At 67.0% G+C, this 57193-nt stretch carries 52 protein-coding genes, 1 tRNA gene, 1 other RNA gene and 1 pseudogene (2 of these 55 cut by a window edge); 31 read left to right on the top strand and 24 right to left on the bottom strand.

Annotated features, from left to right (window positions below; genetic code table 11):
* Together ACJH5R_RS10910 and ACJH5R_RS10905 are read right to left on the bottom strand one after the other, a co-directional pair.
* On the bottom strand, nt 1-619 hold the 5' portion of the coding sequence (locus tag ACJH5R_RS10910; RefSeq protein ID WP_406781941.1) for an S-(hydroxymethyl)mycothiol dehydrogenase. Its footprint begins 467 nt before the window's first position; the window shows 619 of its 1086 coding nt (coding positions 1-619); its start codon is at nt 617-619; its stop codon lies beyond the left edge, outside the window.
* Between the two features lie 9 nt (nt 620-628).
* Nucleotides 629-2431, bottom strand: a complete 1803-nt coding sequence (locus tag ACJH5R_RS10905) for an amidohydrolase family protein (RefSeq protein WP_406758269.1) — start codon at nt 2429-2431, stop codon at nt 629-631.
* A gap of 92 nt (nt 2432-2523) precedes the next feature.
* Here ACJH5R_RS10905 and ACJH5R_RS10900 point away from each other — a divergent pair, with 92 nt between their 5' ends.
* The 4 genes from ACJH5R_RS10900 (at nt 2524) to ACJH5R_RS10885 (ending at nt 6177) form a co-directional block, all read left to right on the top strand.
* Nucleotides 2524-3549: an AraC family transcriptional regulator gene (locus ACJH5R_RS10900; protein WP_406781940.1), complete on the top strand. Its 1026-nt coding sequence runs from the start codon at nt 2524-2526 to the stop codon at nt 3547-3549.
* Nucleotides 3550-3601: 52 nt separating this feature from the next.
* Nucleotides 3602-4426 (top strand): serine hydrolase domain-containing protein, encoded by an 825-nt coding sequence (locus tag ACJH5R_RS10895; protein WP_406781939.1) that lies wholly within the window; start codon nt 3602-3604, stop codon nt 4424-4426.
* 135 nt (nt 4427-4561) lie between these two features.
* Nucleotides 4562-5083, top strand: a complete 522-nt coding sequence (locus ACJH5R_RS10890; RefSeq protein WP_406758272.1) for a DUF3145 domain-containing protein — start codon at nt 4562-4564, stop codon at nt 5081-5083.
* Nucleotides 5084-5286: 203 nt separating this feature from the next.
* Nucleotides 5287-6177: a hypothetical protein gene (locus ACJH5R_RS10885; RefSeq protein WP_406758273.1), complete on the top strand. Its 891-nt coding sequence runs from the start codon at nt 5287-5289 to the stop codon at nt 6175-6177.
* Between the two features lie 6 nt (nt 6178-6183).
* Here ACJH5R_RS10885 and ACJH5R_RS10880 read toward each other — a convergent pair whose 3' ends face one another.
* Nucleotides 6184-7092 carry a diacylglycerol kinase gene (locus ACJH5R_RS10880; protein ID WP_406758274.1) on the bottom strand — a complete coding sequence of 303 codons (909 nt, stop codon included), beginning with the start codon at nt 7090-7092 and terminating at the stop codon, nt 6184-6186.
* Complete coding sequence (locus ACJH5R_RS10875) at nt 7089-8669, bottom strand: FAD-binding oxidoreductase (RefSeq protein ID WP_406758417.1); 1581 nt, start codon at nt 8667-8669, stop codon at nt 7089-7091. The genes ACJH5R_RS10880 and ACJH5R_RS10875 overlap by 4 nt, the downstream gene beginning before the upstream one ends.
* A gap of 56 nt (nt 8670-8725) precedes the next feature.
* Between ACJH5R_RS10875 and ACJH5R_RS10870 the strand changes: the two genes are divergently transcribed.
* The 4 genes from ACJH5R_RS10870 to ACJH5R_RS10855 all read left to right on the top strand — a co-directional run bounded on the left by ACJH5R_RS10870 (nt 8726) and on the right by ACJH5R_RS10855 (nt 13185).
* Nucleotides 8726-9304, top strand: coding sequence for a TetR/AcrR family transcriptional regulator (locus ACJH5R_RS10870; protein WP_406758275.1), 579 nt, complete (start codon nt 8726-8728; stop codon nt 9302-9304).
* Nucleotides 9304-10842: an FAD-dependent oxidoreductase gene (locus ACJH5R_RS10865; RefSeq protein ID WP_406781938.1), complete on the top strand. Its 1539-nt coding sequence runs from the start codon at nt 9304-9306 to the stop codon at nt 10840-10842. The genes ACJH5R_RS10870 and ACJH5R_RS10865 overlap by 1 nt, the downstream gene beginning before the upstream one ends.
* Before the next feature lie 46 nt (nt 10843-10888).
* Nucleotides 10889-11515, top strand: a complete 627-nt coding sequence (locus ACJH5R_RS10860; protein ID WP_406781937.1) for a TetR/AcrR family transcriptional regulator — start codon at nt 10889-10891, stop codon at nt 11513-11515.
* Between the two features lie 77 nt (nt 11516-11592).
* A complete protein-coding gene (locus ACJH5R_RS10855; protein WP_406781936.1) occupies nt 11593-13185 on the top strand; it encodes an FAD-dependent monooxygenase in 1593 nt (530 codons plus the stop codon).
* Nucleotides 13186-13189: 4 nt separating this feature from the next.
* On the opposite strand, the gene ACJH5R_RS10850 is transcribed toward ACJH5R_RS10855, so the two are convergent.
* Both ACJH5R_RS10850 and ACJH5R_RS10845 read right to left on the bottom strand, forming a co-directional pair.
* Complete coding sequence (locus tag ACJH5R_RS10850) at nt 13190-13756, bottom strand: methyltransferase family protein (protein ID WP_406781935.1); 567 nt, start codon at nt 13754-13756, stop codon at nt 13190-13192.
* 79 nt (nt 13757-13835) lie between these two features.
* A complete protein-coding gene (locus tag ACJH5R_RS10845) occupies nt 13836-14714 on the bottom strand; it encodes a LysR family transcriptional regulator (protein WP_406781934.1) in 879 nt (292 codons plus the stop codon).
* Between the two features lie 107 nt (nt 14715-14821).
* Between ACJH5R_RS10845 and ACJH5R_RS10840 the strand changes: the two genes are divergently transcribed.
* The gene (locus ACJH5R_RS10840) at nt 14822-15571 is read left to right on the top strand and encodes an SDR family oxidoreductase (protein WP_406781933.1); all 750 of its coding nucleotides are present in this window, start codon (nt 14822-14824) and stop codon (nt 15569-15571) included.
* Between the two features lie 6 nt (nt 15572-15577).
* Here the strand turns inward: ACJH5R_RS10840 and ACJH5R_RS10835 are convergent, their stop codons facing one another.
* From ACJH5R_RS10835 to aceE, 8 genes are all read right to left on the bottom strand, one after another.
* Nucleotides 15578-18094, bottom strand: coding sequence for an arylsulfatase (locus ACJH5R_RS10835; RefSeq protein WP_406781932.1), 2517 nt, complete (start codon nt 18092-18094; stop codon nt 15578-15580).
* Nucleotides 18095-18234: 140 nt separating this feature from the next.
* Nucleotides 18235-19656, bottom strand: coding sequence for an acyl-CoA carboxylase subunit beta (locus ACJH5R_RS10830; RefSeq protein WP_406758283.1), 1422 nt, complete (start codon nt 19654-19656; stop codon nt 18235-18237).
* A gap of 52 nt (nt 19657-19708) precedes the next feature.
* Nucleotides 19709-20977, bottom strand: coding sequence for a 3-oxoacyl-ACP synthase KasB (gene kasB, locus ACJH5R_RS10825; RefSeq protein WP_406758284.1), 1269 nt, complete (start codon nt 20975-20977; stop codon nt 19709-19711).
* 35 nt (nt 20978-21012) lie between these two features.
* Nucleotides 21013-22266 carry a 3-oxoacyl-ACP synthase KasA gene (gene kasA / locus ACJH5R_RS10820; protein ID WP_406758285.1) on the bottom strand — a complete coding sequence of 418 codons (1254 nt, stop codon included), beginning with the start codon at nt 22264-22266 and terminating at the stop codon, nt 21013-21015.
* A 2-nt stretch (nt 22267-22268) separates the two neighbouring features.
* Entirely contained in the window at nt 22269-22568 is a 300-nt protein-coding gene (gene acpM, locus ACJH5R_RS10815; protein ID WP_046188312.1) for a meromycolate extension acyl carrier protein AcpM, read from the bottom strand.
* A gap of 90 nt (nt 22569-22658) precedes the next feature.
* Nucleotides 22659-23591, bottom strand: a complete 933-nt coding sequence (locus ACJH5R_RS10810) for an ACP S-malonyltransferase (protein WP_406758286.1) — start codon at nt 23589-23591, stop codon at nt 22659-22661.
* Nucleotides 23592-23771: 180 nt separating this feature from the next.
* Complete coding sequence (locus ACJH5R_RS10805; RefSeq protein ID WP_406781931.1) at nt 23772-25088, bottom strand: PucR family transcriptional regulator; 1317 nt, start codon at nt 25086-25088, stop codon at nt 23772-23774.
* A gap of 66 nt (nt 25089-25154) precedes the next feature.
* On the bottom strand, nt 25155-27944 hold the full coding sequence (gene aceE, locus ACJH5R_RS10800) for a pyruvate dehydrogenase (acetyl-transferring), homodimeric type (protein ID WP_406781930.1): 2790 nt from the start codon (nt 27942-27944) through the stop codon (nt 25155-25157).
* Between the two features lie 253 nt (nt 27945-28197).
* Here aceE and ACJH5R_RS10795 point away from each other — a divergent pair, with 253 nt between their 5' ends.
* The 4 genes from ACJH5R_RS10795 (at nt 28198) to ACJH5R_RS10780 (ending at nt 29885) form a co-directional block, all read left to right on the top strand.
* Nucleotides 28198-28719 (top strand): hypothetical protein, encoded by a 522-nt coding sequence (locus ACJH5R_RS10795; RefSeq protein WP_406758289.1) that lies wholly within the window; start codon nt 28198-28200, stop codon nt 28717-28719.
* 75 nt (nt 28720-28794) lie between these two features.
* Entirely contained in the window at nt 28795-29217 is a 423-nt protein-coding gene (locus ACJH5R_RS10790) for a DUF3052 domain-containing protein (RefSeq protein ID WP_308486436.1), read from the top strand.
* Nucleotides 29217-29678 carry a peroxiredoxin gene (locus ACJH5R_RS10785; protein ID WP_406781929.1) on the top strand — a complete coding sequence of 154 codons (462 nt, stop codon included), beginning with the start codon at nt 29217-29219 and terminating at the stop codon, nt 29676-29678. Before ACJH5R_RS10790 ends, ACJH5R_RS10785 begins: the two co-directional genes overlap by 1 nt.
* Nucleotides 29679-29810: 132 nt before the next feature.
* A tRNA-Val gene (locus ACJH5R_RS10780) sits at nt 29811-29885 on the top strand.
* A 280-nt stretch (nt 29886-30165) separates the two neighbouring features.
* Here ACJH5R_RS10780 and ACJH5R_RS10775 read toward each other — a convergent pair.
* Nucleotides 30166-30372, bottom strand: coding sequence for a zinc transporter Slc39a7 (locus ACJH5R_RS10775; RefSeq protein WP_406758294.1), 207 nt, complete (start codon nt 30370-30372; stop codon nt 30166-30168).
* Nucleotides 30373-30379: 7 nt separating this feature from the next.
* Complete coding sequence (locus ACJH5R_RS10770; RefSeq protein WP_406758295.1) at nt 30380-30796, bottom strand: ArsR/SmtB family transcription factor; 417 nt, start codon at nt 30794-30796, stop codon at nt 30380-30382.
* Nucleotides 30797-30916: 120 nt separating this feature from the next.
* On the opposite strand from ACJH5R_RS10770, the gene fadD8 reads away from it, so the two are divergent.
* Complete coding sequence (gene fadD8 / locus ACJH5R_RS10765; protein WP_406781928.1) at nt 30917-32509, top strand: fatty-acid--CoA ligase FadD8; 1593 nt, start codon at nt 30917-30919, stop codon at nt 32507-32509.
* A 1-nt stretch (nt 32510) separates the two neighbouring features.
* Here fadD8 and ACJH5R_RS10760 read toward each other — a convergent pair whose 3' ends face one another.
* Genes ACJH5R_RS10760 through ACJH5R_RS10745 form a run of 4 tightly spaced genes read right to left on the bottom strand, consistent with a single transcriptional unit; the run spans nt 32511 to nt 35406 of the window.
* On the bottom strand, nt 32511-33371 hold the full coding sequence (locus tag ACJH5R_RS10760; protein WP_406782023.1) for an LLM class F420-dependent oxidoreductase: 861 nt from the start codon (nt 33369-33371) through the stop codon (nt 32511-32513).
* A 34-nt stretch (nt 33372-33405) separates the two neighbouring features.
* Nucleotides 33406-34242 carry an SURF1 family protein gene (locus tag ACJH5R_RS10755; RefSeq protein ID WP_406781927.1) on the bottom strand — a complete coding sequence of 279 codons (837 nt, stop codon included), beginning with the start codon at nt 34240-34242 and terminating at the stop codon, nt 33406-33408.
* Complete coding sequence (locus ACJH5R_RS10750; RefSeq protein ID WP_406781926.1) at nt 34242-34736, bottom strand: low molecular weight protein-tyrosine-phosphatase; 495 nt, start codon at nt 34734-34736, stop codon at nt 34242-34244. The genes ACJH5R_RS10755 and ACJH5R_RS10750 overlap by 1 nt, the downstream gene beginning before the upstream one ends.
* Nucleotides 34729-35406, bottom strand: a complete 678-nt coding sequence (locus ACJH5R_RS10745; protein ID WP_406781925.1) for an HAD hydrolase-like protein — start codon at nt 35404-35406, stop codon at nt 34729-34731. Before ACJH5R_RS10745 ends, ACJH5R_RS10750 begins: the two co-directional genes overlap by 8 nt.
* Before the next feature lie 61 nt (nt 35407-35467).
* On the opposite strand from ACJH5R_RS10745, the gene ACJH5R_RS10740 reads away from it, so the two are divergent.
* From ACJH5R_RS10740 to ACJH5R_RS10730, 3 genes are read left to right on the top strand one after another with little or no spacing between them, the layout of a single operon-like run.
* Nucleotides 35468-36601: a Nif3-like dinuclear metal center hexameric protein gene (locus ACJH5R_RS10740; protein WP_406781924.1), complete on the top strand. Its 1134-nt coding sequence runs from the start codon at nt 35468-35470 to the stop codon at nt 36599-36601.
* Nucleotides 36598-37332: a zinc ribbon domain-containing protein gene (locus ACJH5R_RS10735; RefSeq protein ID WP_406758301.1), complete on the top strand. Its 735-nt coding sequence runs from the start codon at nt 36598-36600 to the stop codon at nt 37330-37332. Before ACJH5R_RS10740 ends, ACJH5R_RS10735 begins: the two co-directional genes overlap by 4 nt.
* 25 nt (nt 37333-37357) lie before the next feature.
* A complete protein-coding gene (locus ACJH5R_RS10730) occupies nt 37358-38440 on the top strand; it encodes a bifunctional RNase H/acid phosphatase (RefSeq protein ID WP_406781923.1) in 1083 nt (360 codons plus the stop codon).
* A 15-nt stretch (nt 38441-38455) separates the two neighbouring features.
* Here ACJH5R_RS10730 and ACJH5R_RS10725 read toward each other — a convergent pair whose 3' ends face one another.
* A complete protein-coding gene (locus ACJH5R_RS10725) occupies nt 38456-39031 on the bottom strand; it encodes a helix-turn-helix domain-containing protein (RefSeq protein ID WP_406781922.1) in 576 nt (191 codons plus the stop codon).
* A gap of 136 nt (nt 39032-39167) precedes the next feature.
* On the opposite strand from ACJH5R_RS10725, the gene ACJH5R_RS10720 reads away from it, so the two are divergent.
* Together ACJH5R_RS10720 and ACJH5R_RS10715 are read left to right on the top strand one after the other, a co-directional pair.
* Nucleotides 39168-40127 (top strand): NAD(P)/FAD-dependent oxidoreductase, encoded by a 960-nt coding sequence (locus ACJH5R_RS10720; RefSeq protein ID WP_406758304.1) that lies wholly within the window; start codon nt 39168-39170, stop codon nt 40125-40127.
* The gene (locus tag ACJH5R_RS10715; RefSeq protein ID WP_406758305.1) at nt 40124-40765 is read left to right on the top strand and encodes a class I SAM-dependent methyltransferase; all 642 of its coding nucleotides are present in this window, start codon (nt 40124-40126) and stop codon (nt 40763-40765) included. Before ACJH5R_RS10720 ends, ACJH5R_RS10715 begins: the two co-directional genes overlap by 4 nt.
* 11 nt (nt 40766-40776) lie before the next feature.
* Here the strand turns inward: ACJH5R_RS10715 and ACJH5R_RS10710 are convergent, their stop codons facing one another.
* The gene (locus ACJH5R_RS10710; protein WP_406758419.1) at nt 40777-41487 is read right to left on the bottom strand and encodes a 2OG-Fe(II) oxygenase; all 711 of its coding nucleotides are present in this window, start codon (nt 41485-41487) and stop codon (nt 40777-40779) included.
* Nucleotides 41488-41873: 386 nt separating this feature from the next.
* Between ACJH5R_RS10710 and ACJH5R_RS10705 the strand changes: the two genes are divergently transcribed.
* From ACJH5R_RS10705 to rnpB, 12 genes and pseudogenes are all read left to right on the top strand, one after another.
* Nucleotides 41874-42638, top strand: coding sequence for an MlaE family ABC transporter permease (locus tag ACJH5R_RS10705; protein WP_406781921.1), 765 nt, complete (start codon nt 41874-41876; stop codon nt 42636-42638).
* Nucleotides 42635-43438: an ABC transporter permease gene (locus tag ACJH5R_RS10700; protein WP_406758307.1), complete on the top strand. Its 804-nt coding sequence runs from the start codon at nt 42635-42637 to the stop codon at nt 43436-43438. Before ACJH5R_RS10705 ends, ACJH5R_RS10700 begins: the two co-directional genes overlap by 4 nt.
* Before the next feature lie 24 nt (nt 43439-43462).
* The gene (locus ACJH5R_RS10695; RefSeq protein WP_406758308.1) at nt 43463-44740 is read left to right on the top strand and encodes an MCE family protein; all 1278 of its coding nucleotides are present in this window, start codon (nt 43463-43465) and stop codon (nt 44738-44740) included.
* Nucleotides 44737-45765, top strand: a complete 1029-nt coding sequence (locus ACJH5R_RS10690) for an MCE family protein (RefSeq protein WP_406781920.1) — start codon at nt 44737-44739, stop codon at nt 45763-45765. The genes ACJH5R_RS10695 and ACJH5R_RS10690 overlap by 4 nt, the downstream gene beginning before the upstream one ends.
* Nucleotides 45762-47030: an MCE family protein gene (locus tag ACJH5R_RS10685; protein ID WP_406758310.1), complete on the top strand. Its 1269-nt coding sequence runs from the start codon at nt 45762-45764 to the stop codon at nt 47028-47030. Before ACJH5R_RS10690 ends, ACJH5R_RS10685 begins: the two co-directional genes overlap by 4 nt.
* Before the next feature lies 1 nt (nt 47031).
* The gene (locus ACJH5R_RS10680) at nt 47032-48339 is read left to right on the top strand and encodes an MCE family protein (RefSeq protein WP_406758311.1); all 1308 of its coding nucleotides are present in this window, start codon (nt 47032-47034) and stop codon (nt 48337-48339) included.
* Nucleotides 48336-49454, top strand: coding sequence for a virulence factor Mce family protein (locus tag ACJH5R_RS10675; RefSeq protein WP_406758312.1), 1119 nt, complete (start codon nt 48336-48338; stop codon nt 49452-49454). Before ACJH5R_RS10680 ends, ACJH5R_RS10675 begins: the two co-directional genes overlap by 4 nt.
* A 1-nt stretch (nt 49455) precedes the next feature.
* Nucleotides 49456-50892 (top strand): MCE family protein, encoded by a 1437-nt coding sequence (locus ACJH5R_RS10670; RefSeq protein WP_406781919.1) that lies wholly within the window; start codon nt 49456-49458, stop codon nt 50890-50892.
* The gene (locus tag ACJH5R_RS10665; protein ID WP_406781918.1) at nt 50859-51365 is read left to right on the top strand and encodes a tetratricopeptide repeat protein; all 507 of its coding nucleotides are present in this window, start codon (nt 50859-50861) and stop codon (nt 51363-51365) included. The genes ACJH5R_RS10670 and ACJH5R_RS10665 overlap by 34 nt, the downstream gene beginning before the upstream one ends.
* 65 nt (nt 51366-51430) lie before the next feature.
* Nucleotides 51431-51871 (top strand): hypothetical protein, encoded by a 441-nt coding sequence (locus ACJH5R_RS10660; RefSeq protein WP_406781917.1) that lies wholly within the window; start codon nt 51431-51433, stop codon nt 51869-51871.
* Nucleotides 51872-51924: 53 nt separating this feature from the next.
* Nucleotides 51925-52353, top strand: a pseudogene (locus ACJH5R_RS10655) (CAP domain-containing protein); the annotation flags it as partial.
* 42 nt (nt 52354-52395) lie between these two features.
* Nucleotides 52396-52784, top strand: an RNA gene (gene rnpB, locus ACJH5R_RS10650) — RNase P RNA component class A.
* 307 nt (nt 52785-53091) lie between these two features.
* Here rnpB and ACJH5R_RS10645 read toward each other — a convergent pair.
* Entirely contained in the window at nt 53092-56109 is a 3018-nt protein-coding gene (locus tag ACJH5R_RS10645) for a DEAD/DEAH box helicase (RefSeq protein ID WP_406781916.1), read from the bottom strand.
* Between the two features lie 855 nt (nt 56110-56964).
* Nucleotides 56965-57193, bottom strand: the 3' portion of a protein-coding gene (locus ACJH5R_RS10640; RefSeq protein ID WP_406781915.1) for a CHAD domain-containing protein. It continues 1175 nt past the right edge of the window; the window shows 229 of its 1404 coding nt (coding positions 1176-1404); its start codon lies off the right edge, out of view; its stop codon occupies nt 56965-56967.

The following is a 57193-nucleotide window of genomic DNA, read 5'->3' as shown; positions in this document are numbered from 1 at the left end:
TGCGCTGGGCACCGACCAGGGCCGCGCCGGCGATCGCGGCGTCGCCCACGCCGCCGCACCCGATCACCGCGACGGTGTCGTCGCGGGTGACGGCGCCGGTGTTGATCGCGGCGCCCAGACCGGCCATCACGCCGCAGCCCAACAGTCCGGCCACCGCGGGGTCAGCACTCGGATCGACCTTGGTGCACTGACCTTCGTGGACCAGGGTCTTGTCGGCGAACGCCCCGATGCCCAGGGCCGGGGTGAGTTCGGTGCCGTCGGTCAGGGTCATCGGAACCGAGGCGTTGAAGGTGTCGAAGCACAGGTGCGGGCGACCGCGCTTGCAGGCGCGGCACTGTCCGCATACGGCGCGCCAGTTCAGGATCACGAAGTCGCCGGGCGCGACCGCGGTGACCGCCGATCCCACCGACTCGACGGTGCCGGAGGCCTCGTGGCCCAGCAGGAACGGGTAGCTGTCGTTGATACCGCCGTCGCGGTAGGTCAGGTCCGTGTGGCACACCCCGCAGGCCGTGATGGCGACGACGACGTCGTTGGCACCGGGCTCGGGAATGACGATGTCGGTCACCTCGACCGGCTTGCCCTTTTCACGGGAGATCACACCGCGCACTGTCTGGCTCATGGGGTCACCCTATGTTGCCGGTGTGGCGCCCGGTGCCGGCACCGGGGCTTGCGCGGCGACAGCCGGAGTGCGGGTGTCGGCACGCAGGAAACTTCCGGTGCGTTGCGTCCCGAGCACGCTGGTGGGCTGACCGTCGAGGACGACCGCTTTCCCGGAGACGAGTACGGCGCTGACGGCTTCGTCGTTGCGGTTCACCATGCGTGACATCCCGCCGTATTGGTCGAAGGACTCCTCGGCGTAGGCGTCCAGACTGTCGTCGAGGTGGGCCGGGTCGATGACCACGACATCGGCCCGGTCGCCGACACGCAGGTGGCCGGCGTCGACCCGGTACCAGTCGGCCAGTTCACCGGTCAGCCGGTGCACCGCCTGCTCGACCGACAAGAACGCCTGCCCGGACTGCTGGGCGTCCAGGACATGGCGCAGCAGCCGTAGGCCCATGTTGTAGAACGCCATATTGCGCAGGTGCGCGCCCGCGTCCGAGAAGCCGATCTGGATGCCGGGTTCGGCAGCGAGTGTCTTGAGCACCTCGGGCCGGTCATTGGAGATCGTGGTGTGCCAGCGCAGGGCAGTACCGTGCTCGAGGACGAGATCGAGGAAGGCGTCGACGGGGTGCACTCCGCCGCGCTCGACACCGACCTGCCCGAAGGACTTTCCGATCACCGAGGGGTCGGGGCAGGCGACGATCTCGGCGTCGAAGAAGTCGCGGTGCCAGACCCGCGGGCCGTACTTGTTTTCGTAGTCCTTGCGGAAGCGTCGCCGGTAGGACTCGTCCCGCATCAACTCGTCACGCTCGAGCGACTCCCGCAGATGGAGCGCCTCGGCGCCCGAGCCGAACTCTTCGAAGATCACCAGATCGATGCCGTCGGCGTACACCTCGAACGGCACCGGCAGGTGCTGCCAGCGGAAGTTGGCGCCCAGCTTGTTCAGCATGCGCGATGTCTTGATGATGGTCGGAATCGCCAGCCGGTTGCTCTTGACGTCGGCGGCGGCCAGCAGAGTGGTCTTGAGCGGTCGGCGGAATATCCCCAGGGCCTGCGCCAGCTGCGACACCACGTCGAATGGATTCTTGACGTCCGGACCGGCCTGCAGAATCCGTCCGCTGCGGCGCAGCTTCGACTTGAGGCGGCGCAATTCCCTGGGCTTGGCGTACGTCGACGGCAGCGTGCGTGAGCGGCAGACGTCGCCGTCCATCTTGTCGAAAAGCAGCTGTTGGGAAGACATTCCGACGAATCCCGCCTGCAATGCCTCGTCCAGCATCTGTTCCATTCGGGCCTGCTCGGCAGCCGTGGGCCGCTCATCGGAGCGGGTTGCGCGGTCCAATCCCATGGTCGCGGCGCGCATGTCGGAATGTCCGATGAGCGCCGTCACGTTGGGGCCGAGCGGCAGCTTCTCCAGGCTGGCGATGTAGTCCTCACAACTCGACCAGGTCTTGTGCGCGTCGATGGTGTCGACCACGTACTGGCGCGGGATGGCCTCCACCCGGCCGAACAGGTCGCCGGCATCCTGACCGTCGACGTGGATGGTGGACAGCGAGCACGAGCCCACCAGCACCGTGGTCACGCCGTGCCGCACCGACTCCGACAGCGAGGGCGCGAGGAGTATCTCGACGTCGTAATGCGTGTGGATGTCGAGCAGTCCGGGCAGCACCCATTTGCCGGCGGCGTCGATCACCTGGCCGCAGCCGGTCTCGTCGAGCGGTTCGGCCGAGATCGAGGCGATGTGTCCGTCGCGGATGCCGATATTGCGGATCGCCGACGGCGCGCCGGTGCCGTCGAACCACCGGCCGCCACGGATCACGGTGTCAAAGCTCACGGGTATTCCTTTCCGCCGAATGCCGTTCCAGCATGTCTCGCAAGACGGGCGAAGTCTTGACATCTGCGGACATTTCTTTGATATTTGCGGACATGTCGGTGGTGCGCGGCACCGCGCTGTCGGGATACCCGGAGCTGGTCACCGAGCTCGGCGGTGATCCCGGGGCATTGCTGCGGGCAGCCGGGGTGCCGGACGGTGCGGTCGGCACTCACGAGGTGTTCGTGCCGTACCTCGCGGTGATCCTGGCCGTGGAAAATGCCGCGACCGCCACCGCCTGCCGCGACTTCGGGCGCCGGCTGGCGCTGCGTCAAGACATCGGCAACTTCGGGCCGCTTGGTGTGGCCGCACGCACCGCGGCCACCGTGGGCGGCGGGTTCTCGATCGTGGAGCGGTTCTTATCCGCCTACAGTCCAGCGATCTCGGCGCGCATCATCCCGGGCGCGGATGCCGCCGAATCGTTCTATGCGTTCGAGGTGCTCATCGAGCGGTCGCCGCCGCATCCGCAGACCACCGAGCTGTCGTTGGGGGTCTCGCTGGGGATCATGCGGATGATGTTCGACGCCCCGTACGCGCCGCTGTCGGTGCACCTTCCGCACGAGGCGCTCACCCCGGTGCGCGATTATCTGGCCTATTTCGGCTGCCGGCCCTACTTCGCCCAGCCGGTCGCCGGGTTCACCTTTCGCACCGTCGATCTGGACCGCCCCCTGCACCGGGACGACCACGCTCACCAGGCCATGGTGAGCTACCTGCGCGGCATCACCGCCGAATCGGCGGGCATCGCGGCGTCGGTGCGCGCGATCGCCCGCCAGCTGTTGCCCACCGGCACCGTGAACCTGGAGCTGATCGCCGGTCAGCTCGGCCTGCATCCCAAGACACTGCATCGACGGCTGGCCGCCGAGGAGACCACGTTTGCGGCCCTGGTCGACGGGGTCCGCCGCGACGCCGCCCACCGGTACCTGCGCGACACCGACATCAGCCTGGCGCACCTGACCCGCGAACTCGGCTACGCCGAGCAGAGCGTGCTCAGCCGGTCCTGCCAGCGCTGGTTCGGCTGCAGCGCGACCGGCCACCGCAAGGCAGTCCGGGCGGCGACTGGGTTCGACGGCCCCGGTAGCTGATGGCGGTGACCGGCTTCGCCGCGCTTGCAACCCCCGCTTAGGCTGGCCTGCGATGTCCCCCCTCGCCGCCCTCGACGACTGGCCGGTCGGTCACGCGGCCGCCGCCGTCATCGGCCCGAATGGGGTGCTGGCCACCCACGGCGACACCGCGCGGCCGTTCCGTCTCGCGTCGGTGACCAAGCCCTTGGTGGCGCGGGCGGTGCAGGTCGCGGTGGAGGAGGGGGCCGTCGAACTGGACACCCCGGCCGGCCCGCCGGGCGCCACGGTGCGCCATCTGCTCGCGCACGCTTCCGGGCTTTCGCCGGACTCCGATCGGATCCTGGCCCCGCCCGGCACGCGGCGGGTGTACTCCAACCACGGCTTCGCGGTGCTGGCCGCCGCCGTGCAGCGCGAGTCCGGGATCGAGTTCGGCCGCTACCTGACCGAGGCGGTGTTCGAGCCGTTGGGTATGACGGCCAGCCGACTCGACGGGGGCGCGCCGGCGGCCGGTTTCGGGGGCACATCGACGGTGGCCGACCTGGCTGGTTTCGCCGCCGACCTGTTGGCGCCGGTGACGGTGTCGCCCCAGCTACACGCCGAGGCCATCCGCGTGCAGTTTCCCGGCCTGGACGGCGTGTTGCCCGGCTACGGGCCGCAGCGGCCGAACGACTGGGGGCTGGGCTTCGAGATCCGGGACGGCAAGACACCGCATTGGACCGGCGCCACCAACTCGGCGCGGACCTTCGGTCACTTCGGGCAGTCAGGCACTCTGATCTGGGCTGATCCGGCGATCGAGCGGGCGCTGGTGGTGCTCACCGACCGCGACTTCGGTGACTGGGTCACCGACCGCTGGCCGGAGCTGTCTGATGCCGTGGTAGCCGCGTACAGCGGGGACTAGCCAACAGGCGTCACACAAGGCACAATAGACACATACAACACTGAATACACTCCAGTTTCTGCAGCAACACTGCTCAAATTCGGTACCGCCAGGTCGTTGGGGAAGACGTCCCTCGTGGATCCGAAGGAGCAACTGATGCGCGCGACGAATCAATTCGCCGACGTGACCAGCGGCGTGGTGTACATCCACGCCTCGCCCGCGGCGGTGTGCCCGCATGTGGAGTGGGCACTGACCTCGGCTTTGGGTGCCCGCAACGGCCAGGCGAAGCTCAACTGGACGCCGCAACCGGCCATGCCGGGTCAGCTGCGCGCCGTGGTCAACTGGGTCGGTCCGGTGGGCACCGGCGCGCAGCTGGCCAGCGCCCTGCGCTCCTGGTCGGTGTTGCGTTTCGAGGTCACCGAAGACCCCAGCTCCGGGGTCGACGGCCAGCGGTTCAGCCACACCCCGCAGCTCGGTCTGTGGAGCGGGACGATGAGCGCCAATGGCGACGTGATGGTCGGGGAGAACCGCCTGCGCACGCTGATGGCCGCCGGCGCCGACGCGCTGGCTGCGGATCTGGAGACGGTGCTGGGCTCGGCCTGGGATGAGGCGCTGGAGGCCTACCGCCACGGCGGCGACGGCGCGGAGGTGTCCTGGCTAAGCCGTGGCGTGGGGTAGCCCACGCGAGCGACTCAACTCGCCGATAGCTACTTAGGGTAGGCTTACTCACGCGTTGGTCCTGTCGCCCCGCGTTGTTCCTATTGTTCCGCGTTTGTTCCTGTCGTCTCGCGCTGTTCTCAGCGCCGTGCGCTGTTCTCACTGTCGCGCGCTTTGCCGCGCGCTTTTGTCGTGCGCGCAGTACTTAGTGTCAAGGAGAAATCATGCAGGCCCTGACGCGGCCGGCTGCGATCGCCAATGTGCTGTTGGTTGCTGCTGGTCTGATCACCGCCAGCCCTGCCACACCCGAGATCACGACTTCACGAGTCGCCGTGCAGCTGACTGCTGACGGAGATCTGGCCAACGTTCCGCTGAACCTGCTCTACGCCATCATCAACGTCCCGGCCAACGCGCTGAGGGCCATCGACGCGTTCGCCTATTCGCAGTTCTTCAGCGGACCGTGGTTGGTCCCGAGCGAGACGAACATCTGGGGTATCGATCTCGGCGACCCGCAGCGAATCCAGGCATTGGTCGACATGCTGGTCCCCATTCCGGCGCTCTCGAAGCCGCTCGGTGAGCAGTTGATCGGGTTTCTGCAGGCCGAAATGCCGACCCACACCGCGTGCGACACCATGTTCTGCAGTCTCGACGGCTGGATGGCGCTGCTCCAAGGCTATGGCCGAGTGCCGATCTCGGAGCTGCTGAACGGCTACACCTTCCCGACGGAGGGGCCCACAATCACCGACCCACACGGCGCGGTCGACGGTGCGTTGGGTTTCCCCGGTACGGCGATCGGCTCTGACGGCTCGGACGTCTATCCGTGGGCCGGGACGACGTTCACCTTGGATTTAGGCAAACCGTGGGCGGATTTTTGGACCAGTTTGACTGCCGACCCATCGGACCACCCCCTGGTGTCGATGCCCAACGTCTTCCAGGTGCTGATCGACCTCGCGACGTCGTGGTACGTGATGCTGAATCCGTTCCTGCCCGGCGGCACCTACATCCCGGCTTTCCCATGGCTCGACACGGACGCACCGGCGGCGGCCGACTTCAGCACCTTGGTTGACGAGGTGGTCGGCGAACTCGGCGAGCTGTGGGCCTCGCTGATCTCTTGAGATCGATCAGGACGCGCGAAGGATCTGCAGCGCGCCCGGCACTGCCGACACGGTCACCGGCAGCGGAGCCACGTAGTCGCCGTCGGCGTAGGCGTTGATGCCGGGGCACTCCACGCGAATCGACTTCGCCCGCCGGGTGCTCACCTCATCGAGTAGCACGTGGGTGCCCTTGAACACGGTGGGGAACAGCCGGATCAGCTTGGTCCGCGAGCTCGAGTGCACCATGGTGACGTCCAGCAGCCCGTCGGCGTGATCGGCGCCCGGGCAGATCAGCATGCCGCCGCCGTAACTGCGGGTGTTACCGAATGCCGCCAGCGTCAGCTCGATGTCCAGCGGCTCGTCCTCGTCGAACGTCAGCCGGAACGGCAGGAGCCGCAGCTTGGACATCTCCGCCACCATGGCGACGTTGTAACGCATCCGGCCGTGCGGCCAGCGCATCCGGTTGACGCGGTCGCTCACCAGCGAGTCGAAACCGGCCGCCATCACGGTGCCGAACCAGGACACCGTGCCGCCGTCCTCGGTGATGCGGCCCAGATCGATCGTCTCGGTCTGGCCTTCGGCGACGACGTCGGCGGCCGCCTCGGGATCTCCGGTGGGCAGACCGTACTCACGGGCGTGGTCGTTGCCGGTGCCGGCCGGGATGATTCCCAGCGGCACCTCACCGAGCGCCAGGGACTGCAGCGCCAGCGAGATGACGCCGTCGCCGCCGGCCACCACCACGGCGTCCGTTCCGGCGGCCAGCGCTTCATCGAGCAACTGCCGCGCGTGGTGGGCATCGGCGCCGACGATGTGGTTGACGTTGACGCCGCGCTGCTGGAATCGCGCCAATGCTCGCTCGGCCGCGTGCCTGGCATTGCCGTGCCCGGCCGCCGGGTTGGTCAGCAGGGTGATCCGCTTGATCTGGCGCGACGTCATGGAATCAGTTTGCCGGGGTTGAGGATTCCGGCCGGATCCAGCGTGGCCTTGACCGCCCGCAACACCTGCACACCCAGTTCGCCCACCTCCTGGCTCATCCACGGCCGGTGATCGGCGCCGACGGCGTGGTGGTGGGTAATGGTTCCGCCGGCCCGCATGATCGCATCGCCCGCAGCGACTTTCGCGGCTTGCCACTGTTCGATGGGGTTGCCGCGCTGACCGGCGACCACGGTGAAGTAGAGCGACGCACCGGTCGGGTAGACGTGCGAGATGTGGCACAACACCAGCGCGGGGGTCCCGCTGTCACCCAGCGCGGTGGTCAGCGCCTCGGTGACCGCCGTCTTCAGCGCGGGCACTCGCGCCCAGTCGGTGGCGGTCTCCAGCGTTTCGCACAGCGCCCCGGCCGCCAACAGTGAATCGCGCAGGTAGGGCGCGGAGAATCGGCCGTGCTCCCAGGCGCGCGCAGGTTCCTCGCCCAGTGACGTGCCGCCGTTCGCGGCCAGCACCGCTCGGGTCTCGGCATGCCGGCTTTCGGTGTGCTCGGCGGTTCCCTCGAACAGCGTGATGGCCAGGCAGCCGCCGGTGATCTGCTGCTCGCCGATCTGCTCGGTGGTGGCCAGGTTGACGCCCGTCTCGGCTTCGTCGGACAGCCGGATGACGGTCGGTCCGGCGCCGGTCTGAGTGACCGCGCGCAGTGCCGCGGCGCCGGTGGCGAAGTCGGGGAACGACCACGCCTCATAGCGGGTGGTTGCCGGCACCGGGTGTACGCGCACCCGCACCCGGGTGATGACGCCGAACGCACCCTCGGACCCCAGCAACAGCTGGCGTAGGTCCGGCCCAGCGGCCGAGGCCGGGGCGCGGCCCAGGTCGAGCACACCGGCCGGGGTGATCATCCGCAGGCCGCGGACCATGTCGTCGAAGCGGCCGTAGCCGGCCGAGTCTTGTCCCGAGGAGCGGGTCGCGGCGAACCCGCCGAGCGTGGCGTATTGGAAGCTCTGCGGAAAGTGTCCCAACGAGTAGCCGTGCTCACCGAGCAGTCGTTCGGCGTCCGGCCCGGTGACCCCGGCGCCGAATTCGGCCTCGCCGGAGACCTTGTCGAGGTTCAGCAGTGCATCGAACCGGCGCAGATCCAGGCACACCACCGCCGCGAACTCGCCGCGGATCGGGTCGAGCCCACCGACGACGCTGGTGCCTCCGCCGAACGGAACCACCGCGATGGCGTGCTGGCTGCAGTAGCTCAAGACCGACGTGACTTCGTCGTCGCTGCCCGGCAGCAACACCGCGTCGGGCGCGTCCTGGGTGCCGGAATCATTGCGCCGCAGCAGGTCCAGGGTGGACTTGCCCCCGGCGTGCAGTAGCCGTGCGGTGTGATCGGTGCGGCAGAAACCGTCGCCCACGATCGCCGCCAGGGCGGCGCGGTCGGTTTCGGTCAGTGCCGATGGGGTGAGTGACACCTGGCTCGGATCGCGCTCCGGGGTGCTCGTGCCGTCCACCCCCAGGGCTGCCTTGAGCAGTTGACGGATGCCGTCGCTCAACGGCTTGGCCGCTGCCGGATCGCCCCAGGCGTTCCATTTCATCGGCGGGGTCAGGGCGTCCTGGGCATCGGCCGGCGTCATGCGTTACAGTATTACACATGCTGTCAACTAGTAATGACGAGCAGCTGGAGGTCGGGGAGCGCATCCTCGATGCCGCCGCGAGCTGCCTGCTCGCATTGGGCATGGAGCGGGTGACGTTGGCGGCCATCGCACGTCGAGCCGGGGTGAGTCGTCCGACGGTGTACCGGCGGTGGCCGGACAGCCGTTCGGTGATCGCCGCCCTGCTGACCGCACGGATCACCGCGGCGTGGACGGAACTGGAGCAACCGGGAAGCGGACGCGAGGCGCTGGTGCGGCGGATCGTCGCGGTTGCGGCGCGGCTGCGCCACGACGAGGTGGTGATGCAGGTGCTGCATCACGCACCCGACCTGGCGATGGTCTACATAGCCCAGCGGCTGGGGTCCAGCCAACGGCGGCTGATCGACCTGGTGGCCGGCGAACTCGGCGGGGCCCAGGCCGGCGGCAGCGTGCGGGCCGGCGATCCACGCCAACTCGCCGCGATGTGTCTGCTGATCACCCAATCGGCGATCCAGTCCGCGCAAGTCGTCGCGCCGATCCTCGACGAGGACGCGCTCTCCACCGAACTGGCCTACACCCTGAACAGGTACCTCTCGTGATGCCCGACACTGTCGCACTCAACGCCGCCCGGCGCACCGCCGAACTCACCGCACTGGCCGAGCGCCCGGCTGTTGATGTCGTCGTCATCGGTGCGGGCATCACCGGCGCCGGCATCGCCCTGGACGCGGCCACCCGCGGGCTGCGGGTGGTGTGTGTGGACAAACAGGACGTGGCGTTCGGCACCAGCCGGTGGAGCTCCAAACTGGTCCACGGCGGGCTGCGCTACCTGGCGACCGGCAACGTGGGTATCGCGCGGCGCAGCGCCATCGAACGCGGAATCCTGATGACCCGCAACGCCCCTCACCTGGTGCGGGCGATGCCGCAACTCGTGCCGCTGCTGGGGTCGATGCCGCGGCGGGATCGGGCCTTGGTGCGCACCGGGTTTTTCGCCGGTGACGCGCTGCGCAGGTTGGCCGGCACACCTGCGACGGTGTTACCCCGTTCGCGACGGGTCTCGCCCGAACACGCCGTGGAGCTGTCACCGACCGTGCGCCGCGACGGCCTCGACGGTGGCCTGTTGGCCTACGACGGGCAATTGATCGACGACGCACGTCTGGTCACCGCGGTCGCCCGGACCGCGGCCCAGCACGGCGCGACGATCCTGACCTATGTGGCCGCATCGCACGCCACCGGCGACACGGTACGGCTGACCGACCAGATCTCCGGAGAGTCGTTCGACGTCACCGCGCGTGCGGTGATCAACGCGACCGGGGTGTGGGCCGGAGACATCGACTCCGCGCTGCGGTTGCGGCCGAGCCGCGGAACGCACCTGGTGTTCGACGCGGCGGCCTTCGGCAATCCGACTGCCGCGCTGACCGTGCCGATCCCCGGTGAACTCAACCGGTTCGTGTTCGCTATGCCCGAGCAGCTCGGCCGGGTGTATCTGGGCCTCACCGACGAAGAGGCCCCCGGCCCGATTCCCGATGTGCCGCAACCGACGTCGGCGGAGATCACCTTCCTGTTGGACACCGTCAACACCGCGCTGGGCACCGCGCTGAGCACGGCCGACGTTCGTGGGGCCTATGCCGGGCTGCGACCGCTGATCGATACCGGAGAAGGTCACACCGCAGACATGTCACGCAACCACGCCGTCGTCGAATCGGCGACCGGGGTGTTCAGCGTGATTGGGGGCAAGCTGACCGAGTACCGGCACATGGCCGAAGACGTGCTGGACCGGGCCGTGCGGCTGCGGGCGCTAGATGCCACGCCGTGTCGCACCCGGGACCTGCCGCTGATCGGTGCACCGGACAACCCGGGAGCGCCACTTCCGCTGACGGGTGACCTGCCCGAGTCGCTGGTGCCGCGCTACGGCGGTGAGGCGGCCAATGTGTTGGCCGCCGCGACCTGCGAGCGGCCCGGCGAAGCGGTGGCCGAGGGCATCGATGTGATCCGTGCCGAGTTCGAGTACGCGGTCAGCCACGAAGGCGCGCTGACCGTCGAGGACATCGTGGATCGCCGGACCCGGATCGGGCTGGTGGCCGAAGACCGCAAACGGGTCGTGGAGGTGGCACGCGAGTTTCTCGCGGCCGCCGATTGAATCGAGTTACAACGGAACTAATCCGTATCGACTAGGCTGGCGCGTTATGGGAGCCCAGGAACCCGCGCCCGCATTGCGACCGGGGCGAAGCCCGGGACGCCTCGACCGGTCTCGCGATCCGGCGATCCTCGATGCGGCGCTGCATGGTGTGGCCGAGGTGGGCTATGACCGGTTGAGCATGGACGACATCGCGGCCCGCGCCGGAGTGGGCAAAGCCGCAATCTATCGGCGCTGGCCGTCGAAGGCGGTGGTGGTGGCCGATGCGATCGCTCATTGGCGCCGCCGGCAGGGACCGGTCGAGCCGCCCAACACCGGTAGTTTGCGCGGTGACATCGACGCGCTGGTCGCCGCGGCGCCCGAGTTCGATGAATCGGGTATGGAGACAATGAAAGTCGTTGTCGGAGTCGCGACCGCGGCCATGCACAATCCGGTCCTGGCGGCGGCCCTCGACGACCTGGTACTCGACCCGCCGCGCCATGTGGTCCGGGTGCTGCTCGATCAGGCGCGGGCGCGGGGCGAGATCCCGGCCGGTCGCGACCTCAGTCTGATCCCCGATGTGGCGTTGGGTCTCAATGTGCTGCGTGTGATGACCGGTCGGCCGGTTGACCGCGTCTTCGTCCGGCGCGTACTGGAGGACGTCATCCTTCCACTCACCGGCAATCCATCCCCGTAGTCGGTTGCACCGAGCGTCGACGCGTGCCACATTGGATTTGTCGGAACTGACTAGTTCCGTCTGTGGCGGAGGTGGCGATGACGGACGATCGAGCCCCGGTACTGATCGTGGGCGCTGGTGCCGGCGGTCTGAGCGCTTCAGCACTGTTGGCCAAACACGGCGTGCGTTCGCTGGTGATCGAGAAGCGCAGCGAGATCTTCATCTACCCGAAAGCGCGCAACTTGAGCTTCCGCAGCCTGGAGATCCTGCGCGGCCTCGGTCTGGCGGATCAGGTGCACGCGGTGGCCGAGGGTGTCTCGGACACGCTCACCAAGGTCTCGCTGCGCAGCACCCAGGCGCAGCAAGCCTTCGACCTGGACGCGATCTTCGCACCGTTCGCCGGCCTGAGCCCTGAGCCGGCCGCGCAATACTGCCCGCAAAGCGCACTGGAACCGATGCTGCTGGAGCACATCCGCGGGCGCGGCAGCGAGGTTCGCTACGGAACCGAACTGTGCTCCTTCGAGCAGGACGACACCGGAGTAGCCGTCGTCGTGCGTGACCGCGACACCGGCAGCACAGACGTGGTGCGGGCTGACTACCTGATCGCCGCCGACGGTGTGCGCAGCCCGGTGCGCGATGCACGGGGCATCCCGACCTCGGGGCACGGGGCGTTGCCGATCTACGTCGTCTTCATCTACTTCCGCGGCCCCTGGCGGCAATTCGTTCCGCAGCTCGGCGACGGTGACGCCATCCAGGTGGCCAACGACGACGTGGACGGCATCTTTCTGCCGGTACGTGACGACTTCGGCATGTTCCTCACCACCTATCTTCCCGGTCGAGGCGAGACCGCCGCCCAGTTCACCACCGATCACTGCCGTCGGCTGCTCACCCGGGCGATCGGTGCGGACATCGAAATCGAGATCGTCGAAGTGACGCCGTGGCAACCCTACGAGCGTGTCGCCGACCAGTTCCGCTGTGGCAGGGTGTTTCTCGTCGGAGATTCAGCGCACGCCATGCCGCCGTTCAAGGCCGGCGGCGCGAACTGCGCCATTCAGAGCGCACACAACCTGGCCTGGAAGCTGGCGGCTGTACTGGCGGGGACGGCCGATCCGTCGTTGCTGGACACTTACCACGCCGAACGGCACCCGGTGGGGCGCTTCAGTGCCCGCCAATCGCTGACCGGGCCGGTGCTGCCCCTGTTACGACTCGACGACAGCGGCCCCGGCCTCCCGCCGGGGGAGGAGGCGCCGATGTTCGCCTTGCTGATCGGCTACCGGTATCGGTCAGCCGCGGTGCTGTCGGACGAGCCGGCACCATCCGACCCGAGCGCGGTCTCACTGGTGTCCGAGCTGCGCGGACAACCCGGCACGCGGGTTCCGCATGTATGGCTGACGCATGGCGGACAACGGATTTCGACTCTTGATCTGCTCGGGTCGGGCTTCACCGTGCTGACCCGCAGCGACGGCGGACGGTGGCGGGCCGCCGCGGCGCATGCCTCGGAGGCGCTGGGTATCCCACTCACAGTGCGCCGGATCGCCGATGAACAGTGGGCACGGGTCACCGGGCTGGAACCCGACGGCGCAGTGCTGATCCGCCCGGATGACTTCGTGGGATGGCGTGCCGACACACTGCCGGCCGACCCCGACGCGGAGCTGGCGCGGGCGCTGTCGGCGATCCTCGCCCGCGGCTGAACTCCTACAGGTACCTGCGGACTCGGCTGCAGTATTCGGCGTACTCCCGACCGTAGTGGTCACGCATGAAGGCTTCCTCACGCAGCACCTGGCGATTGAACAGCCACACGCCGGCGAGCAGGTAGGCCAACGGAATCCAGGTCGGAAACACCAGGAACTGGCCGAGCAGCACCAACCCGAACCCGACATAGATGGGGTTGCGGCTGATCGCGAACACCCCCGACGTCACCAGCTTGTCCGGGTTGTCGGTGTCGATTCCCACCCGAAAGCTGCTGCCGAACGCGGCCAGGCTCAACGCGACCATCAGGAGGCCGCAGAAACACAATGCGACCCCGGCCCAGGCGATGGCGGTGGAGCTGAAGAACCGCTCGGAGCCCACCAACGGCCACCCGAAGGCGCCGGCGAAGACCACGTAGAAGTAGACCAGCGCGAAGGGCGGGATCAGGAAGTCCTTGTTGTCCGTGCTGCCGAAGTGCATGGCGTCGGTTCCCTTGCGCCGCAGCATGATCAGACGAATGACGACCAAGACGGGGCAGAGCGCGAGTGCCAGGGCGGCCAGATATCCAGGCATCGGAGATCCTTCCGGTTCCGTGCGGCTACAGCTAGTAATTCATCGCATGATGAATTGTGGTGTATCGGCGCGCAGGCTGTCAAGGGTGCTGACGCAGAATGAGATCGCGTACCGCCGAACTGGTATGGGGTTGCCACAGTGCCTGCAGGGGCACCAGCAGCGGCTCGTCGAGATCGACCACTGTGACGGCGCCATCCAGGGCCGGGCCGGCCGGTGCGGTGACGAACGCGGCGGCACGCTCGGTCAAGGCCGCCACCTCGGGCGGGCAGCCCTGCACCCGGCTGACCCGGTACTGCGGTTCGAATCCCGCACGCCGGCAGGCGTTGACCAGGAAGTCGCTGTAGTAGGAAGCGCCGGGAGGCGCCCACAGCGCGATCAGTTCGGCGGCCAGATCGGTGATGCGGATGCGGGAGCGCGCGGCCAGCGGGTGATCGGCGGGGACGGCAACCCGCAGCGGGTCATAGCCGATCACCGCGCCGGCGAGCAGCTCTTGGGGCACGACGGCGCGGCGCAGCCCCAATTGCACGGTGCCATCGCGCACTCCGGCGGTGAGCCGGTCGGGGAACAGCTGCACGACCGTGAACGACGTGTCGGGCGAAGCGGCGATTGCGGGCTCGATCAGGGCGTAGACGTCGTGATTGCTGATCGCAGGGGAGTGCCCGATGACGAATTCATCCGGTAGGGCGCTGGCCGCGGCGCGCGTGTTTGCAGTGAGGGTCCTGGCCGCCGCCAGCAGTGCCCGGCCCTCGTCCATCAGGGTCTGGCCGGCCTGGGTCAACGTGATGCGGCGCCCGGCGCGCACCAGCAGCGTCACGCCGATCTCCTTCTCCAGCTGTTGCACCGAATGCGACAGCGCCTGTTGTGACAGGTGTAGCTGCTTGGCGGCGCTGGTGAAGCCGGCGGACTCGGCGACGGCGATGAAGTGGGTCAGGCGGCGCAGGTCCGGAACCGGGAGCATCGGCCCATGTTATCCACAAATAACTCTTGTTGATTATGCGTATAACGCTGCTTCTCATTTGTGCAGAGCCGGGCTAGTTTCGTGTTCAGAAACAGGAGGGAAGACCTATGAGCGATTTGACCGGGAAATCGGCGGTGGTGGCCGCGGGCGCCAAGAACCTGGGCGGGCTGATCAGCACCACGTTGGCCGCGCACGGCGTCAACGTCGCGGTGCACTACAACAGCGACAGCTCCGAGCCCGACGCCGACAAGACCGTGGCGGCGGTGCAGGACGCCGGCGCCAAGGCGATCAAGGTGCAAGGCGACCTGACCGTTCCGGCCAATGTCACCGCCCTGTTCGATGCCGCGGTGAACGCGTTCGGCGGGGTGGATTTCGCGGTCAACACGGTCGGCAAGGTGCTGCGGAAGCCCATGCTGGAAACCACTGAGGACGAGTACGACTCGATGTTCGACATCAACGCCAAGTCCGCCTATTTCTTTCTGCAGCAGGCCGGCAGGCGCCTCAACGACAACGGCTCGGTGGTGACGATCGTGACCGCGCTGCTGGGAGCGTTCACCGACGGCTACTCCACCTACGCGGGCTCCAAGAGCCCGGTGGAGCACTTCACCCGGGCGGCGGCCAAAGAGTTCGGGGCCCGGGGGATCAACGTCAACAGCGTCGCGCCCGGGCCGATGGACACCCCGTTCTTCTACCCGCAGGAGACCCCCGAGCGGGTCGAGTTCCACAAGTCGCAGGGGATGGGCAATCGGTTGACCCGGATCGAGGACATCGCGCCGTTGGTGCTGTTCCTGCTCGACGGCGGCCACTGGGTGACCGGGCAGACCATCTTCGCCAACGGCGGCTACACCACGCGGTGAGTCCGGTCAGTCGCGGGCGAGTGCTGCTGCCGCTTCTCGTTGCAGATCGACGAAGGTCTCATTGCTGACGTCGATGACGACGGCCTGGATGCTGCCGCCGGTGAAGGCCCCCGGGTTCTGGTAATGGTCGGAGACGCTGTCCCCGCTGTCGTACCCGACACACAGGCCGTCGCCGGCGAGGGTGAACTTGCCCAGTTGGGTGCGCATCGGACCCGTATCGACGGCCTTTCCGTCGACATAAAGCGTTGTGGTGCCGAGGGATTCACCGTACTGGCCCGATTCCTTGCGGACGAATTCCATGCCGAGCGTGTGCTTGCCGGGCGTCAGTTGCCGTGAGACGAACTCCTGCTCGGGCCTGATGCCGAGGAAGTTGTACACGTAGTGCAGCTTGGCGTCCTTGATGAACAGCACGTGCCCGCCGAACCGCGACCCGTGGGCAAAGAGCACTCCTTGGGCATCGCGTGCGAGATCGACGTTCGCGACGATCTTGTACGACCGTCCACGGATGTTGGCTGCCACGCCTTCCGGGACGGGAGCCGTATCCGGGTAGTAGGTGTAGCGATCACGCGGCGGTTCGAACTGCGGCCGTTTGATGGTGAGCAGTTCAGTGGCCGTGCGGTCGTCCAGCGGTAGGACGTAGTTGTCCTTGGCCTCCCGGTGCCACGCATCGATGAGTGCCTTGAGTTTGTCGGGATGCTTGTCGGCGAGGTTGGTGGATTCGGAGCGATCTTCGTCGACGTGGTAGAGCTCCCAGCGGTCGGAATCGAAATGGCCTTTTCCGCTGATCGGTGCGTGCAGCGCCGATGCCTTCCAGCCGTCCTCCCAGATGCCGCGGGTGCCCAGCATGGCGTAGTACTGCCGCTTCTTGGCGGTGGGCGCGTCGGGGGAGTCGAAGCTGTAGCGCATCGATACCCCGTTGAGCGGGTACTGCTTCACACCGCGGTACTCCTCGGGCATCGCAAGTCCGACCGCATCGAGGATGGTCGGCACGATGTCGGTGGCGTGGTGGTATTGGTGGCGCACTTGGCCTTTGGCTTTGATACCCGCGGGCCAGTGGATCACCATCGGGTCGCAGGTACCCCCGGAGAACTGCGAGTAGCGCTTGAACATCTGGAACGGTGTGGAGAAGGCGGCCGCCCAGCCGGTCGGATAGTGGTTGTAGGTGTCGGGCGTCCCCAGGGTGTCGAGGTAGCGCATGTTCTCGGCAAGGTCATCGGGGTAGCCGTTGAAGAACTTGTTCTCGTTGACCGATCCGTTGGGGGAACCTTCGCCGGAGGCGCCGTTGTCGGCGCAATAGAAGATGAGGGTGTTGTCCAACTGGCCGGTCTGCTCGAGGTATTCGACGATCCGGCCCACTTGGGCGTCGGTGTATTCGGAAAACCCGGCGAAGACCTCGGCCATTCGGGAGAACAGGCGCTTCTCGTCGGCGTTGAGCGAATTCCACGGCCGTACCGCATCAGCCGGCAACGCGACGTCGGCGGGAAGGGGATTCAGCGGCGTCAGCCGAGTGTCTTTGGGCATGATGCCCTTGTCGACCATCCGGGCCAACACCCACTCCCGATACGCCTCGTAGCCGTCGTCGAACCTGCCGCGGTACTTCTCGGCGTATTCGGTCGGGCTGTGGTGCGGGGCGTGATTGGCGCCCGGGCAGAACCACATGTACCACGGTTTGGACGGATTGCTGGACCGTTGGTCGCGCAGCATGCGAAGCGCGTTGTCGGCGAGGTCTTTCGACAGGTGGTAGCCGTCTTCGGGGCTGTAGGGCTGCTCGATGAATCGGTTGTCCTCCACCAGATCCGGGTACCACTGGTTGGTTTCCCCGCCGAGAAAGCCGTAGAACCGATCGAAGCCCTTCTGCAGCGGCCACTCCGATTTGCTTCCCCCGCTGGAGACGTCCTCCTCGGGCACATTGTGGTTCTTGCCCACCCAGAACGTGCTGTACCCGTTTTCCTGGAGTAACTGCCCGATCGTCGCGCATTGTGCGGGCAGCCGGGCCGCCGCGCCGGGGAAGCCGTCGGAGCCCTCGGTGATCGAGGCGAAGCGGTTCACGTGGTGGTTGCGACCGGTCAGGACGCAGGATCGGGTCGGCGAACACAGCGCCGTGGTGTGCCACTGCGAGTACGTCAGCCCGTTGTCGGCAAGGCGCTGCATGACGGGCATATCGATGGCCCCGCCGTAGGGCGACCACGCCGCCATCCCGGTGTCGTCGTAGAGCACCACCAGCACATTGGGTGCGTCCTTGGGAGCGTGCTTAAGCTCGAACGGGCCCCAGTCGGGCTGCGAATCGCGCACGTCGAGTTCGATCTTCCCGTTGAACCCGTCGTTGATCCCGGTCCCATAGTCCGGGGCGCCGGCAGCCACACCGCCGCTGTCTTTGCCTTCACAACCGGCCAGCGCCGAGACGCCGGCGCCGCCCACTCCCAGAGCTGCTAGGCCACCCAAGACCTGGCGCCGGCGTAGCTTTCCGCGGGGCTGGACAGTTCGATCCTGCGCGGCTTCCGGCGTTTCATCGGCGGACGGCATAGATGTAGTTGTAGCCGACAGCCAGGCTTAACGCGTCGGTTCGGGCGTAAACGGCTACTGCTGAGCGTGCGCAGTTGCACGCCCGTCACCGGCGTGTCGGGGTGCAAACACGCACTCTCGCGGCAATTGGTGACGGCGGGTTACAGCGGGATGTTCTTGTGGCGGCCGCGCCGGGCGGGTGCCTCAGCCAGGGCCTGCGTGATCTTGCCGCGAGTGTGCGACGGGTCGATCTTCTCGTCGACCACGCCGATGTCGATGGCACTGTCCACCCCACCGGCGATCCGCTCGTGCTCGGCGGCCAGCTCCTCGTGCAGCGCCTCGCGCTCGTGATCGGGCGCGGCGGCCAGCTTCTTCTTGTGCAGGATGCCGACCGCGGCCTTGGCTCCCATCACCGCGACCTCGGCGTCCGGCCAGGCGAACACCTTGGTGGCGCCCAGCGACCGGGAGTTCATCGCGATGTAGGCCCCGCCGTAGGTCTTGCGGGTCACCAGCGTGACGCGAGGGACGGTGGCTTCACCGAACGCGTGCAGCAGCTTGGCGCCGCGGCGCACGACGCCGCCCCACTCCTGACCGACGCCGGGCAGGTAACCCGGCACGTCGACGATCACGATCAGCGGAATCCCGAACGCGTCGCACAGCCGCACGAAACGTGCCGCCTTCTCGGCGCTTTCGGAGTTCAGGCAGCCGCCCAGCCGCAGCGGGTTGTTGGCCAACACACCGACGGTGCGACCCGACAACCGGCCCAGCCCGACGACCATCGACGGCGCCCACTTGGCCTGGAACTCGTCGAACGGCGCGTCGGCGTCGAGCAGCCCGTGCACCAGCGGGTGCACGTCGTAGGCGCGCCGCGCCGACTCCGGCAGCAGGGCGTGCAGGTCGATCTCGCCGGCCTCAGCCTTGTTGCGGTCGAAGTGACCCTGCTGGCAGAACAACCCGACCAGCCGGCGACCGCGCTCATAGGCGTCGAGCTCGTCGTCGGCGACGATGTGGCACACGCCGGACTTCTTGTGGTGGGTGTCGGGGCCGCCGAGCGCTGCCATGTCGACATCCTCACCGGTGACGCTGCGCACCACGTCGGGCCCGGTGACGAAGACCCGGCCCTCCGGTGCCATCACGATGACGTCGGTCAACGCCGGGCCGTAGGCGGCGCCGCCGGCCGCGAAACCGACCACCACCGAGACCTGCGGGACGAATCCGGACGCCCGGATCATGGCCTCGAAGACCCGCCCCACCGCGTGCAGGGCGCGGACGCCCTCGGCCAACCGGGCGCCGCCCGAGTGCCACAGGCCCACGATCGGGCTCTGCTCGGCGATCGCGGTGTCGTAGGCGTTGACGATGTGGTCGCAGCCCTCGATGCCCATCGCGCCGCCCATGACCGTGCCGTCGGTGCAGAACGCGATGGTGCGCACTCCGTTGACGGTGCCGCCCGCGGCCAGCACCCCGGAGCGGTCACGCTCGTGCAGCAACTCGACGGTGCCGTCGTCGAAGAACGTTGACAGACGCAGCAGGGGATCGCGCGGGTCGAGCGATTCGCCCACCGTCTCGGGAGCCATTGTCGTCATCGCGCCTCTCCTTGGTCTGATTTCTTGTCGCGGGTCTCGCTGCGGCGGTTTTCTAATACCGACCGAAGACGATTGCGACGTTGTGTCCGCCGAACCCGAATGAGTTGTTGATCGCGTATTCGTAGTTGCCCGGGCGCGGCTCGCCTGCCACCACATCCAGGTCGATCTCGGGATCGAGGTTCTCCATGTTCCGCGTCGGCGGGACGATCTGCTCACGCAGAGCCATCACCGTCAGGATGGACTCGACCGCGCCGACCGCACCGACTGAGTGGCCGAGTGCCGCCTTGGGCGCGTACACCGCGGCGTTGCCGCCGTGCGGACCCAACGCGAGGTTGATGGCGTGGCCTTCTGCCACGTCACCCACCGTGGTTCCGGTGGCGTGCGCGTTGACGTGGCTGATGTCGCCGGGTGTCAGCCCGGCGGCCTGGATTGCCCGTGTCATCGCCCGACCCGCGCTTTGGCCGTCGGGGTCTGGTGCGACGATGTGGTAGCCGTCCGAGGTGATCGAGGCACCCATGATCCGGGCGAGGATGTTGGCCCCCCGCGCCTTGGCGTGCTCCTCGGTCTCGATCACCATCAGTGCGGCGCCCTCGCCGAACACGAATCCGTTGCGGTCTTGGTCGAACGGACGGCAGGCGCCCTCCGGGTCGTCATTGCTGGTGGACAGCACGATGCGCATCTGGGCGAACCCCGCGATCGGCACTGCCTCGATCCGGGTCTCCACCCCACCGCAGATCGCCATGTCGGCCTCGCCGAGCACGATCTGCTGCCAGGCATGCGCGATGCCCTCGGAGCCGGATGCACAGGCCGAGATCGGGGTGATCACCCCGGCCTTGGCCTGACGGTCCAATCCGACCGCGGCGGCTGCTCCATTGGGCATGTACTTCTGCACGACCAGGGGCGAGACCGCCTTCAGGCCGCGTTCGCGCATGCCGTCATACGCCCAGACCAGCTCCTCACTGGAGCCCATCCCGGTGCCGATCGACACCATGAGGCGCCTGGTGTCGACTTCGGGTGAGCCGGCGTGCGCCCAGGCACGCCGGCTCAGCACCAAAGCCATCTTCTGCAAGTAGGAAAGCCGACGCAGCTCTGTCCGATTCAACCCCTCGTCGAACGACTCCGGGGTCTCGACGAGGTGCCCGCCGATACGAACCGGCAGGTCATACTCCTCGACGAATGAATCGGTGAGCCTGCGAATGCCGCTCTGGCCGTCCAGTAGCTTCTTCCAGGTGTTCTCCCCGTCCGCGGCCAAAGCCGTCGTCATGGCGTAGCCGGTGACGACGACGTTGGGGAGACCCTTTCCCGTTGCCAGCGTTGACATGGCTGTTGCGAACTTCCCTCTCTCGCGATCCGGTGTCAGTACCGCCCAAAGGCGAGCGCGACGTTGTGCCCACCGAACCCGAATGAATTGTTGATCGCGTACTTGTAGTCACCGTAACGGGGCTCGCCCGCGACGATGTCCAGATCGATCTCGGGGTCGGGTGTCTCGTAGTTCAGCGTGGGCGGGATGACCCCGTCACGCAGCGAGAGCACCGTCAGCACCGACTCCAGCGCACCGACCGCCCCGATGGAGTGGCCCAGCGCCGACTTGGGTGCGTACACCGCGGCGTGCTCACATCCGGCTTCCCGGATCGCGTTCGCCTCGGCGGTGTCACCGATCGGAGTGGCGGTTCCGTGCGCGTTGATGTGGTCGACGTCCTTGGCGGACAGACCCGCCAACTCCAGCGACCGCTTCATCGCGAAACCCGCCCGCTTGCCGTCGGGACCGGGAGCCACCATGTGGAAGGCGTCGGAAGTGATTCCGGCACCCATCAACCGGGCCAGCGGCTTGGCGCCGCGAGCCTTGGCGTGCTCTTCGGTCTCGATGATCATCAGCGCACCGGCCTCGCCGAACACGAATCCGTCACGGTCCTTGTCGAACGGCCGCGACGCCTTCTCGGGCTCGTCGTTGCGGGTCGACATCGCGCGCATCATCGAGAACGCCGCGATCGGCAGCGCCTCGATGCCGCCTTCGACACCACCGCAGACCGCGAAGTCCGCGTCACCCATGACGATCTGACGCCACGCGTGCGCGATCGCCTCCGAACCCGACGAACAGGCCGACACCGGGGTGATGACTCCGGCACGAGCACCGAGCTGCAGACCGACCACGGCGGCCGCGCCGTTGGGCATGATCATCTGAACGGCCAACGGCGACACCTTGCGGGGGCCGCCCTCGTTCATCAGGTCGTAGGTCTCGACGATCTTCTCGCCGCCGCCCAGTCCGGTGCCGATCACCACGGTGAAACGGTCCGGGTCCACCTCAGGCGTGCCGGCGTTGTCCCACAGGCGGGTGCCGAGCAGCTTGGCCATCCGCTGGACGTAGGACATGCGCCGCATGTCCAACCGGCCCATGTGGTCGTCGACCGGGTCCTTGAGATGTCCGCCGATCTTGACCGGCAGGTCCCACTTGGAGACGAACTCGTCTTCGAGCACGTGAATGCCGCTCTCACCGGCGAGCAAGCCCTTCCACGTGCTCTCGATGTCCGCCCCGACTGAAGTCGTGGCCTCAACGGCGGTTACCACCACACTCGGGTAACCGCCGTTGGCCGTAGAAGGCTTAGAGGACACGATTAGCTCTCGGAACCGAACTTCTCGCGCAGCGCGGCGGCAGCCTCGGGGTTCTCGGCCTCGAGCTTCTGGATGTAGCCCACCACGTCACCGACGGTGCGCAGACCAGCGAGGTCCTCGTCGGGGATCTTCACGCCGTACTTGTCTTCGGTCTGAACCGCGATCTCCACCATCGACAGCGAGTCGATGTCCAGGTCGTCGACGAAGGACTTCTCGACGGTGACCTCGCTCGGCTCGATACCGGTCACCTCTTCGATGATCTCGGCGAGACCGGCGATGATTTCATCCTGGCTGGCAGCCACTGTGTTTCCCTTCGGTTGGATCCGCACGGGGTGTGCGGGGGTAATTACTGCGTATCTGGTTGTGCAGGGTTGGAGCGGGCTTGAAGAGGATTAGAACTCCGGCAGCCCGTCCAGATCCGCGGGGGACTTGACGGCGTGCGTCGGGGTCCCCCGAAGTTCGCGTTTGGCGATACCGGCCAGGGTTCCCGCCGGCGGGAACTCCACGATCGCGGTGACCTCGCGGGCCCGGAGCGTCTCGGTGCACAGGTCCCAGCGCACCGGCCGGGTCAGCTGTGCGACCAGGTGCTCCATCGCCTCGGCCGCCGACGCCACGGGTTGTCCGTCGCGGTTGGACAGCAGGATGGCGGTGGGCTCCGAGATTCCAGCGGCCTTGACCTGCTCGACCGCGGCGGAGTACGCCTCCAGCGCCGGTGCCATGTACTGGGTGTGGAACGCACCGGCGGTGGCCAGCTTACGGACCCGGGCCTTGGCGGGCGGGTCTTCGGCGAGCTTGTCCAGCGCGGGCAGGGGGCCGGCTGCCACGATCTGGCCGACCGCGTTGCGGTTGGCCGGGGTCAGGTCGAGTTGCTCGAGGCGGGCCAGCACCTCGGCCTCGTCGCCGCCGAGCACCGCGGCCATGCCGGTCGGCTCGAGTGCGCAGGCCTTGGCCATCTCGCGGCCGCGGGTGGCGGCCAGCATGACGGCGTTGTCGGGGGAGATGACGCCGGCGATCGCATAGGCGGCGATCTCACCGACGGAGTGGCCGGCCACGATGACATCACTGCCGCTCACCGGGCCGTTGCGCCGCTTGGCCAGCTCGGCATAGGCCAGCAGGGTCGCCGCTACCACCAGCGGCTGGGTGACCGCGGTATCGGTGATCTCCTCGGCGGTCGCGGTGGTGCCCAGTGCGATCAGGTCCAGGCCGGCGATCTCCGACCAGGCGGCCAGCTGCTCGCGCGCGGCATCTGCGCCGGGCGCCTGGAGCCACGGCGAGAGCATGCCGGGGGTCTGAGATCCCTGTCCGGGAGCGAGCAACGCAATCACGTCTTTAAGAGAACATTGTGAAGCGCGATTTGCAGGATGTCCTAGATTATGAACATTGTCTTATGTTTTTGTGGAGACCCTACAAACCTGCCGTTCTATGCGATGCGTTCGATACCGAACTGCGACAACTGTCCGCCGTTGGTGCCCACCTGTACGCGCCCCAGAGCGAGTCTCGGCGGGTCATTCCTCCGGGCTGACCAGAGGTTCGCCGGGACCGCTGGAGGGCAGCGGTGCGGCGGCATATGCCACGTTGGCGTTGCTGAAACTGGCGTGCTGCGCTTGGTTGGCCAGCCGCCCGACCGTGGCGGCAACCCGCAGCACATAGGCGTCGCGCGGCACGGCCGGATCACGTCCGGTGAAGTCGGCGATCCGCTTGAGCCGGTAACGGACGGTGTTTGGATGAACGAACAACTTGCGGGCACAGGCCTCGATCGCGCCGCCACAGTCCAAATAGGCGTCCAGGGTCTCGGTGAGTGTGGGCCCGGCTTCGGCCAGCGGCCGCATCACATCGGTGTGCAGGGCCGCGATCGCTGACGCATCGCCGATCAGCGCCCGCTCCGGCAGCAGCTCGCGAGCCAGCACCGGCCGCGGTGCTCCGGTCCAGCCCACCACGGCGTTCATCCCTGAGATGGCTTCGCTGGCACTGTGATAGGCGGCGGTCAGCGTCGGCGCCGTCGGTCCGATCACCACCGGGCCGTCGGAGAACGCGCCGAGCAGGTCGGCGAAGAACTTCTGCGTGGGTGTCAGCGGGCCGGACACGATGGCCACTAGCCACGTCCCGTGCACGTCGGTCAATGCCGCCCGGCCGTGGTGTTCGGCGACATCACGGACGTCCTGGCTGGCCTTCTGTCCGGCGTAGGCGTCCGGGCCCGGTGGTGCGGTGCCCACCACGACGGTGGCGGGGGCCGTGGTGTCCCAGTTCAATGCGGCCGCGCGGCTCAACAACTCCGGACCGGTGTCGCCGCGCACCACGGCGTCCACCACGCTGGCCTCCATCCGGGAATCCCAGGTGCCGCGCGCCTCGGCGGCGTCGGCGTAGGCGGAGGCGGCGGTGAAGGCCAGGTCGCGGCTGTACTTGAGGATGCCCACCGTCAGCGCGGTCACCTGCTCCTCGGAGCGGGCCAGCAGCGGCACGACCTCCTCGAAGAACTCCATGGTGACCCGCACCATGTCCACGGTGTGCCGCAGCGCGATGTGGCGGGTCAGGTCCTGGGGCACCAACTCGAACGCCTGGGCGGTGTGGCTGACGTTGCCGTGTGGGTCGTGCATCCACTCGGCAAAGTTGACCACCGCGGTCTGCACCACCAGGGCCACGCTGGCCCGCTGGGCGGCCTCCAGGTCGTTGAAGAACGGCAAGCGGTCACCCATCATCGACACCGATTCGGTGGCCAGCCGGCCCGAGTAGTGCTTGAGCCGGCGCAGCAGGGTGTCCGGGACGGCGCTCAGCAGGTCCAGCGTGGAGCGCGGCAGGGCGGGGCCCGCCGGGTTGTCAGTCATTTCTAAAAGCTACGCCTGTTTTCTATGCAGAACTGACAACCGACGGGTGTCGCGTCAGGCCTCTTGCTAGGCCACCCCGGAATCCGACGTCTGCTCCGGGGCGGCCAGCACGTCATCGATCTGGTACCGCGTCGCCGCGGTCACCGCAACGGAGGCGTCGATCGCCCCGTCGCGGGCCAGCGCGGCGAGCACCGCCACCACCACCGATTCGGCGTCGGTGTTGAAGTAGCGCCGTGCGGCCGGCCGGGTGTCGGAGAACCCGAACCCGTCGGTGCCCAGGGTGACGTAGCTGCCGGGCACCCAGGGCCGGATCTGCTCGGGCACCGCCCGCATCCAGTCCGACACCGCGACGACCGGTCCGGTGGCGTCCGCCAATGCCTGCGTCACGTACGGCACCGCGGCCGGGCTCTCCGGGTGACGCAGCCGCTCGCGCTCGATGGCCACCCCGTCCCGGTTGAGCTCACCCCAGCTGGTCACCGACCAGACGTCGGCGGCCACATCCCAGTCGGCGGCCAACATGTCGGCGGCACGCAGCGCCTCGGGCACCGCCACCCCCGAGGCCAGGATCTGGGCGGTGTTCGACCGCGATTCGGTGGCCCTGCGGAAGCGGTAGATGCCGCGCAGCAGGCCCTCGGGGTCGAAGCCCTCGGGCTCGGCCGGCTGCACGTAGGGCTCGTTGTAGAGCGTGACGTAGAAGTACACGTTCTCCGGGTCCGGGCCGTACATGCGGTGCAGGCCGCTTTCGATGATGTGGGCGACCTCGTAGGCGAACGCGGGATCGTAGGAGACCACCGCTGGGTTGGTGCTGGCCAACAGCAGCGAGTGCCCGTCGGCGTGCTGCAGCCCCTCACCGGTCAACGTTGTGCGCCCCGCGGTCGCCCCCAGCACGAAACCGCGCGCCATCTGATCGGCGGCCGCCCACAGGCCGTCGCCGGTGCGCTGGAAGCCGAACATCGAATAGAAGATGTAGATCGGGATCATCGGCTCGTCGTGGGTGGCATACGACGTCCCGACCGCGGTGAACGAGGCCGTCGAGCCGGCTTCGTTGATGCCCTCGTGCAGGATCTGGCCGACTTCGCTTTCCTTGTAGGCCAGCATCAGGTCGGCATCCACCGAGGTGTAGAGCTGGCCGTTGCGGTTGTAGATCTTCAAGGACGGGAACCACGAGTCCATCCCGAACGTGCGCGCCTCATCGGGGATGATCGGCACCAGGCGCGGGCCTAACTGCTTGTCCCGCAACAACTCTTTGAACACCCGCACGGTCGCCATGGTGGTGGCGACCTCTTGGTTGCCCGACCCCTTCTTGACCGCCGCGTAGGCCTGCGAGCCCGGCAGCTCCACCGTTTTGGCCTGGGTGCGGCGGTGCGGCACGAAGCCGCCCAGGGCACGTCGGCGGTCCAGCAGGTAGCGGATCTCGGGTGCGCCTTCGCCGGGGTGGTAGTACGGCGGCAGGTACGGGTTCTCCTCGAGTTCGGAGTCCGGGATCGGAATCCGCATCTCGTCACGGAAGTCCTTGAGGTCTTGCAGCCGGAACTTCTTCATCTGGTGGGTGGCGTTACGGCCGGCGAAGTAGCTGCCCAGGCTGTAGCCCTTGATGGTCTTGGCCAGGATGACGGTCGGCTGGCCCTTGTGCTCGACGGCCGCGCGGTAGGCGGCGTGGACCTTGCGATAGTCGTGGCCGCCGCGCTTGAGGTGCCAGATGTCCTGGTCGGACAGATCCTCGACGAGCGCCTTGGTGCGCGGGTCGCGGCCGAAGAAGTGCTCCCGCACGTAGCCGCCGTCGTTGGCTTTGTAGGTCTGGTAGTCGCCGTCGGGGGTGACGTTCATCAGATTGACCAGGGCGCCGTCCCGGTCGGCGTGCAGCAGGGCGTCCCATTCGCGCCCCCACACCACCTTGATCACGTTCCAGCCCGCGCCGCGGAAGAACGATTCCAGCTCCTGGATGATCTTGCCGTTGCCGCGTACGGGGCCGTCCAGGCGCTGCAGGTTGCAGTTGACCACGAACGTCAGGTTGTCCAGGCCCTCCAGCGCCCCGACGTGCAGCAGCCCGCGGCTCTCCGGCTCGTCCATCTCGCCGTCACCCAAGAAGCACCACACGTGCTGGTCGGAGGTGTCCTTGATTCCGCGGTCGTGCAGGTAGTGGTTGAACCGGGCCTGGTAGATGGCGTTCATGGGGCCCAGGCCCATCGACACCGTGGGGAACTCCCAGAAGTCCGGCATCAGCCGTGGGTGCGGGTAGGACGGCAGGCCGCCGCCCGGGTGGCTGTGCTCCTGACGGAAGCCGTCCAGATCGTGGGGGCTCAGCCGGCCCTCGAGGAAGGCGCGCGCGTAGATGCCGGGGGAGGCGTGGCCCTGGATGAACACCTGGTCGCCACCGCCGGGATGGTCCTTACCGCGGAAGAAGTGGTTGAACCCGACCTCATACAGCGTCGACGACGACGCGTAGGTCGAAATGTGCCCGCCGACTCCGACCCCGGGGCGCTGCGCGCGGTGCACCATCACCGCGGCGTTCCAGCGGATCCAGCTGCGGTAGCGGCGCTCGGTTTCCTCGTCGCCGGGGAACCAGGGCTCCAGTTCGGTCGGGATGGTGTTGACGTAGTCGGTGGAGGTGAGCGCCGGGATGGCTACTCGCTGCTCCCCGGCGCGTTCGAGCAGTCGCAACATCAGGTAGCGGGCGCGGGCCGGACCGGACCGGGCCAGCAGTTCGTCGAAGGACTCCAGCCACTCGGAGGTCTCCTCGGAGTCGATGTCGGGGAGATAGGAGGCCACCCCCTCGCGGATCACCCGAACCCGGTCGGATTCGGTTGTGCTGCTTGGCTTTTTGGCCAGATCCTGATGTACGGCCTCAGTGGTCAACGCAATGCTCCTTGGTTCGGAGGTCAATATGTGCCTCCCGGCTTGTGGCCAGGACGACACCAACCGATCGATTCGCCGGTCTCGTCTTTTCTATCGTGCCCCACCGGACACCCGACCGCCGGTGGGCGAGTGCCGCTGGGTGGGCTGATCTCGGCCAGGTGGCAGGTACGCGGTAACGTTTGAAGTTGTGCTGACCCGACGGCGGATTGCCTCGCGCGCCCAGACGCGGCGACACGCTCGGGTAGGTGCGTCAGTGGCCGGTGTCGTTGCGGCGTTGGCAATGGGCGTTGTCGGCTGCACCAGCATCATCGGTGGCAACCCGCAAGCCGACACTTCCGAGGCCCCGGTCTATCGCTCCTCGGTCTCGGCGTCGGTGTCGGCTTCGGAGGCCACCTCGAGCATTCGTGAGACCCAGCGTCAGCAGTCGATGACGACCCAGGCGGTTCGCGGTGCCTGCGGCCGGTTTGCATCGAGCAGCAGTGACGCCGTCGACGTGGTGAACAAGTACGTCGAGGCGTTCAACAACGGCGGGGATATCTCCGGAACCGCCGGGCCGGCAGTGGAGGCACTCAACCACAGTGCCGACGAGGTCGCCGCGGCGATCAACGAGAAGTTGTCGCAGGACCTGACCGACGCGTTCAACACCTACGCACAGGCCGCGCGCGGCGTCGCGACCGCAATCTCTTCCAAGGCGCCGGTATCGGTGTACAACGCCCGCAAGGATGAACTCAACCGGGCTCGGGACAAGGGGATGCAGCTGTGCAAAGCCTTCTGAGCCCGCCCAGCACGCTGAGCTGTGCAACGATGATTCACATCACACACAGCGCTGATGATCGAAGGAGGTCGCACGGTGGTCGCGGCGGATAACGCCCCGAGCTTCGCCCGCAAACTGGGCATCGAGAGCAAGCAGTTGGTCCAGGAGTTCGGCTGGGACGAGGACGCCGACGACGACATCCGTGTCGACGTCGAAGAGGCCGCCGGCAGTGAGCTGCTCGACGAGGACACCGATGAGGTAGTCGATGTCGTGCTGCTCTGGTGGCGCGACGGCGACGGGGATCTGGTGGACACCCTGATGGATGCGATCACCGCCTTGGCCGATGACGGGGTGATCTGGGTGTTGACACCCAAGACCGGCCGTTCCGGCCACGTGCAGCCCGCCGAGATCGCGGAAGCGGCGCCGACTGCGGGCCTGATGCCGACGTCGTCGGTCAACCTGGGGGACTGGAGCGCCAGTCGCCTGGTGCAGCCCAAGTCCCGCACGGGGAAGCGTTGATGCTGCAAGTCGGTGCCGAAGCTCCGGACTTCACCCTCAAGGACCAGAACCAGCAGCCGGTGACGCTGAGCAGCTTCCGGGGCGACAAGAACGTTCTGGTGGTGTTCTTCCCGCTGGCCTTCACCGGGATCTGCCAGGGCGAGCTGGGTCAGCTGCGCGACCACCTACCCAGCTACGTCAATGACGAGAGCGCGGCGCTGGCCATCTCGGTGGGCCCGCCGCCCACCCACAAGATCTGGGCGACCGAGAGCGGGTTCCTGTTCCCGGTGCTCTCGGATTTCTGGCCGCACGGCGCCGTCAGCCAGGCCTACGGGGTGTTCAACTCCGACACCGGCTTTCCCAACCGCGGCACGTTCGTCATTGACAAGTCCGGCATCATCCGGTTCGCCGAGATGAAGCAGCCCGGTGAGGCGCGTGACCAGCAGCTCTGGCTTGACGCCCTGGGCGCCCTCAAGGGGTAGGGCGCTGCCCTCCCGCGAGCGTGCGTGTTTGCACGTCGACACGCCACCTCAGGCGGCATTCTGTGCACGCTCGTCGTAGGTGGTGGCCGTTTTGGGTCTGCGGTACCGATCCGGGTAACCTGCCCGAGGCAGGGGCGCGTAGCTCAGTGGTAGAGCTCTGGTTTTACACACCAGCGGTCGGCGGTTCGATACCGTCCGCGCCCACCAGTTGTTTGACTTCGCCGTAGATCGTCAATGCGGTGGGAATGACAACCTCTCCGACGCCAGACGAGCCCACCCCACCGTCGCCGCCCGTTCCTCCGCAACGGGGGCCGAGCGGTCAGTGGGGCGTACCGCCGTCGACCAGCCCGCAGCTGACTCCAACGGGCCGCTCAGCCAAGCCGCCAGGTGTTCGAGCGGTGCTGTGGGCGGCTTTGCTGGTGCTGATCGGGGTCATCGCCCTACTGATCGTGTTATCGGCCTGACTGGGCGTCGCTGGGCCGCGTCTTCAGTGCGAATGAGCGTGGCCGGCATGCTCCAGGCCCACCTGATGGGTGTGCGGATGGCTGTGCACGGTCCCGTCTTCGTGAGTGTGCTCGTGCTCATGCTCGATGTGGTCGTGCTCGTGAGTGTCGTGCACGTGGGTGTGCGTCAGACCGTCGTGAGTGTGTTCGTGTGCATGCGGCGCATCGTGCTCGTGGTTGTGGTGCGACATGGGTGGCTCATCTCCCTTGTTCGATGGCGCGCTGCCGCAATGCGGGCAGCGCCTCTCCGGCAGCAGCCGGGAGGTTCTTGGCGGAGCGGTGATGCGGCGGCACCCCCGGGCCGGCATGCTCGGCGTTGAAGACGGCGTCGGTGACCAGCTGGCAGACGTGCTCGTTCTCCATGCTGTAGAAGATCGTGGTGCCCTCGCGGCGGGTGCGCACCAGTCGCGCCATCCGGAGCTTCGCCAGGTGTTGGGACACCGAGGGCGCCGGTTTGCCAACGTGCTCGGCGAGTTCGTTGACCGACATCTCCCGGCTGGTCAGCGCCCACAGCACCTGAACCCTGGTGGCGTCGGCCAACATCCGGAAAACCTCGACGATCAGGCCGACCTGATCCTCCGGTAGCCGATCCGCTGGACCATTATCTGCATGCATACGCAAATAGTAAGCCTTGGGACCTCTGGGGTGTCAACCCTCGGCTCGTCCCCGGGGCCGATGAGGCGGTCGGTAGTGTCCAGCGGGGCAAGTGATCACGCACTAGTGGAGGTAGCCCCGATGTCGACGCAGTCCATGCGCCAGCCCATTCATTCCGGGCATCTCACCGTGGGCGCCCTCAAGCGCAACAAGGACAAGCCGGTGCTGTTCCTCGGCGACACCACGTTGACCGGCGGTCAGCTCGCCGAGCGCATCAGTCAGTACATCCAGGCGTTCGACGCGCTCGGAGCCGACGCAACCGGCCTGTTGTCACTGAACCGTCCCGAGGTGCTGATGATCATCGGTGCCGGCCAGATTCGGGGTTACCGGCGCACGGCACTGCACCCGCTCGGTTCGCTGGACGACCACGCCTACGTACTGGCCGACGCCGAAGTCAGCACGCTGATCATCGATCCCACACCGGCTTTCGTGGAGCGGGCCCTGGGCCTGCTCGAAAAGGTGCCGACGTTGCGCCAGGTGTTGACCATCGGCCCGGTGCCGCCGGAGCTTGAGGGGAAGGCCGTCGATCTGGCCGCGGAGGCGGCCAAGTACGACCCGCAGCCCCTGGCGGCCGCGGACCTGGCCCCAGACCACATCGGCGGCCTCACCTACACCGGCGGGACCACCGGCAAGCCCAAGGGCGTCATCGGCACCGTGGCATCGATCACCGCGATGACCACCACGCAGCTCGCCGAGTGGGAATGGCCCGAGCACCCGAAGTTCCTGATGTGCACCCCGCTGTCGCATGCCGGCGCAGCGTTCTTCGTGCCGACGATCATCAAGGGCGGTCAGCTGGTGGTGCTGACCAAGTTCGACCCGGCCGAGGTGCTGCGGGTGATCGAGGAGCAGAAGATCACCGCCACCATGCTGGTGCCGTCGATGATCTACGCGCTGATGGATCACCCCGATTCGCACACCCGCGACCTGTCGTCGCTGGAGACGGTGTACTACGGCGCCTCGGCGATGAACCCGGTCCGGCTCCAGGAGGCCATCGACCGGTTCGGTCCGATCTTCGCCCAGTACTACGGCCAGTCCGAGGCGCCGATGGTGATCACCTACTTGGCCAAGGGCGACCACGACCAGAAGCGACTCACCTCGTGCGGGCGCCCGACGCTGTTCGCCCGGGTGGCGCTGCTCGACGACGACGGCAACCCGGTGCCCCAGGGCGAGGTCGGCGAGATCTGCGTGTCCGGGCCCCTGCTCTCAGGCGGCTACTGGAAGCTTCCCGAGGCCACCGCTGAGACATTCCGGGGCGGCTGGATGCACACCGGCGACCTGGCCCGCGAGGACGAAGACGGCTTCTACTACATCGTGGACCGCACCAAGGACATGATCGTCACCGGCGGCTTCAACGTCTTCCCCCGCGAGGTCGAGGACGTCATCGCCGAGCACCCCTCGGTGGCCCAGGTGTGCGTGATCGGAACCCCCGACGAGAAGTGGGGCGAAGCGGTGACCGCCGTGGTGGTGTTGCGCCCGGGTGTGGACAGTGATGCCGCCGCGGTAGCCACGATGACCGCCGAGATCCAGGCCGCGGTCAAGGAGCGCAAGGGCTCGGTCCAGTCGCCCAAGCAGGTGATCGTCGCCGAATCGGTGCCGGTGACCGCGCTGGGCAAGCCGGACAAGAAGGCGGTGCGCGCCCAGTTCTGGTCCGGGGCAGCGCGTTCGGTCGGCTGAGTCAGCCCAGCGCCGCGGCCAGCTGCCGCCACTGCTCCCGCGGGAACGCGCGTGGGTCGGCGTCCAGCAGTTGCACGCAGACGTGGTCGGCCCCGGCGGCCCGGTGCTCGGCGACCCGGCTGAGCACGGCCTCCACGGTGCCCCAGGCGATGATCGCGTCGAACAACCGATCGCTGACGCCGGCGATGTCGTCCTCGGTGAATCCCGACCGCAGCAGGTTGTTGGCGTAGTTGGGCAGTGCCAGGTAGGAGCCCAGCCACTTGGTGCCGATCTCGCGTGCTTCGTCGCGGCTGGCGCACAAGATCGCGGTCTGCTCGGGCAGCAGCAACGGTCCCTCGCCCAGCTGCTCGCGGGCAAACCGGGTGTGCTCGGGGGTAGTCAGATAGGGGTGGGCGCCGCGGCTGCGGGAGGCGGCCAGGTCGAGCATCTTGGGGCCGAGTGCCGCGAGCACCCGCGACTCGACCGGGACGGGCGCGTCGGCGGCGTCGAGCCCGTCGAGAAACTCGCTCATGGCGCGCAGGGGGCGGCGGTATCGCCGGGGGTCCCCGGCGTCGATCAGCTGAGCATGGCTGACCCCGATGCCGAGCAGGAACCGATCACCGTGTGCCGCGGTCAGCGATGCGTAGGACGCCGCGACGTCGGCCGGGGTGTGCATCCAGAGGTTCAGGATGCCGGTGGCGATGACCGCACTGCGGGTGGCGGACAGCAGGTTGCCCACCGCGTCGAACACCGGACCGCCGACGTCGGGTATCCACAGCGCGCCGAAGCCCAGTTCCTCCAATTCGGCGGCCGCTTCGGCGGCCTCGCCCTGATCGCCATAGCGCAGCGGCGCACTCCAGATGCCGACACCCGAGATGTTCACCATCGCCCCAGGATGGCATAGCGCTGCCGATGGGCTACCGGCGCCGGCCGTATCGGTCGGCCAGCTTCTGCTCGACGGTCATCGGCGGCGCCGCTTCGTCATCACCGGCCTGAGCCTGCGTCGCGGAGCGCTCCGCCCGCCGTGCCCGCAGCTCGGCGAACGCGAAGTACCCCAGACCTATTGGGGCCAGGATCCCGAACGCGATCCACTGAATCCCATAGGACAGGAACGGTCCGGCATCCCGGCGAGGCAGCGCGATCACACCCAAGCCGCCGGGCTGGTCGTCGACGAGCTGCAGGTAGGACCCGGCCAGCGGGGTTTCAGTGACCGCGGCCACCTGCTCGGTGTTGATCGAGTACACCTGACGAAAACCGTTCTCGGTGAACGGGTTCTTGCCGGGAATGGCGCCCTGGGAGTCACGCAGTCGCGCGGTGATGGTGACCTCGGAATCCGGTGGCGGCGCAATCTCCGGTAGCCGCGAGCCGCCGTCGTCGGTGCGCACGAAGCCGCGATTCACCAGCACGGTCGGCCCGCCTTTGACCGCGAACGGGGCCAACATCTCCACCGCGGGCACTCCGTCGATCGACCGCAACCTCACCAGCACCTGTTTTTCGGCCAGGTAGTGCCCGGTGGCGGTCACCGGCCGCCACTGCTCGTCCGGTGCAGCCGAATCCTGATGCGGCAGCAGCGTGGTCACCGGCACCGGTTCGGCGGTCAGGGCGTGCTCGAGTTGGCTGTTCGCGCGAGAGGTGGTGGTGTTCTTGCCCAGTTGCCACGGCGCCAGCACGGTGAAACACAGGTAGGCGAAGCCCAGCACCACCGCCGCCAGAGCCAGCCAGCTCGGGCGCAGCAGGAAGGCCACGCGTCGCATCAGCCGCTCTCGCCCAACGCCAGCTGCCCGTCGACCCAGGCGTGCAGGCCCGGCAGCGCGGCCGCGATGACGGTGAACGCCTGCACGAAGTCGTCATGGCCGCCGTAGTAAGGGTCGTCGACGTCCGGCACGGCCGCACCCGAACGTGGATCGAAGGACCGCAGCATCCGGATCCGTTCGGCCGGAATGCCCAGCCCCTGCAGCAGCCCCACATGGTTGCGTCCCAGCGCCACCACCAGGTCCGCGGCCTCGTGCTCGGGCCCGACCTGGGTGGCGCTGTGCTCCACCGGGTAGCCGTTGTCGCGCAGCACCCGGTTGGTGCGTTCGTCGGCGCCCTTGCCGACGTGCCAGTCCGCGGTTCCGGCACTGGTCACCCGCACGGCGCCGCCCAGCCCGCGCTGCGCGAGCTGGTGGGCGAACATCTTCTCGGCCATCGGCGAGCGGCAGATGTTGCCGGTGCAGACGAACGTGACATGCAGCATCGGGTCAGACACCGAGTACCTCCCGTAGTTCGGTGACGGTCTGCACGCGGGCGACAGGACCGTCGGGGATTTCAGCGTCGGCGGCGTCCTCGTAGTCGGACTGGCCGTAGCCCCAGCCGACCAGCACCGTGTCGATGCCGTGCGCGGCCGCACCGTCCACGTCGTGACGCCGGTCGCCCACCATCAACACCCGCGCCGGCAGCGGCGCCAGCTGACCCAGGGCGTGGGCCACCACCTCGGACTTCGCGGCCCGGGTGCCGTCGACGCTGGCTCCGGCAACCACCTCGAAATATCCGTCGAGCCCGAAATGGGCGAGGATCTTGCGGGCCGTCGGCTCGACTTTGGAGGTGGCCACGGCCAACCGGACCCCGGCGGCCCGCAGGTCGTTCAGCAGTGCCGCGACGCCGTCGAACATGGTGTTCATCTGCCATCCGCGGGAGGTGTAGTCGGCGCGGTAGGCGGCGACCGCCGCCTCGGTCTGCTCGCCGAGGCCCATCGCGGCCAGCGTGTGGTGCATGGGCGGGCCGACCAGCCGCGCGGCCAGATCACCGTCGGGAATCGGCGCGCCGATGTGGTCCAACGCGTGCCGGAAGCTGGCGACGATCCCGGCCGCGGAGTCGGTCAAAGTGCCGTCGAGGTCGAAGATCACCAATTCGGCGGCGGCGGTGCTCGTGCGCGTCACGGTCCCATTGTCCCCGACGTGCGCGGAGAGCTTGCCGGGTGGCGCACTACTGTCTTGCAGTGTGACCGCGCGGCTGGCTGACGTCATCGACGTACTGGATGCGGCCTACCCGCCCGGGCTGGCCCATTCCTGGGACTCGGTCGGGCTGGTCTGCGGTGACCCCGACGACGTGGTGAGCTCGGTGACGATCGCGGTCGACGCCACCGCGGCGGTGGTCGACGAGGTGCCCGACGGCGGCCTGCTGTTGGCCCACCACCCGCTGTTGCTGCGCGGGGTGGACACCGTAGCGGCCAGCACCCCCAAGGGTTCGCTGGTGCACCGTCTGATCCGGACCGGTCGCGCCCTGTTCACCGCCCACACCAATGCCGACGCGGCCTCGCCCGGGGTCTCCGACGCGCTCGCGGCAGCACTCGGGCTGACCGTGGAGTCCGTGCTGGAGCCGGCCGGCCCACGCGCCGACACCGACAAATGGGTGATCTACACCCCGGCGGAGCACGCCGAGGCGGTCCGGGCCGCGGTGTTCGCGGCCGGCGCGGGCCACATCGGCGCCTACGCGCAGTGCAGTTGGAGTGTGCCGGGCACCGGCCAGTTCCTGCCCGGTGACGGTGCGACGCCGGCGATCGGCCAGGTGGGCCAGGTGGAGCGCGTTGCCGAGGACCGCGTCGAAGTGGTGGCGCCGGCGCGGGCGCGCGGGGCGATTCACGCGGCGCTGCTGTCCGCCCACCCCTACGAGGAACCGGCCTTCGACATTTTCGCGTTGCAGCCGCTGCCCGCCGGGGTGGGGATCGGCCGGGTCGGCAGCCTGGCGACCCCGGAACCGTTGAGCGCGTTCGTCGCCCGCGTCGCTGCGGGCCTGCCAGCCACCTCGTGGGGTGTGCGCGCCTCTGGGGACCCCGACCTGCCGGTCTCGCGAGTGGCGGTCTGCGGCGGCGCGGGCGATTCCCTGCTGGATGCGGCGGCCGCCGCCGACGCCCAGGTCTACGTCACCGCGGACCTGCGGCACCATCCGGCTGACGAGCATTCCCGGCGGTCCGCGATGGCGCTGGTCGACGTGGCCCACTGGGCCAGTGAATTCCCCTGGTGCGCGCAGGCCGCCGACGTACTTCGCTCGCATTTCGGTGCGGCGCTGCCGGTGCGTGTCAGCACGCTGCGCACCGACCCCTGGAACCTCGCGCACGAAGGAGACCGGTCATGAAGGCTGCTGTAGCTCAACAACGTTCGCTGCTGGAATTGTTGGAGCTGGATGCCGAGCTGGCCCGGATCACGCACCGTGCCGGGCACCTTCCCGAGCAGCAGGACCGCGAGCGCATCCAGGCCGAGCACACCGCGGCAGCCGACCGGCTGGCCGCGCTGGAGTTGGCCTTGGAGGACTTGGACGCCCAGGCCGGCCGCTTCGAGTCGGAGATCGACGCGGTGCGCCAGCGTGAGGACCGCGACCGCGCCCTGCTGGACTCGGGGCAGGCCGTCGCCAAACAGGTCGTCGATCTGCAGCACGAGCTGGAGACGCTGCAGAAGCGTCAATCCAGCCTCGAGGACTCGCTGCTGGAGTTGATGGAGCAGCGTGAGCAACTGCAGACCCAGGCCAGCGCCGAAGCGAGCGTGCTGGAGGGCCTGGCTGCTGATTTGGGCCGAGTGCAGGAGGCGATCGACACCGCCTTAGAGGAGATCGAGACCACCCGCGGCCAGCGTTCGGGCAGCCGTGAACGACTGGCCGCCGAGATCGACGCCGAGCTGTTGGCGCTCTATGAGCGGCAGCGGGCCTCGGCGGGAGTCGGCGCGGGCCTGTTGCGCGGGGGACAGTGCGGCGCCTGCCGGATCGAAATCGACCGCGGCCAGCTTGCGAAGATCTCGGCAGCGGAGCCCGAAGAGGTCCTGCGGTGCCCCGAATGCAACACGATCCTGCTGCGGGTCAAGAACTTCGGTTAGTGCTCTGGCCGGTGAAGGTGGGGGGATGAAGGTCGTCGTTGAAGCCGACGGTGGGTCACGCGGAAACCCGGGCCCGGCCGGCTACGGGGCGGTGGTGTGGTCCGCCGACCGCACCTCGGTGCTCGCCGAGGCCAAGGAGGCCATCGGTGTTGCCACCAACAACGTCGCCGAATACCGGGGCCTGGTCGCGGGATTGACCGAGGCGGCCCGGTTGGGTGCCGCCGAGGTAGCGGTGTTCATGGACTCCAAGCTGGTGGTCGAGCAGATGGCCGGCCGGTGGAAGGTCAAACATCCGGACCTGATCACGCTGCACCGGCAGGCTCGCGAGCTGGCGTCGAGGTTCGACCATGTCCGCTACTCCTGGATTCCGCGGGAGAAGAATTCCCACGCCGACCGGCTCGCCAACGAGGCGATGGACGCCGCTGCCGGGATCGAGACGCCGGCGGAGAAGCCGGCTGCGCCTGCGCCCACGGCTCCCGGCTGGACCGGCGCGACCGGAACGGCGACCCGCCTGTTGTTGCTGCGGCACGGGCAGACCGAACTGTCGGTGCACCGGCGCTACTCCGGTCGCGGCAATCCGCCGCTGACCGACACCGGCCGCCAGCAGGCCGATGCGGCGGCGCGCTACCTGGCCCAGCACGGCGGTATCGCCGCGGTCGTCAGCTCACCGCTGCAGCGCTGCCGCGACACCGCCGCGGCGGCCGCGAGACTGCTGCGGCTGGACGTGACCGTCGATGAGGATCTGACCGAGACCGATTTCGGGGCCTGGGAGGGGCTGACCTTCGCCGAGGCCGCCGAGCGCGATCCCGACCTGCACCGCCGCTGGCTCAAAGACACGTCCACGCAGCCCCCCGACGGGGAGAGCTTCGATGCCGTGCAGCAGCGGGTGCTGGCCGCTCGCGACCGAATCGTCGCCGACCACGCCGGCACCACCGTGCTGGTGGTGTCGCACGTGACGCCGATCAAGACGGTGCTGCGGCTGGCGCTGGACGCCGGTCCCGCCATCTTGTACCGGCTGCACCTGGACCTGGCGTCGCTGAGCATCGCCGAGTTCTACGGCGACGGGCCCGCGTCGGTGCGCCTGGTGAACCAGACGGCCTACCTGTAGCCGCCGGCCGGCGGGTCAGTCGTGCAGGTGCACGCGTTCGCCGTGGGTTCCGAAGATCACGATCGCCTCGGCCGGACCATCGACCGCGCCGAACCAATGCGGTGTCCAAGTGGAGAACTCGACGGCCTCACCGGGCCCGATCAGGAAGTCGTCGTCGCCCAGCACCAACCGGAGCCGGCCGGACAACACGTACATCCACTCGTGGCCCTCGTGCACCGGCAACTCGGCGGGACGGCGACGGCGCATACCGACGCGGATCTTGAAAGCATGCAGACCCCCGGCCGGGCCGTGCCGGGTCAGCGGCCAGTAGGTGATGCCGTTGTGGCTGTGCGAGGTGCCCCGCACCCGTGGGTCATGATGCTGCGGGGCGCGCAGCAACTCGTCGGTGCTGACCGACAGCGCCTCGGCCAGCCGGGGCAGATGATCCAGCGCCAGGCGCCGCTTGCCCGATTCCAGCCTGCTCAATGTCGAGACATCGATGCGGGCGCGCGTCGCCACGTCCTCCAAGGTCAGCCCCTGCTGGGTGCGCAGCTCACGCAGTCGACGCCGCACCCGTAGGTCGACGCCACCGTCATCCGTGCTTGCCTGCATAGCAATCCAGGTTGCCAGAATCTTCGGCGGCACGGAAAGCACGAGTGCGTCTTTTCCGAAGGAGGGTTAGTGGGCTCCCTTTGCCTGGATGGCAAACGAGCGTGCTGTATTGCGATGCGGCCTGCATGCTCGATGCATGAGCGAAATCTGGGATTGCATCGTGGTGGGCGGCGGCGCGGCCGGACTCAGCGCCGGTCTGGTGTTGGGCCGTGCCCGGCGTAACACCCTGCTGGTCGACGCGGGCCAGCAGAGCAACCGCAGCGCACACGGAATCGGCGGCCTGCTGGGCCACGACGGCCGCCCGCCGGCCGAGCTCTACAGGCTAGGCCGCGACGAACTCGCCTCGTACGGTGTGCAGATCCGCTCCGGTGAAGTGGCAGAAATCGAAAGCGTCGACGGCGGGTTCGTGGTGCGGCTTCTTGGCGGTCGCGAAGAACGAACACGCCGCGTGCTGCTGGCCACCGGAATGACCTACCTGCCACCGGATCTCCCCGGCGTGGCGCAGCTGTGGGGCCGTTCGGTGTTCCACTGCCCGTTCTGTCACGGCTGGGAGGTGCGGGATCTGCCGTTGGCGGTGCTGGCTGACGGCGCCCGGGCGGTGCACATGGCGCTGCTGCTGCGGTGCTGGAGTGACGACATCGTGGTGCTCACCAACGGTCCGACCGAGCTGGGCGCCGACGACTGCAGCCGACTGGCCCAAGCCGGCGTCGAAATCGACGAACGGCCGGTGGCTGCGCTGGACGCGCACGACGGCGAGCTGGCGGCGGTGGTGTTCGCCGACGGTGAGCGGTTCCCCAGGCGCGGCTTACTGGTCGCGACCACTCTGCGCCAACGTGACCAGCTGGCCGAGCGCCTCGGTGTGGCTGTCGCGGAACCTGGTCCCGTGGCCCAAGACCCCGTCGGTGTCGATCCGTTGTGCCGCACCTCGATTCCCGGGGTATTCGCCGCCGGGGATTTGACGGCGGAGATGCCACAGGTGGCTACCGCGATCGCGGCGGGCTCCCGCGCCGCGGCGGCGGTGGTGCAGAGCCTGGCCGCCGACGACTACGGATTGCCGCTGCCGCCAGTCATGAATGAAAGGAACACAGACCGATGACCGACGCACTGCGCGACCCACGCGAATTCTGGGACGAGTTCTACAGTGGCGACGGACGGGTGTGGAGCGGAAAGGTCAACGTTCAACTCGCCGAGATCACCGCCGACCTGGCCCCTGGGCGGGCGCTCGATCTGGGCTGCGGTGAAGGCGCCGACGCGATCTGGCTGGCCGAAGACGGCTGGCAGGTGGTTGCGGTCGATGTCTCGGCCAACGCGCTGCAACGGGCCTGCGCCGCGGCTCAAGAGCGCCAGGTGATCTCGCGTATCCGCTTCGAGCGCCACGATCTGTCCACCAGCTTCCCGGCCGGCCGATTCGACCTGGTGTCGGCGCAGTTCCTGCACTCGCCGGTGCCACTGGACCGCGAAGCGGCGCTACGTCGGGCCGCCGACGCCGTGGCGGTGGGCGGACGGCTGCTGATCGTCGACCATGCCGCCGCGCCGCCGTGGGCAGGCGAGCACGTCCACGAGCATCACTTCGCCACGGCCGAAGAGGTACTGGCCGGGCTGGACCTCGATGAGCAGCAGTGGGAGCTGCTGCGGCTCGGGACGGCCGAGCGCGACGCCGTCGGGCCCGACGGCCAAAACGGAGTGCTGACCGACAACGTGATCATGCTGCGGCGTAAGGCGACCGTGCGCTAAAGCGGTGTCTTTCAAGCGGCGTCGTGGAAGATCAGCCCCAGCGTGAAGCGCTCACCCGAGCGGATCGGTGAGACGCCGTGGCGCACCGGCGCCGTCGACCAGCCGCGGGTGGAGCGCACCGGGCGATCGCGGGTGGTGAACACATAACCGTGGCCGTGCGGCAGTTGCACGGCCACGCCCCGAGACTGCGCACGCGGGCGCTGCTCGACGAGCAGGAACTCGCCCCCGGTGTAGTCGACGGCGGGGTCGCTGAGGTTGATCACTACCTGTAGCGGAAACACCAACTCGCCGTAGAGGTCCCGGTGCAGCGCATTCCAGTCGCCGGGGCCGTAGTGCAACATCAGGGCGGTCGGTTTGGTCTGGCCGGCACGGTGGCACTGGTGTAGCCATGCGTCGAAGTCGTCGGGCCAGGGCGTGTCGCGGCCCAGTCGGGTAGCCCAGTCCCGGGCGATCGGCAGCAGACGCGGATACAGCGCCCGCTTGAGCGCATCGATGGGATCGGGTGCCGGCGCCGCGAAATACCGGTACTGCCCGGACCCGTAGCGGTGGCGTTGCATGTCGACGGTGGCGCGGAAGCGCTCGTCGTCGGCGTAGCAACGCCGCAACCGCGCGGCCTCGGTGACCGTCAACAGCCGGGGCAGCAGCGCGCCGCCGCACTCGTCGAGCTCGGCGGCCACGGCATCCCAGTCGCCGGCGCCCACCCGCCGTTCCCAGCGCGTCATCGTCGTCGCCATGGCTGGGGGTCCTTCCGATCGGGTGCTATCGAGTCGGGTGCTATCGAGTGTGCGCCACGGCCCGCAAACCGCGCTGCGGGACGCGATGAGTGTCGTCGTTCGGGTCGGTTCGATTAAATCGCCGTGCGCCAAATCGCCGGCGCCTGGCAACCAGCAGCTTCCGTGAACAGCGCGGTAGTAGGCCATTTGGGGTCGTTGACAGCTAATTCCTGCACTTCTACTGTTCGGCCCACTACAGGAGGGGAGTGGCAATGCGCGGGAGATCAGCAGTGACATGCGCATCTGGTGGGGCAGTGGCGGAGTCGTCGTCGACTGGACGGCTCGTACGCGCGCGAACGGGCTGACGCGTTGGCGCACACCACAGGCAGGCAGCGATGAGCGGGCTCTCCTGGTCCAAGCCCGCGATCGCGGTCGGCGATTTCGTCGTGCTTGCCGGTGAGACGTTCGCGGCGATGGCGCGACCACCGTGGGCTTGGCGCGAACTGATCAACCAGATCTGGTTCGTGGCACGGGTGTCGATCGTCCCGACAATCATGCTGTCGATTCCCTACACCGTGCTCATCGTCTTCACCCTCAACATCGTGCTGCTGGAGATCGGCGCCTCTGATCTGTCCGGTGCCGGCGCGGCGCTGGCAGCCGTCACCCAGGTCGGCCCGGTGGTCACCGCCATCGTCGTCTCGGGCGCGGGCGCCACCGCCATGTGCGCAGATCTGGGTGCCCGCACGATTCGCGAGGAGATCGACGCCATGAAAGTGATCGGCGTCAACCCCGTCGAGGCACTCGTGGTTCCCCGCGTCATCGCGGCGACATTCGTTGCGGTGATGCTCTATTCGGTGGTCGCGGTGGTGGGCCTGACCGGAAGCTACGCGTTCGTGGTGTTCGTGCAGCACGTCACGCCGGGCGCTTTCGTCGCCGGGATGACCCTGTTGACCGGACTGCCGCAGGTGGTGGTTTCGCTGATCAAGGCGCTGCTGTTCGGCCTGTCTGCCGGACTGATCGCCTGCTACAAGGGGTTGTCGGTGGGCGGTGGCCCAACGGCGGTGGGCAACGCGGTCAACGAGACCGTCGTCTTCGCGTTCATGGCGCTGTTTCTGATCAACATCCTGGCCACCGCTTTCGGTGTGAAGGTCGCGCCGTGACGGCCGCCGACACTGCCCGGCGGGTGGGCGAACAGACCGCCTTCTACGGCGCCGCATTGGCCGCCATCGGGGATGCGATCCGCCGCTACCCCGGCGAGGTGCTGCGGTTGATCGCGGTGATGGGAATGGGGGCCGGCGCGCTGGCCGTCATCGGCGGCACCGTGGTGATCGTCGGCTTCCTCACTTTGTCCACCGGGGCCCTGATCGCGGTGCAGGGCTACAACACCTTGTCCAACGTCGGAATTGAAGCACTGACCGGCTTCCTGGGCGCCTTCCTCAACGTGCGGTTCATCGCCCCGGCCACCGCCGGGGTGGCGCTGGCCGCGACCATCGGTGCCGGTGCGACCGCGCAGATCGGTTCGATGCGGATCAACGAAGAGATCGACGCGCTGGAAGCAATGGGCATTCGGTCGATCACCTACCTTGCCGCCACCCGGATCGTGGCCGGTGTTCTGGTGGTGATCCCGCTCTACACCGTCGCCGTGTTGATGGCGTTCTTGGCGACTCGCTTCGGCACCACCGTGATCTACGGACAGTCACGGGGCGTCTACGACCACTACTTCTCCACCTTCTTGGAACCCACCGATCTGCTGTGGTCGTTTCTGGCCGCGCTGTCGATGGCCACCGCGGTCATGGTGGTGCACACCTATTACGGCTTCACCGCCAGCGGTGGCCCGGCCGGGGTTGGCGAGGCCGTCGGCCGCGCCGTGCGAACCTCGGTCACCGCGACGGTGTTTGTGCTGCTGACCATCACGCTGTCTGTGTACGGACAGTCCGGCAACTTCCACTTGTCGGGGTGAGGCGGGGTGAGGCGGGGTGAGTCGATGAGCATCAGCACCCACAACAGATCCCGCCGCGGCGGGATCGACCCGATCTGGTGGTCGCCCGTCCTGGTGGTGGTGATCGTGGCCTTGTGCGCCATGACCGCCCTGCTGTTCTCCGGAGCGTTCCGGGGCTATGTCCCGCTCACGCTGGTCTCCGATCGAGCCGGCTTGGTGATGGAGGACGGGGCGAAGGTGAAACTTCGCGGTATTCAGATCGGCGAGGTGAGATCCATTGGCAGCCAGCCGGGGAACGATCACTCCCGACTGTCCACCCTGAATCTGAAGATGTACCCGCGGCCCTTCGGCTTCCTGCCGAGCAACATCGAAGCCGAGATCAAGTCCAGTACAGCGTTCGGCGCCAAGTACGTCGATCTGGTCATTCCGACCGGCGGACCCAGTGGCCAACGGCTCAAGGCCGGCGCGGTGCTGCGTTCACGCAACGTGACGGTGGAAGTCAACACCATGTTCGAGAATCTGCAGGCGGTGGTGCACGCCATCGACCCCGCCAAGCTCAATTCGGTGCTCTCGGCGGTGGCCGAATCGGTGCGGGGCAGGGGAGACGTCATCGGGCGGGCCATCACCGGCGCCAACACGATGCTGACGGCGGTGAACCCACGCATGCCGACCGTGCAGCGCGACTGGCAACTGTTCGGCCAGACCACTCAGGCATATTCCGTTGCCGCGCAGAACATCCTGGAAATCCTGGACTCCGCGTCCACCACCAGCACCACCCTGTCCGGCCAGGCCGGCGAACTCGACGCGCTGCTGCTCGCCGCGGTCGGGTTCTCCGCGACCGGGATCGACACCATCGGTGCCAACCAGCCCGGATTGGTTCAGGCGCTCAACTTGATGGCGCCGACCACCGATCTGCTCGAGGAGTACTCGCCGACCTACACCTGCCTGTTCCAAGGGGCGCAATGGTTCCTGGAGAACGGCGGACGAGACGCCATGGGCGGCAACGGTAGATCGGTCATCATGGACGCCGCGATGCTCGCCGGCGACGACCCGTATCGCTACCCCGACAACTTGCCTTTGGTCAACGCCCGGGGCGGACCCGGCGGCAGGCCCAGCTGCGGCTCGCTGCCCGACGTGAGCAAGAACTTCCCGGTGAAGTATCTGGTGACCGACACCGGATTCGGCACCGGCCTGGACGTTCGGCCCAACCCGGGCATCGGTTTTCCCGGCTTCGCCAACTACTTCCCGGTCACCAAGCCGGAGCCCGAACCGCCAAGAATCCGCTATCCCGGACCGCCCGCGCCCGGGCCGGAGTCGCCATGAGAGGCAATATCGGCAAGACCCTGACCTGGGTCGTGTTGTTCACGGTGACGTGCCTGGTGTTCATCTTCATCCTGGTCACGGTCTTCGGGCAGTTCCGATTCGACTCCCGGGTGGGCTATCGGGCCGAGTTCACCAACGTGTCGGGACTCAAGGGCGGCAACTTCGTTCGCATCGCCGGTGTCGAGATCGGCAAGGTCACCAACATGGCGCTGCGTCCCGACGGCACCGTCACGGTCGACTTCTTGATCGACCGAGGGCTGACGCTCACCGAGGGCACCCGGGCCGCGGTGCACTACGAGAACCTCATCGGCGACCGCTACCTGTCGTTGGAGCAAGGCGCGGGGTCGGTACGCACCCTTCAACCGGGCCAGACCATTCCGTTGACGCGGACCGAACCCGCACTCGACGTGGATGCCCTCATCGGCGGCTTTCGGCCCCTGTTCCGCGCATTGGACCCCGACCAGGTGAACGCGCTCAGCGGCGAGCTGCTCAAGGTGTTTCAGGGCCAGGGCGGCACCATCGCCTCGGTGTTGGCGCAGACCTCGGCATTGACCACGACACTGGCCGGCCGCGACGAGCTGATCGGCCAGGTGATCACCAACCTCAACACCGTGCTGGGCACCTTCAGCACCCGCGACCGCGAGTTCGGCCACGGGCTGGACTCGCTGACCCAGATGGTCCAGGGCTTGGCGGATCGCCGCACCGACATCACCAAGGGCGTGGCCTACATCAACGCCGCCGCCGGCTCGGTTGCCGACCTACTGACCGTGGCCCGCGAACCCATTCGTGATGTGGTGACGCAAACCGATCGGGCCGCCGGTCAGGTGATGGCCGACCGCGACTATGTCGACGATCTGGTCAAGACACTGCCCGACGCCTACCAGGTTCTGGCGCGCAACGGGCTCTACGGCGACTATTTCGGCTTCTACATGTGTGACCTGGTGATCAAGGTGAATGGCAAAGGCGGCCAACCGCTCTACTCCAAGATCATGAACCAGACGACCGGACGGTGCGCCCCGAAATGACCAGACCGAAACTGCCGCGGATCACCATCAAGCCGCTGGCCGAGCGCAACCGGCCAGCGGTCGGCGTCACCGGCATACTCCTGCTGATCGCCTTGGTGGTGGCGGTGTTCAGCTATGACAGGCTGCCGCTGGTCAAGGGCACCTCCGACTACGCCGCCTACTTCACCGAGGCCGGCGGCATCAAATCCAACAGTGACGTGCGGGTGTCGGGACTCGACGTCGGCCGGGTTGCCGGTCTGCGGCTGGAGGGCAACCGGGTCCGGGTGACGTTCACGGTCCGCAAGGGAGTCGTGCTCGGCGACCGCACCGAGGCCGCGATCAAGACCGAAACCGTGCTGGGCAACAAGTTCCTGGAACTGACCCCGCGCGGCGACGGCCATCTCACCGGTCCGATACCGGTCGAACGCACGACCTCGCCCTACGACCTGCCGGATGCCCTGGGAGATCTGACCGCCGTCATCAGCGGCCTGGACACCACGCAGTTGTCCTCGGCGCTGACCACCTTGGCCGAGACCTTCAAAGACACCCCACCGGACCTCAAGATGGCACTGCAAGGAGTGGCTCGTTTCTCCGACACCCTCGACAAACGCGACGCCACGCTGCGCCAACTGCTGGCCGACGCCAACAACGTCACCGGCGTGCTGGCCCGGCGCAGCGAACAGATCGCCGGCCTGGTCGCCAACAGCAACGCCCTGCTGAGCGAGCTGTTGTCGCAACGCAATTCCGTCGACGCATTGATGACCAACCTGACCGCGGTGTCGCGACAGGTGTCGGCCGTGGTCGACGACAACCGCCAGCAGCTCAAGCCCGCGGTGGACAAGCTCAACGGCGTCCTGGCGATCCTCGACAACCGCCGAGCCGACCTGCAGCGCACGCTCTACCTGTTTCGCCGCTACGCCATGTCGTTCGGCGAGGTGCTGGGATCCGGGCCGTTCTTCAAAGCCTCAGTGGTGAACCTGATCCCGGGCCAACTGGCGCAGCCGGCCATCGAAGCCGCCTTCTCCGATCTGGGTCTGGACCCCAATGTGCTGCTGCCCTCGCAGCTGAACGACCCGGCCGTCGGCCAGCCCGGCACCCCGCCACTGCCGATGCCGTTTCCGCGCACCGGACAGGGCGGCGAACCCAATCTGACCTTGCCGGACGCCATCACCGGCAAACCCGGAGACCCGCGCTATCCCTACCGAGAACCGCTGCCGGCGCCGCCACCGGGCGGACCACCCCCAGGCCCGCCCGCGCTCGGTCCGGCGGCAGACGGGGGCAACTGACATGGGCACCCACTCCGTGGCCGGTGTAACCCTGCCGGCCAGCCGCGCGCGACTCCTGCGGCTGGCGACCGCGGCCGTATTGGTGTCAAGCCTTGTCATCGCAGTGTTGCTGGTGGCCGGACCGCCCTGGGCGCAGCTGCGCAAGCACGTTTACACCGCCTACTTCACCAACACCAACGGGCTCTACACCGGCGACGAGATCCGCATCTTGGGGGTTGCCGTCGGCACCGTCGATCGCATCGAACCCTTCCCGGACACCGCCAAGGTGACCTTCTCCGTCGGCCGCCAATACCAGGTCCCCGTCGATGTGCGGGCGGCGATCCTGTCGCCGTCGTTGGTGAGCGCCAGGGCGATCCAGCTTGTCCCGGCCTACACCGGTGGTCCCGAACTGGCCGACGGTGCCAGCATTCCGCAGGACCGCACGGCGGTTCCGGTCGAATGGGACGACTTCCGGCAGCAGCTGGAGAAGCTCACCGATTCCCTGCAGCCGTCTGACACCGCCGGCCGCAGCGCCGTCGGTGCATTCGTCAACACCGCGGCGGCCAACCTGCGGGGTCAGGGCGACACCGCACGCGAGACGGTGATCAAACTGTCGCAGGCGATGTCGGCGCTGGGCGATCACAGCACCGACATCTTCAGCACGGTCCGCAACATGCAACTGCTGGTCTCGGCGCTGACCTCCAGCAGCGACCTGCTGGCGGCGTTCAACGTCAACCTCGCCGATATCACCACCTTGCTGAACAATTCGCCCCGCGAATTCGCCGACGCGATGACGAGCCTCGACGGCGTGGTCAACGACCTACGCGGATTCATCGGCGAGAACCGGGAGGGCTTCGGCGTCACCGTCGATCACCTGACGGCGATCACCACCGCACTCAACGAAAGCCGTGGCGACCTCAAACAGGTGCTGCACATCGCCCCCTCGGTGTTCCAGAATTTTGTGAACATCTACCAGCCGGCCCAAAGTGCGATCACCGGGGTGATGGCGCTCGGGAACTTCGCCACCACCGTCCAATTCATCTGCGGCGGAATCGAAGCTCTGGCGCGGGCGAACTCACTGCAGGCATCGAAGTTGTGCGTGCAATATCTGGCGCCGATCATCAAGAACCGCCAGTACAACTTCCTGCCGATCGGCGGCAACCCGTTCGTGGGCACGGCGGCGCGACCGAACGAGATCACCTACAGCGAAGACCGGCTCCGGCCGGGCGCCGCCCAACAGCCGGCCGAGCCGCCCCGCCAACCCCTCGACCCCGAGCTGGGCCTGCCCGGCCTGCTGCTGCCGTCGTCGCCACCGGAGGGCACCCCGTGAGGCGGCTAGTGGTCATCGCGCTGAGCATCACCGTCGCCTTCGGGGCCAGCGGCTGCCGGTGGCGGGGCCTGAACTCGCTGAGCCTGCCGGGCACCGGACGCGGCGACGGCAGCTACACGATCTCGGCCCAGTTACCCGATGTCGTGGTCATTCAGCAGAACTCACGGGTGCGGGTCGCCGACGTCAACGTGGGCAATGTGACCAAGATCGAGGTCCAGGACTGGCACGCGCTGGTGACCATGCGCATCGACAACAGTGTGCACCTGCCGGCGAACAGCACCGCCAAAGTCGGACAGACCAGCCTGCTCGGTTCGATGCATATTGAGTTGGCGCCACCGACCGACGAGCCGCCGCGCGGCGAACTGCAAGACGGCGCGGTCATCCCGCTGTCGAAGGCCGCCACCTATCCGACCACCGAGCAGTCCCTGGCGTCGGTTTCGCTGCTGCTCAACGGTGGCGGATTGGCACAGCTGCAGGAGATCAACCAGAGCTTTGCTCGCGCGCTGGCGGGACGTGAGAGCGACATGCGCAGCCTGCTCACGCAATTGGACACCTTCATCGCCGCACTCAACGATCAGACCGATGACATCATCTCGGCCACCGAGAAGCTGAACGGTCTGGTCGGCCAATTCGCCCGGCAGAACCGCACCGTCGACAAGGCGCTGACCACGATCCCGCAGGCATTGGCGATGCTGGCGCAGCAGCGCACCAAGATCGCCGACGCCGTCGACGCGCTCGGAAAGTTCAGTGCCATCGCGGTCTCCACCGTCGACCAGAGCCGGGAGGCCCTGGTGGCCAACCTGCGCAACATCGCCCCGGTGTTGCGCTCGCTGGCCGACGCCGGTCCGGCGCTGACGCAGGGCCTGGACTTCTTGTCCACCTACCCCTGGGTCAAGAGCAACATCCCCAATTGGTTTCGCGGCGACTTCGCCAATATCAGTCTGGTCGTTGATCTGACGTTGAGCCGGATCGACAGCGGCCTGTTCACCGGAACACGGTGGGAAGGCGACCTCACCGAGTTGGAAATGCAGTGGGGGAGAACCGTCGGTCAGATGCCCAGCCCATACACCGCCGGTAACCCGCTGATCGCCCCCTACCACTTCGGGGGGTACTGAGGTGTTTCGGCTGTCCCGCACCGTCTGGACCCAGCTGGCGATCCTGGCGACGGTCACCCTCGTCGCCGGCGGGGTGATGGCGTTCGGTTTCGTTAAGGTCCCGGCGCTTTTCGGGATCGGCCGCTACACGGTGACCGTCGAACTGCCGGCGTCCGGCGGGCTGTACCCGACATCGGTGGTGACCTACCGCGGCACCGAGATCGGCAGGGTCAGCGCCATCGACGTCGACGCCGACGGGGTGCGTGCGGTGCTGAAGCTGAACTCCGCGATCAAGGTGCCCGCGCAGGTGACGGCCGCGGTGCACAGCCGCTCGGCGATCGGTGAGCAGTTCCTCGAACTCACCCCGACCTCCAGGGCCGCCGATCAGCGGATGCTGCGTGCCGGTGATGTGATCACGGCGGATAAGGTGCGCATTCCCGCCGATATCGCCAACCTGCTCGACGCCACCAACCGTGCCCTGCTGGCGATCCCGCACGACGATCTGCGCACCGTGATCGACGAGGCGGACAAAGCGGTGGGCGGTCTGGGTGCCGAACTGTCCCGCATTGTCGCCGGATCGACCTCGCTGGCCATCGAAGGCGGCGAGGCCTCGCAACCCTTCGCGCAGTTGATCGATCAGACCCCACCGGTGCTGAATTCCCAAGTAGTCACCGCGGATTCGATCGCGACGTGGGCGCAGCGGCTGGCCTCGATCACCGGCCAGCTCAACGCCGAGGACCGGGCGTTCGCGGGCCTGCTCAACGTCGGCGCCCCGGCGCTCGATGAGGCCAATGCGCTGCTGGGCCGGGTGGCCCCGGCGCTGCCGGTGTTGCTGGCCAACATGGTCAGCCTCGGTCAGATCGCGGTGACCTTCCACCAGGGCATCGAGCAGCTGCTGGTGCTGTTTCCGCAGGGCACCGCGGTGATGTCGGCGATCACGCTGGCCGACTCGGGCCTCAACACGCCCTATCGCGGCATCTACCTGGACTTCAACCTCAATATGAATTACCCGCCGCCGTGCAACACCGGATTCCTGCCGGCCCGCCAACAGCGGGCGCCCAGCTCGGTCGACTACCCGGATCGGCCCGCCGGCGAGCTGTACTGCCGCGTTCCACAGGACTCGGACCTCAATGTGCGTGGGGCACGCAACATTCCCTGCGAGAACGATCCCGCCAAACGTGCGCCCACGGTCGAGATGTGCGAGAGCGACGAGTCGTACATCCCGCTCAACGACGGCTACAACTGGAAGGGCGATCCCAACGCCACCTTGTCCGGTCAGGCGGTGCCGCAGGATCCGCCGCATGCCCCTGCGCCCGCGCCGCCGGTCGCCTTCATTCCCTACGACCCGCAGACCGGGAGCTACGTCGGCCCAGACGGCAAGCGCCAAACCCGGGCCGACCTGGCCCCCCAGCGGAAGGATCAGACATGGCAGACGATGTTGTTGCCCCCGAGCGAATAGACCGCCGAGCGGCGGCAGGCGCGATCGTGGCCGTGGCTGCGCTGGCCGGTGCGGTCGGCTGGCTCGGCTACCGCGACCACCAGATCCAACAGGCGCAGCAGCAGCGCGAGAGCTACGTCCAGGTGGCGCGTCAAGCGGCGATCAACCTGACGACGATCAGTTATGCGCAGGCCGACTCCGATGTGCAGCGCATCATCGATTCGACGACCGGGGCGTTCCGCGACGACTTCAGTCAGCGATCCCGGCCCTTCGTCGACGTCGTCAAACAGGCGCATTCGGAGTCGGAAGGCACCGTCACCGAGGCCGGCCTGGAATCGGTGGACGGCGACCGGGCCGATGTCCTGCTGGCGGTCTCAGTGCGCACCACGATCGCCGGGACCGTCCAACCCGAACCGCGGCACTGGCGGATGCGAATCAGCCTGCAACACACCGGTGATGGCCCCAAAGTGTCCAACATCGCGTTCGTCCAGTGAACAGGGCGTTCAGCGTGTCGAGAACGACTGTGCGGCGCTGGGCGCTGGTAGTTCTGCTGCCGGGTATGGTCCTAACGCTTGCGATTGCGGCCGGTTACTTGAGATGGCAGGACGTCTCGGCGCGCGTCGCGCGGGAAACAGCCGCGCAGTCGGTACAGACCGCCACCGATGCCACCATCGCTATGCTGTCGTACCGCCCGGACACCGTCGAGTCCGCGTCGGCGGCCGCCGCCGACGGGATGACCGGCGCATTCCGCGACGAGTACACCCAACTGATCGAGGAAGTGGTGGCGCCCGGCGCCAAACAGCAGCACATTTCGACCGTGGTGACGGTGCCCGCGGCGTCCTCGGTGACCGCGAGCGCGCGCCATGCGGTGGTCCTGCTCTTCGTCGACCAGGCGACCACGATCGGCAACGGGCCGCCGACCACGACCGCATCGAGTGTGCGGGTCAGTTTGGACAAGGTCGGTGGCCGGTGGCTGGTCTCGCAGTTCGACCCGGTGTAGGGGCTAGGTGGCAGATGGGAATTGGCGTGCGCCGGGCGGCGGTGTTGGCGATCATGATTGGTGGGGCGGGGACGCTGCCCGTTGCCGCTGCCGACAACTCGCGCCTCAACGACAGTGTCGTGACCAACGTCTACACGATTCACCACCAGGCCGGCTGCGCTGAGAAGGTGATGGTCGACCCCCGGCTGGTGCTTGCCGCCGAATGGCATGCCAAAGACGTTCTCGGACACCGGGATCTGGACGGCAACCTCGGCTCCGACGGGTCCACCCCGCAGACCCGCGGGCAGGCCGCCGGCTTTCCCGGGACGGTCGCCGAAACCGTGGCGATCAACCCGGCGGTGGCGATCAGCGGCATCGAGATCCTCAACCGGTGGTATTACAACCCCGCGGATTTCGCGATCATGTCCGACTGCGCCAACACCGCGATCGGCGTGTGGTCGGAGAACAGTCCAGACCGATCCGTGGTGGTCGCCGTTTACGGTGCGGCATTGCCGGGCACCGCGTAGTACGGTGATCAGCGCGGACGAGTTGGCCGGGCGGCCGCGGCACGCGTAAAAGCGGGTCGAGGAAAGTCCGGACTTCACAGAGCAGGGTGATTGCTAACAGCAATCCGAGGTGACTCGCGGGACAGTGCCACAGAAAACAGACCGCCACCGCAAGGTGGTAAGGGTGAAACGGTGCGGTAAGAGCGCACCAGCGTTCCGGGTGACCGGGACGGCTTGGTAAACCCCACCCGAAGCAAGGCCAAGAAGGCCGCATTTCGGTGCGGTCGCGCAGGTGTTTGAGGGCTGCTCGCCCGAATCTGCGGGTAGGCCGCTTGAGGTACCCGGCGACGGTGTGCCCAGATGGATGGTCGCCGCCGCATCGCGTAAGCGGTGCGGAACAGAATCCGGCTTACAGGCCAACTCGTCCGCCCACCGCTATTTACCTGGCAATATACGGCCGATAGGCCCTGGCGCTACGCAGAGGCTACGCACAGCGGCGTACGATCCGGGCCCTGAAACGGACCCGGTCATACGCGCAACGTCTCAACAGTCTCCGAACATGTGAATATGCGACCGACGTTTTGAGGCAACTTCTGCGACAGATCGGCCTGGGCGTTATTGGGGCCCTGTCGCTGGCGGTGAGGGTGTCTCAGTTCTTTAGTTCTGCAACAGGAGGGAACTTGTCAACAGACCTGTCAAAGTGCTGCGCGAATGCGCCGGGCCTCCTACTAAGGCCTACTGAGTCAGTCTTCTGGTCTGAATGAGCTGAAGAATCTGTTGAGCGATGTCGTCACCCACCAGAGCGCTCAGGGCATCGCCTGCGCCTTCAAGCGCTTGGAAGGATGTTAGGCCGCGACCGGCGAGCGCTAGATATTGAGCTCGCGTTAGCCCTGCTCCAAGTTGGAGTGCAACTTCCCCCATTTGTGGAGGTAGGCCGATCTCCAAGCGCAGACCGAGATGCGAAAGGGTTGCCTCGTCGGGAAGTTGGTGGCCACGTACACGGCAAATCGTGATGACTGCATCGATCACATCGCGAGTACGCGCAGCGACGTTGCGTACTGGGCCAGCGGCAGCACGATTTGGCAAGTGCTGCATCAGAATCGACTCTATACTTGTCATAGGCAGATCGCTCATGAACAGCAACGCCGCAGCCGTCTTCTTTGCACGACTCAATGGGTCTCCACCCCCAACGTGGAACCCTCGCATCAATGAGCCGTTCACTCCCATGGAGGTGACGCTCTGCGGCCAGCGGAACTGCTCTTGCCGCGACTTCCGTGCCACGGGAAAGTAGAAATCGAGTTCAACGGTTGCCTGTGCTAACGCGACAAGGTCTGCCTCGGTGAGGGCCGTATCAACGGGAAGAAACCTGAGCAGGGACGACACTCGGGTGACGGAACGTACCTCGAGGCCGGATTCGCCAGCATAACGGCCAAGTTCGGTGACAGTGATTTGACCGTCTGGCTCAACATCTAAAAGTTCGGCATTCGAAAGTGCTGCAACGTCCTCGTCAAGTCTTTGCCGACTCCACCCATCGCCGCCTGCGTCGACGCGTTGCCAAATGGCGAAACTATTTTCGAGGATTGCAATGAGCTCTTCGAGTGGTGCTGTGCCGCCAAGGGCTACCAGACTCCGAAGCACTAGGGTCTGAGGATCAGTGGTCGCGCTCAGGAAGTGCGAGACGATTGGCTCGGGCTGGCCCAATACGTAGCGTTGCCATGCTTGTGAGGGCGCTGGATCGCCAGTCGCCACGACGTATGACTCTCCGCCTTCGGCATGCCCGACTCGTCCTGCCCGTCCAACCATGTTCTTGTACTCAGAAACCGAATACGGCGTCGGTCCCGGGTGTGTAAGGCCTGCAATAACAACAGCCTCGGCGGGTGTGTTGACTCCCATCGCAAGGGTTGTCGTCGCGACGATGGCCCTTAGATCTGAGTCTCTTTCGCGGAACCGGGTCTCCAGCGCAAGCCTCTCAGTTGCGTCTAAATCGGCATTATGAAACCCGACGCCACCAGTCAACGCGGCGCGCAATGCGCTAGAGGTGGTAGACGGGTCGCCGCCCTCCGGGAGGAGTGATGACACCGACGATGCAGGCGGGAGCCCGAGGCTTTGCGATAGATACAGCGCCGTCCCTACGGTGTCGTTCTTGAAGGCGCGGAAGACGATGACTTTCTTGCCTTCACTAACGAGACGGCTGACAAGGGGGATGATGATGTGCTTGTTTCCTTGTCCTCCCACTCCCAGCGCCGGTCGGATGAAGGGCTCGACTGAATCGCTACCGTCAGGGTGGTGGTGACGCGCTCGTCCTGATTCATCGATAATGCTTTCGCGCAGTGGAGCCGGACGTTCAGTAGCGATGAGTAGGCCCGCGTCCAACCAGCGTTCAAGTCCATTTGTATCGCCGATAACTGCAGAGAGCGCGACGATCTGAGGTGCGCTACCTCGACCGTGGCCCGACCTAAGCAGCGCTAATAGAAACTCGATATTGGGTCCGCGCGATGGATCCGCGATCATCTGCGCCTCGTCAACAACGACGAGAGAGATGCCCCTCATGATCCATGGTGACGCGGTCATGATGTTCAGGAATTTCTCGTAGGTCAAGAGCGCCAGATCGTACTGACCGTTATAGATCGATTCCACCTGATCTGCGTGTTCGCCGGTCGCTCGCACGACGGTTAGGTGATCGCCGTACAAGTCGGTGAAGTAGTTGTACTTGTCGTTGACCAGCGCCCTCATTGGCAGCAGCATCACTGCTCGTGATCCTGCCTCAGCTTCGCGTATAGCTGCCAACTCGCCGATCATGGTCTTGCCAGACGAAGTCGGAGCAACGACCACCAACGAATTGCCGTCCAGCACGCCGTAGTCATTGATGGCTCTTAGCTGTAGGTCGTTAAGTGCTGGCATTCGCGATGCCCAACGATCAATCACAGCCTGGCTGTATCCGAATGGCTCTAACGACTTCCAATCTTTGGATGCTGGCAGGCGGACGCGATGTGGGAAGGCAGCGGCATAGGTTGCCCCCGGAACAAGCCTTGGGAGGGCGGGTGCTCCTTCGATCGAGCCGTAGATGGTAGGCGTTTGTACACTTCCCAGCGATCGAGCCGAGTCGGTCACGCGCGTTGTTACGTAGTCGAGCAGTGCCAGCAGGGGAATGAGATCTTTGGCGCTGTAATCGCCGAATCCTTGAAGCGCCTCGATGAGGTGGTGTGAGAACAGGCCATGGCCGAACGCCGCTGATTCGAGAGCGGGCTCGGCATTTCCGGAGGCAGTCAGAACCACGCGACCAGCGCCCCGAACCAGGCGCTCAACACTCTGCCGGTCCTCCATCGTTGCTCGGGTGGTTGTGGGAGCAAAGACGCGAGCGCCCCCAAAGCCGCCGGAGAAGCAACAGTCGAGTATCACGATTAATTGGCGGCTGGGGATCGCATCGAGCAGAGATGCGAGCGTCGACAGAGCGATGCAAGTCCCTGCAAGAGCATTTACATCGACATCAATTGGAACCAGCCGATGATCGTCCGTGCCGTGTCCGGAGAACGAGATGACCACAAGGTCGTCTTCACTTGCATTGGCCAGTGATTGAACCGCTCCGATGATGTTGCCGGCAGTAGCCTCATCATCGAGAAGGAAGTTGACGTCGGCGGTAGCACTGTTGTCTGCGAATAGGCTCCCGAGCGCAACTGCGTCCGCACGTGCGCAGGACAGTCGCGTGACAGGTGGCCGATATCTGTCAATACCGACAAAGAGTCCCCGCAACATAAGATCGTGATCTTAGCTACTGAGGCCCGCTTCGGTGATGAAGAAATGCCGCGACACGGTCAAGGGTGACACCTGCATCAACAGCCCGTCGAATCGTGGTCCTTCAGAGTGTCGACGCCGGAGTAAGGCGATGTGGCGAGAGTGGCGAACGCCACCCGGCATTACTTAGGCGGGATGTGTGTGCGTCTTCGCTATACGCCCACCATGAGCGACGCCACGCTACAACTGATCACCTGGCCGTCGAAAGTGACGCTGCCGTGGTAGCCGGTCTCATCGGTCTCGAAGGCAAACAGCTCGGGCGTTAGGGTTCCGCCCCCGACTTCAGCGAGAGCCTCCCGAAGTCTCTGCGCAGCTCCTTCGGCGCTAGCGTGGACGAAATAGCCTGTAAGGGAGGGGTTCCCAGGCTCTTCTTCGGCTGGCTCCGTAGTGACCATTACAAGCCAAACTTCTTCACCGGCAATCGTCATACCTGCCCCCGTTCGGGTTAGCCTCACGCCCGATCGGCTCGTCCCGCAACAGGCGCACATATCCCCAATGTCTAAGAGCCGAGAGTATAAGCCGTGTACGTCGCATGCGCGGCGATAGCGGTGTCGGCATCCCGTAAATGAGGTGGATCAGGGGAGCGCTACCGAGTCTGGAGCGCATTGTCTGTACCTGCGCCGAGTGCGCGCGGGGGCTCCCGCTACGCACGGCACCACTCTGCGCCCACTGGTGGCAGCTTGAGGAAAGCAGAAAAACTGGCTCTCACCTGTATGTATCGCCTGCTGGCCACCATGGGCCACCAACGACACCAAGTCGCGGCGACCTGCGGGAATGCTGACAGTCAATTTCCGGCTTACAGGCCAACTCGTCCGCCTACATCGCCCGTTCAAGCTTGCGCAACGCGGGCCGCAACGCCGCCCGGCTCCGCGCGGCGAGGTCGGCCTCCCGGGCATACAGCAGCCCATAGGTGAAGGTGTCCTCGCCGGCGGCCGCCGCGGCATCGGCCTGGTGAAGCAGATGCGCCCGGCTGACCACGCTGTCCTGGTGGTCGCCGAGCACCGTCTGAATCGTCTTCGCCCGCTTGGCGATCTTCTTCTTGTTC

Source organism: Mycobacterium sp. SMC-19 (assembly GCF_045310815.1).
Lineage (GTDB): Bacteria > Actinomycetota > Actinomycetes > Mycobacteriales > Mycobacteriaceae > Mycobacterium.
Note: the sequence above shows the minus strand (reverse complement) of the source record. Positions and strands in the feature narration are given on the sequence as shown.

Coding starts and splice junctions, on each gene's coding strand:
- fadD8 (WP_406781928.1), top strand. CDS start 30,917: ATGTCGACGCAGTCCATGCGCCAGCCCATTCATTCCGGGCATCTCACC.
- ACJH5R_RS10660 (WP_406781917.1), top strand. CDS start 51,431: ATGGTCCTAACGCTTGCGATTGCGGCCGGTTACTTGAGATGGCAGGAC.
- kasB (WP_406758284.1), bottom strand. CDS start 20,977: ATGTCAACGCTGGCAACGGGAAAGGGTCTCCCCAACGTCGTCGTCACC.
- ACJH5R_RS10830 (WP_406758283.1), bottom strand. CDS start 19,656: ATGACGACAATGGCTCCCGAGACGGTGGGCGAATCGCTCGACCCGCGC.
- ACJH5R_RS10835 (WP_406781932.1), bottom strand. CDS start 18,094: ATGCCGTCCGCCGATGAAACGCCGGAAGCCGCGCAGGATCGAACTGTC.
- ACJH5R_RS10855 (WP_406781936.1), top strand. CDS start 11,593: ATGACGGACGATCGAGCCCCGGTACTGATCGTGGGCGCTGGTGCCGGC.
- ACJH5R_RS10710 (WP_406758419.1), bottom strand. CDS start 41,487: ATGACGCGCTGGGAACGGCGGGTGGGCGCCGGCGACTGGGATGCCGTG.
- ACJH5R_RS10805 (WP_406781931.1), bottom strand. CDS start 25,088: ATGACTGACAACCCGGCGGGCCCCGCCCTGCCGCGCTCCACGCTGGAC.
- ACJH5R_RS10755 (WP_406781927.1), bottom strand. CDS start 34,242: ATGCGACGCGTGGCCTTCCTGCTGCGCCCGAGCTGGCTGGCTCTGGCG.
- ACJH5R_RS10725 (WP_406781922.1), bottom strand. CDS start 39,031: ATGCAGGCAAGCACGGATGACGGTGGCGTCGACCTACGGGTGCGGCGT.
- ACJH5R_RS10730 (WP_406781923.1), top strand. CDS start 37,358: ATGAAGGTCGTCGTTGAAGCCGACGGTGGGTCACGCGGAAACCCGGGC.
- ACJH5R_RS10770 (WP_406758295.1), bottom strand. CDS start 30,796: ATGCATGCAGATAATGGTCCAGCGGATCGGCTACCGGAGGATCAGGTC.
- ACJH5R_RS10875 (WP_406758417.1), bottom strand. CDS start 8,669: ATGAAATGGAACGCCTGGGGCGATCCGGCAGCGGCCAAGCCGTTGAGC.
- ACJH5R_RS10785 (WP_406781929.1), top strand. CDS start 29,217: ATGCTGCAAGTCGGTGCCGAAGCTCCGGACTTCACCCTCAAGGACCAG.
- ACJH5R_RS10695 (WP_406758308.1), top strand. CDS start 43,463: ATGAGCATCAGCACCCACAACAGATCCCGCCGCGGCGGGATCGACCCG.
- ACJH5R_RS10885 (WP_406758273.1), top strand. CDS start 5,287: ATGCAGGCCCTGACGCGGCCGGCTGCGATCGCCAATGTGCTGTTGGTT.
- ACJH5R_RS10705 (WP_406781921.1), top strand. CDS start 41,874: ATGAGCGGGCTCTCCTGGTCCAAGCCCGCGATCGCGGTCGGCGATTTC.
- ACJH5R_RS10645 (WP_406781916.1), bottom strand. CDS start 56,109: ATGTTGCGGGGACTCTTTGTCGGTATTGACAGATATCGGCCACCTGTC.
- ACJH5R_RS10690 (WP_406781920.1), top strand. CDS start 44,737: ATGAGAGGCAATATCGGCAAGACCCTGACCTGGGTCGTGTTGTTCACG.
- ACJH5R_RS10840 (WP_406781933.1), top strand. CDS start 14,822: ATGAGCGATTTGACCGGGAAATCGGCGGTGGTGGCCGCGGGCGCCAAG.
- ACJH5R_RS10865 (WP_406781938.1), top strand. CDS start 9,304: ATGCCCGACACTGTCGCACTCAACGCCGCCCGGCGCACCGCCGAACTC.
- ACJH5R_RS10775 (WP_406758294.1), bottom strand. CDS start 30,372: ATGTCGCACCACAACCACGAGCACGATGCGCCGCATGCACACGAACAC.
- ACJH5R_RS10890 (WP_406758272.1), top strand. CDS start 4,562: ATGCGCGCGACGAATCAATTCGCCGACGTGACCAGCGGCGTGGTGTAC.
- ACJH5R_RS10895 (WP_406781939.1), top strand. CDS start 3,602: ATGTCCCCCCTCGCCGCCCTCGACGACTGGCCGGTCGGTCACGCGGCC.
- ACJH5R_RS10715 (WP_406758305.1), top strand. CDS start 40,124: ATGACCGACGCACTGCGCGACCCACGCGAATTCTGGGACGAGTTCTAC.
- ACJH5R_RS10880 (WP_406758274.1), bottom strand. CDS start 7,092: ATGACGTCGCGCCAGATCAAGCGGATCACCCTGCTGACCAACCCGGCG.
- ACJH5R_RS10850 (WP_406781935.1), bottom strand. CDS start 13,756: ATGCCTGGATATCTGGCCGCCCTGGCACTCGCGCTCTGCCCCGTCTTG.
- ACJH5R_RS10845 (WP_406781934.1), bottom strand. CDS start 14,714: ATGCTCCCGGTTCCGGACCTGCGCCGCCTGACCCACTTCATCGCCGTC.
- ACJH5R_RS10860 (WP_406781937.1), top strand. CDS start 10,889: ATGGGAGCCCAGGAACCCGCGCCCGCATTGCGACCGGGGCGAAGCCCG.
- ACJH5R_RS10870 (WP_406758275.1), top strand. CDS start 8,726: ATGCTGTCAACTAGTAATGACGAGCAGCTGGAGGTCGGGGAGCGCATC.
- ACJH5R_RS10900 (WP_406781940.1), top strand. CDS start 2,524: ATGTCGGTGGTGCGCGGCACCGCGCTGTCGGGATACCCGGAGCTGGTC.
- ACJH5R_RS10735 (WP_406758301.1), top strand. CDS start 36,598: ATGAAGGCTGCTGTAGCTCAACAACGTTCGCTGCTGGAATTGTTGGAG.
- ACJH5R_RS10665 (WP_406781918.1), top strand. CDS start 50,859: ATGGCAGACGATGTTGTTGCCCCCGAGCGAATAGACCGCCGAGCGGCG.
- ACJH5R_RS10685 (WP_406758310.1), top strand. CDS start 45,762: ATGACCAGACCGAAACTGCCGCGGATCACCATCAAGCCGCTGGCCGAG.
- ACJH5R_RS10720 (WP_406758304.1), top strand. CDS start 39,168: ATGAGCGAAATCTGGGATTGCATCGTGGTGGGCGGCGGCGCGGCCGGA.
- ACJH5R_RS10680 (WP_406758311.1), top strand. CDS start 47,032: ATGGGCACCCACTCCGTGGCCGGTGTAACCCTGCCGGCCAGCCGCGCG.